We start from the raw sequence: 54,512 nt of genomic DNA on the forward strand, positions 1-54,512 counted from the left end.
CCCGATAAGAAAAAGGCCGCGCTCCTGTTGGGAGGCGGCCTTTCCAATTAACCGGCGGATTAGCTTTTGCGCGTCAGCCCGCATGCTCCGCGAGGACGGTCAGGCCCTTTTCGTTGACTTCAGCGAAGCCGCCCTGGACGGGGATGATTTCGGGGGCGGCGCCCGCGCTCGCGAAAATCTGGATCGCGCCATCGCGAACGGTGGACATGAACGGCGCGTGGCCTTCCAGCACGCCGAAGTCGCCATCGGTGCCGGGGACGACCACCTGATAGACCTCTTCCGAGCGGACGAGCTTTTCCGGGGTCACGAGTTCGAAATGCAGTGCCATTTTCGCTTCCTTAGCCCCTCCCTTTCAAGGGAGGGGTTGGGGTGGGTCGATTGCGAAGCAATCGTTGCAAACTTTTCGGGATAGATCGAAGCTCGCTTCGCTCGCGGCCCACCCCTTAATTCCCTTCCGCTGGCGGGAGGGGAAACATTTGGTAGCTTACGCCGCTTCGGCAGCCAGCTTCTTTGCCTTTTCGATGGCTTCGTCGATGCCGCCGACCATGTAGAAGGCGTTTTCGGGCAGATGGTCATATTCGCCTTCGACCACGGCCTTGAACGACTTCACCGTGTCTTCGATCTGGACGAACTTGCCCGAGATGCCGGTGAAGACTTCGGCGACGTGGAAGGGCTGCGACAGGAACTTCTGGATCTTGCGAGCGCGGGCGACGGTGAGCTTATCTTCTTCCGACAGCTCGTCCATGCCCAGGATCGCGATGATGTCCTGAAGCGACTTGTACTTCTGCAGGATCGACTGGACCGCGCGGGCCGTGTCGTAATGTTCCTGGCCCACGGTGCGCGGTTCGAGGACGCGGCTGGTCGAGTCCAGCGGATCGACCGCCGGATAAATGCCGAGTTCCGAAATGGCGCGGTTGAGAACGGTAGTAGCGTCCAAGTGCGCGAATGAGGTCGCGGGCGCCGGGTCGGTCAAGTCGTCCGCGGGGACGTACACGGCCTGAACCGAGGTGATAGAACCCTTGTTGGTCGATGTGATGCGCTCCTGCAGCGCCCCCATGTCGGTTGACAGAGTGGGCTGATAGCCCACGGCCGAAGGAATACGGCCGAGCAGAGCCGACACTTCCGCGCCCGCCTGGGTGAAGCGGAAGATGTTGTCGACGAAGAACAGCACGTCCTGGCCTTCCTGGTCGCGGAAATATTCCGCGATGGTCAGGCCCGACAGGGCGACGCGAGCGCGGGCGCCCGGGGGCTCGTTCATCTGACCGTAAACCAGAGCCACCTTCGAGCCTTCGCTGATCGCGTTGCCGTCGGCGTCCTTGGCGATAACGCCCGCGTCGAGGAACTCGTGATAAAGGTCGTTACCTTCACGGGTACGCTCACCGACGCCCGCGAACACGGAGGTGCCGCCATGGCCCTTCGCGATGTTGTTGATCAGTTCCTGAATGAGAACCGTCTTGCCGACGCCCGCGCCGCCGAACAGGCCGATCTTGCCGCCCTTCGCATAGGGGGCGAGAAGGTCGATGACCTTGATGCCGGTGACCAGGATCGAGCTTTCGGTCGACTGGTCGACGAATTCAGGCGCTTTGGCGTGAATTGGCGCGGTCAGCGTGGTGGCTACCGGGCCGCGCTCGTCGATCGGCTCGCCGACGACGTTCAGGATGCGGCCGAGCGTGGCCGGGCCGACAGGAACGCTGATCTGCGCGCCGGTGTCGGTCACTTCCTGACCACGGGTCAGACCGTCGGTCGAGTCCATCGCGATGGTGCGGACGGTGTTTTCACCCAGATGCTGGGCGACTTCCAGAACAAGGCGGTTGCCGTTGTTGCTGGTTTCCAGCGCCGAGAGAATCGCGGGGAGCGCATCGGGGAAGGTCACGTCGACGACAGCGCCGATGACCTGCGAGATGCGGCCTACATTGTTGGTGGTTGCCATGACTGCTTCCTTGCGTGCGTGATCTTAGAGGGCTTCGGCGCCCGAGATGATTTCGACCAGTTCGGTGGTGATCGCGGCCTGACGGCTGCGATTATACTGGATGGTGAGCTTGTTGATGAGGTCGCCTGCGTTGCGGGTCGCATTGTCCATGGCGGTCATCGATGCGCCCTGTTCGGACGCGTTGTTTTCCAGCAGCGCCTTGAAAATCTGCACCGTGATGTTGCGCGGCAGCAGGTCGTCGAGGATCGCTTCTTCGCTTGGTTCATATTCGACCGTCGCGGGGATAGCGTTGCGATCCGCGTCTTCGGGGATCTTGACCGGGATGATCTGCTGCTCCGTCGGGATCTGGGCGAGGGCCGATTTGAAGCGCGAGAAGAAGAGGTGCGCTACGTCGAACTTGCCGTTCAGATACATGTCGGTCAGCTCATGCGCGATCGCTTCGGCCTGAGCATAGCCCGGTTCCTTCGCACCGGTCGTCTCAAACTGCGCGACGATCATGCCGGGGAAGGTGCGGTTGATGACCGGACGACCCTTACGGCCGATCAGGTAGAAGCGCACGGTCTTGCCCTGCTGGATCAGCTCGTCCGCCTTGGCGCGGGCGGCCTTGACGATGTTCGCGTTGAACGCGCCGGCAAGGCCACGGTCGGAGTTGGCGACGACCAGCAGGTGGACGTCATCCTTGCCGGTGCCGGCGAGCAGCGGCGAGGCGCCTTCGCCCGAGCCGCCGGCGATCTTCGACGCCAGCGAAGCGACTACGGCTTCCAGACGGCTGGAATAGGGGCGCGCGGCTTCGGCGGCGGCCTGCGCCTTGCGCAACTTCGCGGCGGCGACCATCTGCTTCGCCTTGGTGATCTTCTGGGTCGATTTCACCGACCCGATGCGGATCTTCAGTTCCTTGAGGCTGGCCATATACCGTCTCGTTTAATCCTGTTCCGTCATGCCAGCGAAGGCTGGCATCTCAGGCCGTCAGGTCGGACCTATCCGGCCTGAGACCCCAGCTTTCGCTGGGGTGACGGCTAAATATTAGGCGAAGGTCTTGCCGAAGCTGTCGAGCGCGGCCTTCAGCTTGGCCTTGGGCTCGTCGCCCAGGTCCTTGCTGTCGCGGATCGCGGCGAGCACGTCGGCATGGTCGTGGCGCAGATAGGCGAGCATCAGCTCTTCGTAACGCGTCACGTCCTTGACCGGCACGCTGTCGAGATAGCCGTTGGTGCCAGCGAAGATCGAAGCGGTCTGCTCTTCGAAGGGCAGGGGCGAGAACTGGGCCTGCTTCAGCAGTTCAGTGAGGCGCGCACCACGGTTCAGCAGCTTCTGGGTCGAAGCGTCGAGGTCCGAACCGAACTGGGCGAAGGCCGCCATTTCGCGATACTGGGCCAGCTCCAGCTTGATCGAGCCGGAAACCTTCTTCATCGCCTTGGTCTGCGCGGCGGAACCGACGCGCGACACCGACAGACCCACGTTAATGGCCGGACGGATGCCCTGGTAGAAGAGGTTGGTTTCAAGGAAGATCTGGCCGTCGGTGATCGAGATCACGTTGGTCGGGATATAGGCCGACACGTCGCCCGCCTGCGTTTCGATGATCGGCAGCGCGGTCAGCGAGCCGTTGCCATTGGCGTCGTTCATCTTCGCAGCGCGTTCCAGCAGGCGGCTGTGGAGATAGAAAACGTCGCCCGGATAGGCTTCGCGGCCCGGAGGACGACGCAGCAGCAACGACATCTGACGATAGGCGACAGCCTGCTTCGACAGATCGTCATAGACGATGACGGCGTGCATGCCGTTGTCGCGGAAGAATTCGCCCATGGTGACGCCGGTATAGGGCGCCAGATACTGAAGCGGCGCGGGCTCCGAAGCGGTCGCGGCGACGACGATCGAATATTCCATCGCGCCATTTTCTTCGAGCTGCTTGACGATCTGCGCGACGGTCGAGCGCTTCTGGCCGATCGCGACGTAGATGCAGTAGAGCTTCTTGCCCTCATCGTCGCCCGCGTTGATGCCCTTCTGGTTAATGAAGGTATCGATCGCGACAGCAGTCTTGCCGGTCTGACGGTCGCCAATGATCAGTTCGCGCTGGCCACGGCCGACGGGGACGAGAGCGTCGATCGCCTTCAGGCCGGTCTGCACGGGTTCGTGCACCGACTTGCGGGGGATGATGCCCGGAGCCTTCACTTCAACGCGCTTGCGCTCAGTGTACTGGATCGGACCCTTGCCATCGATCGGGTTGCCGAGGCCATCGACCACGCGGCCCAGCAGGCCCTTGCCCACGGGCACGTCCACGATGGTGCCGGTACGCTTGACGGTGTCGCCTTCCTTGATCTCGGCGTCCGAGCCGAAGATCACGACGCCGACATTGTCGGCTTCGAGATTGAGCGCCATGCCCTGCACGCCATTGGCGAACTCGACCATTTCGCCCGCCTGGACGTTGTCGAGGCCATGGACGCGGGCAATGCCGTCACCCACGGTCAGCACGGAACCGACTTCGCTCACCTGCGCTTCGGTGCCGAAATTGGCGATCTGGTCCTTGATGACCTTCGAAATTTCTGCGGCGTTGATATCCATGTTCAGCCTTTCATCGCCTGGGCGAGACTATTCAAACGGGTGCGGATGGAGGAATCGATCATCTGGCTGCCGATCTTTACGACCAGCCCGCCCAGGATCGCGGGATCGACTTTGGCTTCGAGCGCGACGTCGCGGCCGACGCGGGTGCGGAGGTTTTGCGCAAGCGCGGTGATCTGGTTCGAATCGAGCGGATGCGCGCTGGTCACTTCCGCGCGCACCTCGCCCTTGTGATTCGACAGCAGCGTTTCATAGGCGCGGATGACGGCGGGCAGCTGTGACAGGCGGCGGTTCGCGGCGAGGACGCCAAGGAACTTCGTCGTCAGCGCGTCGATGCCGATGGATGCTGCCACCGCTGCGATCGTCTTTCCAGACGCGTCGCGGCTCAGCACGGGATTGTTGATGAGGCTTTTGAAATCAGCCGATTCGGCGATAGCCGCCTTGATCGCACCGAGGCTGGCCGCCACGGTGTCGAGGGCGTTGCCGTCGCGAGCCAGATCGAACAGCGCAAGCGCGTAGCGTCCGCTGAGGCTGGCCTGAATGCCGCCGGTAGTCTCCACGCGCTTACCGTCCTCCATTGAGTTCACTGGCACTTGATTTGCCGGTCATGCAAAAAGAGGGGCGCGGTCTTATCCGTCCCGATCCCCTGTCGCCCGGCCGGTTAGCAGCGGCTTTATGACTATGCAAGTCATGGAACGCGATTCCGTCACAAGGATGGAACGGAGACGATTGGACGGCGCTTTCCCCCGCGCGATTTTGATCAGTTTGCAGGGTCGGGGGGAGCGAGGCGGCCCTTGCGGCAATGATAGACCAGGCGTTCGTTGGGTTGCGCGGGCAGCAGGGACGCAAGATCGCTTCGCAGGGCGGCGATCCGGGCGAGCAGATCGGGATCAGTCCCGCACGCCTTGATCGGGCCGTCCTTCAACAAGGCGCGAGCCTTGTCCATCGCATCGCCATCCGGCAGCCAGCGCTGAACGCGCAAGGTGCCGGTCGCCGGATCGAAGCGGCTGACGGTGATGAAGTTGCCCGAATCCGGGACGGTGGCGCGCTCCCATTCATTGCCTGCGCTGACATATTGGCTGTTGCCGTTGGCGCAGCCGGTGCCGGTCCAGTTGAAGGGAATGTCGTTGGCCTCCGACACGGTGAGGCGGCTGCGGTTGAGGTCGACCGCGCAGACATTGTCGCCTTCCCACGCATAGGCATGGTTGCCCGCCACCCTGCCGTCGTCGGGCAGTTTCACGCGCTCATCCACGCTGGAGAAGCTCGGCCGCAGCAGAAACAGCGCGAAGGCGCCCAGCAGCAGCAGGCCGCCGCCCGCCAGCGACCATGTCGCGCGGCGTTCGCGACCCTGGCTGTAGAAGAGGCCGCCCGCGCCGAGCCCAAGCACCGCCAGCGCCAGAAGCACGGCCGCGCCTGCCATCGCATTTTCGCGGCCAGAGATGACTTCGCGTTCCGCCGCGTCGCGGGCCTTGCCCAGCGCGGCTTCGCGCGCGTCGGCCCGGGCGCGCTCCGACTGTTCGCTCTGTTGCGCTTCGCGCTGGGTTAGGGCCGCTTCGGCGGCGTCGGCTTCGGCCATGGAGCGGCAGGGAACGACGGTGCGCAGGGAGGAAACGCCCGCCTGCCGGAGGAAAGACGCGATCTCTCGCCAGGACACGGCGAAACCGAATTCCGCGTCATTGCCGTCCGAGATGGACCCGAAGCTGTTGACGCCCAACACCCGGCCGCAATCGTCGACGAGCGGGCCGCCACTGTTCCCGGCGGCGAGGGGGGCGGTGTGGAGGATGGTGTCGAAGCTGTGGCTTGACCGGCCCGACGACACGTTGCCGCTGGTCTTTACCGTGCCGAGCGGCTCTACCATTTCCTTGAGGCCAAGGCCCTGCGCCCGATCGACTGTGCCGGGATAGCCGATCGCAGTCACATGCTGCCCATCGCTGACGGCACCGGCGTAGAAGGTGCTGACCGGCAGGCGGCCTTCCTCAAGCTGGATGAGCGCGAGATCGTTGCCGGGGGAGTAGGCGATGACGCGGCCGCCATAGCTTTTGCGGCCTTCAGAAGGGACGACGCCGATGACGAGGTTTTTTTCCTCGCGGGTCAGTTCGACGACATGGGCATTGGTCAGCACCTTGTCTGGCGCGACCGCAAAGCCGCTGCCATGGCCGACGAAATAAGCCTCACTGCCGTCCGTCGCCACGATGGCGATGCGGACGACGCCGCGCGCGGCGGCGGCGATGTCCTGCTGTTCGGCGCGCGCTGTCGCGGGCAGGGCGAGGGCGAGCAACAGGCAGAGGCGGCGGAAGAATTCGACCATGATGCGGCGCATTCATATGGTAAAGTCTGGCTGAGGCAATCGGGAAATGCTTTGGGCGCAAGAGGCGGGAAGGCTGGCCCGATCGCGCCTGTTATCCCATATGCATGAACCAGATGACCGAAGTTTCCACCTCGACGCCGCTGCCGATGGATGACGATGCCTGCTGGAACGCGTTCCTGCGGCGCGATCGGGACGTGGATGGGCAGTTTGTGGGCGCGGTCCTGACCACCGGCATATATTGCAAGCCAAGCTGCGCGGCGCGGCATCCCCGGCGGGAGAATATGATCTTCTTGCCTGATCCTGCTTCCGCGAGGGCGGCGGGCTTTCGCGCTTGTCTGCGTTGTAGGCCGGATGAGGTCGGGCGGGATCGGTTGGCGGTTGAAGCGGCCAAGGCTTTCATTGCCGGGTGCGAGGCGGTGCCCTCGTTGGACGAGGTGGCAGCGCATGCGGGCTATGCGCCGCATCATTTTCATCGGCTGTTCAAGCGGGATACGGGCCTGACGCCTGCTGCTTATGCGCGGTCGCTGCGTGCCGAGCGGCTGAAGGCGGCTCTGGAGGAAGGGGGCAGCGTAACCAGTGCGATTTATGATGCGGGCTATAATGCGCCGAGCCGGGCCTATGCCGATGCGGATCGGCATTTGGGCATGACGCCGAGTGCGTGGAAGGATGGCGGGCGCGGCGTCACCATCCGATTTGTGGTGGTGGGGAGCAACCTTGGGCCGGTGCTGGTCGCGGCGACCGATAGGGGATTGTGCCGGATCAGCTTTGATGAGGATGAGGGCGATCTGCGGTGGCGCTTCCCCAAGGCGGAAATCGTGCCCGGAGATGCGTTGCTGGATGCGCTGGCGGCGCAGGTGGTGCGGCTGATCGAGAACCCGGCTGAACCTTTGGATTTGCCGATGGATGTGAATGGCACGGCTTTCCAGCAAGCGGTTTGGGCTGCGTTGAGGGCGATTCCGGCGGGAGAGACGCGGAGCTATGGCGAGATCGCGGCGGCGATTGGGAGGCCGGGGGCGGTGCGGGCTGCGGGGACGGCTTGCGGGGATAATGGGTTGGCGGTCGTCATTCCCTGCCATCGGGTGTTGCGGAGCGATGGTAGCCTTGGTGGCTATGCCTATGGGTTGGAGCGGAAAAAGGCTTTGTTGGAGAGGGAGCGCGGGGGCGAGTGAGGGTGGCGGCTTGCGGACCTTCTTCTCCCCTCCCGCAAGCGGGAGGGGCCGGGGGTGGGGCTGCAACATTGGCGGTGTTCATCAAAGGCTAGTCATGGAGCTCGCTTTGCTCGCGCCCACCCCTAGCCCCTCCCGCCTGCGGGAGGGGAATGGTTCAGCCGTTCCATCACCGCTCGTCGCTCCGCTTTGCTCATGCCGCGCCAGCGCCTGATTTCCTCGGTCGTGCGGCCGCAGCCGGTGCAGATGCGGCCTGCTTTGTCCAGCTTGCAGATGTTGACGCAGGGGCTCTCCATAAGCGTTCAGGCCATCACATGAAGCTGTATGGATCGACATCCACCGCGACCCGCGTCCCTGATTTCCAGGTGATATTATCCAGCCATTCGCGGATCGCCGCCTGCACGTCGATCTGGCGGCTGGCGTGGATCAGCAGGCGGTGGCGGTGGCGGCCGCGCAGGACGGAGAGGGGCGCGGGGGCGGGGCCATAAACACGCATGCCGTCGATCAGCGGGGCGGACTTGCCGATCAGGCGGGCGACCTGCGCGGCTTCGTCGGCGTCCTCGCTGGAGACGATGATCGCGGCGAAGCGGCCGAAGGGCGGGGCGTTGGCGCGGCGGCGATTCTCCGTCTCCACCTCGTAGAAGCGTTCAGAATCGCCCGCGATCAGCGCCCTGATGACTTCTGATTCGGGCATGCGGGTCTGGATGAAGACGCGGCCCGGTTTCTGCCCACGGCCCGCGCGGCCTGCGACCTGCACGATTTGCTGGAAGGTACGTTCGGACGCGCGCAAGTCGCCGCCTTCCAGGCCGAGGTCGGCGTCGATCACCCCCACCAGCGTCAGGTTGGGGAAGTGATAGCCCTTCGTCACCAGCTGGGTGCCGATGATGATATCGACCGCGCCCGCCTCGACCGACTTTACGAACTCGGCGGCCTTGGCGGGTGACCAGAGCGTGTCGGAGGTGACGATGGCGGTGCGTGCCTGAGGCCAGAGCGCCTTTACCTCGTCCGCGATGCGCTCGACGCCGGGGCCGCAGGCGACGAGGCTGTCCTCCTCCTTGCACTCCGGGCAGAAGCGGGGCGAGGGGATGACATGGCCGCAATGGTGGCAGGCGAGGCGCTTGGTCAGGCGGTGTTCGACCATCCATGCGGTGCAATTGGGGCATTGGAAGCGATAGCCGCAGTGGCGGCACAGCGTCAGCGGCGCATAGCCCCGGCGGTTGAGGAAAAGCAGGCTTTGTTCGCCTTTCTCCATCGTTTCGTCGATCGCGCGGATCAACGGCGGCGCGATCCAGCGCCCGCGCTCTGGCGGATCGGTGAGGAGGTTGATGCCCTCTATGCCAGGCATTTCCGCGCCGCCGAAACGGGAGGGCAGCTTGATTTCGCGATAGCGGCCAAGTTCGACCTGATGCCGGGTCTCGATGGCGGGGGTGGCCGATGCGAGGATGACCGGGAATTTTTCCATGAGCCCGCGCATCACGGCGACGTCGCGGGCGTGGTAGTGGACGCCGTCTTCTTGCTTGAAGCTCGCCTCATGCGCTTCATCGACGACGATGAGGCCGAGATTGGGATAGGGGAGGAAGAGGGCGGAGCGGGCGCCGACGACGACGGCCGCTTCGCCTGATGCGATAGCGCGCCAGGCGCGACGGCGTTCGGATTGGCGCAGGCCGCTGTGCCAGCTGATGGGGACGGTGCCGAAGCGCTTTTCGAAGCGTTCGAGGAAGGGTTCGGTCAGGGCGATTTCGGGCAGGAGGACCAGCACTTGCCGTCCTTCACGGATGGCTGCGGCGATGGCTTCGAAATAGACTTCGGTCTTGCCGGAGCCGGTGACGCCGTCGAGAAGGAAGGGGGCGAAGTCGCGCTGACGTACTGCGTCCACGAACTCGGCGGCGGCGTTGGCCTGGCCGTCGGATAGTTGCGGCGGTGCATGGTCGGGGTCAGGCCGGGGGAAGGGCGTGTCGATGCTGACTTCCACCGCTTCCAGAGCGCCTGCCTTTACGAGGCCCCGGATCACGGCGTCGCTGACCCCGCCGATCAGCGCCAGTTCACGGATCAGCCCCTGCCGATCGCCGATGCGCTCCATCGCCTGGGCGCGTTGGTCGGTCATGCGCCCCTGAAGTTCTTGGCCCGGCAGGTCGCCGGTCGCGCGATATTCGATGACGGTGCGGGCGCCCTCCAGCGCCGACATGGACGCCAGCGTCATGCGCAGGACCGAGGCGATAGGGGCGAGATAATAGTCCGCCGTCCACTCGATCAGGCGGCGCAGGCTCTCAGGGATCGGGGGTGCGTCGACTGGCCCCACGATGTTGCGCAGGCGGTTGTCGCCGACGCTATCTACATCGGGGAAGCTATCCTCATCCCACACCACGCCGATGATTTGCCGTGGGCCGAGCGGCGCTACGATGATGCTGCCCGGCTGCACGTTCATGCCATGGGGCACGCGATAGTCGAGCGGCCCCAGGGCAGCGTTCAGCAGGATGACACGGGCGCGCGAACTCATCTGCCCCTCCCTATCGGCTGAGAGGCAAGAGGCAAGGCAGCGCGTTCAGATTTTCCAGCTGAGCGTCAGCCAGGGGATGTGGGCTACGGCATCCGGACGGTCGTCGCGGAAGGTCTGCTGGCGCATGTAGAGTAGCTGCGCGTCGAGCGACTTGCTGAGTGGTTGGCGCAGGCCGATTTGCTGGCGCATGACGGCGAGGCCGGTCTTGTCGCTGGGCTTGGCGCGGTTGAGGTGGAAGAAGAATTCGTTCGCGGCGATCAGGACAGGAGCTTTTGATGAGCCGAGCGGAATGGATGCCTGCACCCGTTGGCGCAGCCGCCAGCTTGCCCGGTCGGCGGTGTCGAAGAAGCGCTGTTCCATACGGGTGCGGGCCAGGAAGATGCCGCGCGTGAAGGTGGCCTGCTGGAACAGGCGCAGTTCCTGTTCTGGGCCAGAGTGGAAGTAGGCGATGCCGCCGCCGATCTGGACGCCTTTGACGAGGCGGTGATCGAGCAGGACACGGGCTGTCTGCTGATCGCCATTGGAGCTATCGCGGCGGAAACGCTGGCTGAGATCGAGCGTGATCGTGTCCGCCGGGGTGGCGGTGACGACAAGCGATTCGGTGATCCAGGCTTGCGATTCTTCCGTTGCGGCGGTGGCCGACGTAGCAGCGAATGCCGCCAACAGGGTGAGTGCGCCCGAAATGTGGCGTGGGCGCAGATAGCGGTGCATCGGTCAGTCCTTTGGAAAGGTGCGGCCGTCATAATGTTACGGAGCTGTTTCCGTAAAGCCTGTCGCTGGCAATAATGGCTAAACCGGGGATCACCCGCTAAAGGGGAGCCGATTCGCACATCCCGCCCCGGAGCAGACCCATGAAGTTCTTCGTCGATACCGCCGACACCAACGAAATCCGCGACCTTGCCGCCACGGGCCTGCTCGACGGCGTGACGACCAATCCCTCGCTTATCCACAAGTCCGGCCGCAAGTTCGTGGAAGTGGTCGAGGAAATCTGCGGCATCGTTGATGGCCCGGTTTCCGCCGAAGTCGTCGCGCTCGACCATGAGACGATGATGAAGGAAGCCGCCGTCCTGCGGAAGATCGCGGACAATGTCTGCATCAAGGTGCCGCTGACCATCGACGGCCTCAAGACCTGCAAGGCGCTGACCAGCGATGGCGTGATGGTGAACGTCACGCTGTGCTTCTCGGCCAATCAGGCGCTGCTGGCGGCCAAGGCGGGCGCGAGCTTCATTTCGCCCTTCGTCGGCCGCCATGATGATAATGGCTTTGATGGCATGCAGCTGATCGAAGATATTCGCCTGATCTACGACAATTATGCGTTCGATACCGAGATTCTGGTGGCGAGCGTTCGGCATCCTATCCATGTGCTGGAAAGCGCGAAGATCGGCGCCGACGTGATGACCGCGCCGCCTTCGGTCATCAAGGCGCTGTTCAACCATGTGCTGACCGACAAGGGAATTGCAGGCTTCCTGGCGGATTGGGAGAAGACCGGGCAGTCGGTTCTTTAAGGTTCACGACATCTTCCACCGTTCGCCCTGAGCCTGTCGAAGGGCTTTCCTTTTCTGAAAATGCGAAGGAAAGGGCTTCGACAAGCTCAGCCCGAACGGAGGGGGCGTGCTTTCTCCGCTTGGTTCGCAACCTCTCGGCTCTCGCATCATTCTCTCCATGAAGGAGAGGTGCGATGTTCGTCGCGGTCTATTGGTGGCGGGTGCATCCGGGGAAGGAAGATCAGTTCCGGGCGGCGTGGCGGCGTGGGACTGACCTGATCCGCGAAAAATATGGCAGCTTTGGTTCGCGGCTGCACCGGGATGCCGATGGGCGCTTTGTCGGCTATGCGGAGTGGCCGGACGAAGAGACCTGGCGTGCCGCGTTCGACCAGAAGATGGTCTATGACGATCCGGAGACCCGCGCCGCCTTTGTCGATGCGATCGCGGAAGTGCCAGCTGATGCTGACCCGATCTTCACCATGACCGTGACGGACGACTTGCTGATGCGAGGACGGCCGGGTGACAGCCCACTCGATGGCGAATAGGAACGGCCTCGACTTTGGCTGGGGATTCCTCGCCGCCGCGATACTGATCGCCGGGTTGCTGATGCTGTTGCTCGGCTGGCGTCTGTAAGGGAAGATGGCGACCCCGACAGGATTCGAACCTGTGACCATTCGCTTAGAAGGCGAATGCTCTATCCAGCTGAGCTACGGGGCCGCATTGGCGCTTCGATAGCGGGGCTTGTGCCCGCGCGCAATCATGCCTGCCATTGCATTTGTGCGGCGGGCCGATATGCAAGGGCGCATGACCGATTTGGGGGTTCGGAAAATCGATGCACAGGCGCTCTCTGTGCGGCCGATGCGCTATTTCGATTTCTTCATCGCGGCGTTCGTCGCCATATTGCTGCTGTCGAACCTGATCGGGGCGGCGAAGCTATCGACGGTTGGCGGCTTTACCTTCGGCGCTGGCATCCTTTTCTTTCCGCTCGGCTATGTGCTGGGGGACGTGCTGACGGAGGTCTATGGCTATGCCCGCGCGCGGCGATGCGTGTGGGCGGGCTTTGGCGCGATGCTGTTCATGGCGCTGATGAGCTGGGTGGTGGTGAAGCTGCCTCCGGCGGAGGGCTGGCCGGACCAAAAGGCTTATGAAGCGGTTTTCGGCAATACCTGGCGCATCGTCTTCGCCTCGCTGGCCGCATTCTGGGCGGGGGAGTTTGCCAACAGTTTCGTGCTGGCCAAGATGAAGCTGCTGACGCAGGGCAAGCATCTGTGGATGCGGACGATCGGGTCTACGATCGTTGGGCAGGGTGTGGACAGCCTGCTTTTCTATCCGCTGGCTTTTGTCGGCGTGTGGAGCAATGCGCAGGTGCTAACCGTGATGGTCACCAACTGGATGTTGAAGGTGACGTGGGAAGCGATGCTGACACCCTTGACCTATCTGGTGGTGAACAGCCTGAAGCGCGCTGAGGGGCTGGACGTCTACGATGAGGGGACGGACTTCACGCCGTTCCGGACGCGGATTTAGCTGACATGTGTTCCTGCGCAGGCAGGAACCCAGCTCCTCCGATTGAACGGGTTCCTGCCTGCCCAGGAGCACGGCTTCTTGCCTGGTCAGGGGTATCGCGCCTCAACAAAATATAGCCCATCGGGTGGCGCGTTGAGGCCCAGCGCAGCTCTGTCCTTTGCGTCTCGGGCAGCGCGCATGTTGGCTATCGACCAGCGACCCATGCCGACCAATGCCAGGCAACCGACCATCGAGCGCACCTGATGGTGGAGGAAGGAGCGCGCCTCGGCATGGATGGCGATGCGGTCGCCTTCGCGCTGCACGTCGAGGCGGTCGAGGGACTTCAGCGGGCTTTCCGCCTGGCAATGGGCCGATCGGAAGGTGGTGAAGTCGTGGCGGCCGACGAGCAGTTGTGCGGCTTCCTGCATGGCGTCGGTGTCGAGGGACTGGATGACGCGCCAGACCAGACCGCTCTCGAAGGTGAGCGGCGCGCGGCGGTTGGCGATGCGGTAGACATAAGCGCGGCCGATGCAGGAAAAGCGGGCGTGCCAGTCATCGGCTACGGTTTCGCAGGCGAGGATTGCGACGGGATCGGGGCGCAGGAGCGCGTTCATCGCTTCCATCAGGCGGAAGGGAGTGATCGGCTTCTCGATGTCGGCTTGGGCGCGCATGGCAAGGCCGTGGACCCCGGCATCGGTTCGGCCAGCGGCGTGAATCACGGAGCGCTCGCCAGTGACGGCATGGATGGCGTCTTCCAGCGCCTGCTGGACGCTGGGGCCGTGCGCCTGCCGTTGCCAGCCCATGAAAGGGCGGCCGTCAAATTCTACGGTGAAGGCGAAGCGGGTCATTGGGGGTTATATCAGCGAAAATATTGGCGCCGTCATCCCAGCGGAAGCTGGAATCTTGGGCCATGTGGCACGCCGTCTCCTGAGATCCCAGCTTTCGCCGGGATGACGGTTGTGGGGTGAAGTGGGATTAGGCATCGACGCGCGATCCTGCGGGCATGTCGTAGCCGCGGAGGAGTTCGCCCGGCGACATCGCGCCTTTGCCTGCGCGCTGGATCAGGATCGGCCGGATCGCGCCGTGGCCGCAGCCGATGAGCAGGCTGTTGTCGAGCAGTTCGCCGGGCGGACCTTCATGCTCCTCGACATGGGCGGCGAGGATGCGGAAGCGTTCTCCGCGATATTCCAGGAATGCGCCGGGGAAGGGGTTGAAGGCGCGTATCTGCCGTTCGACCTGATGCGCGTCGCGGGTGAAGTCGAGACGGGCTTCGCTTTTGTCGACCTTGGCGGCGTAGGTGACGCCCTCTTCTGGTTGGGGCACAGGCGGGTGTGCAGGGAGGTCGTCCAAGACCTCGATCATCAATTCAGCGCCTGCCTGCGCCAGCTCTGCGGTGAGCGTGCCCGCCGTCTTGTCCTCGATCGGGGTCACATGCTTGGCGCGCATCGGGCCGGTGTCGAGACCCGCTTCCATGTTCATGATCGTGACGCCGGTCACATTGTCGCCCGAGAGTATGGCGCGCTGGATCGGTGCCGCGCCGCGCCAGCGAGGCAAGAGCGATGCGTGGATGTTGAGGCATCCGGAACGGGGGGCGTCCAGCACAGCGCGTGGCAGGATGAGGCCATAGGCGGCCACCACCGCGACATCGGCATTGAGAGCGGCAAAGGCGGATTGCACCTCCGCGTCTTTGAGTGAAATTGGCGTGCGAACCTCGATGCCCATCTGCTCAGCCTGAGCCTGAACGGGGGAGGGGCGTAGCGCCTTCCCACGCCCGGCGGGGCGGGGTGGCTGGCTATATACCGCCACGATCTCGTGCCCGACCTTGGCCAGCGCCACGAGGGCGGGCACGGCGAAATCCGGGGTTCCCATGTAGATGATGCGCATAGTCGCCTCTCAACTCTTTTGACCCCGGACTTGCAAGCCCCTATCTCGGTTCCATGGCTTCTCTCGAGATCGATGCGCTGACGCAGGCGCTGTCCCGTCTGCCGGGCCTTGGCCCACGTTCGGCGCGGCGTGCTGTGTTGCACCTGCTGAAGAAGCGGGAAAGCGCGCTGGAACCGCTGCTGCGTGCGCTTGATGCGGTGAACGACCGGCTGGTTACCTGCGGTTTATGCGGCAATGTCGATACGGTCGATCCCTGCGGCATTTGTGCCGACCCGCGCCGCGACGCTCGCGCGCTGTGCGTGGTGGAAGATGTGGCGGACCTGTGGGCGCTCGACAAGTCGCGGCTTTTTCCGGGGCGTTTTCATGTATTAGGTGGGCGATTGTCGGCGCTGGAAGGGGTACGGCCGGAAGACCTTTCCATCGATGCGCTGGTGACGCGAGTCGAAGCGGGCGGCATTGATGAAGTGGTGCTGGCGATGAATGCCACGCTGGAGGGGCAGACCACCGCGCATTATCTGGCAGAACGGCTGGAGCGCTTTCCCGTTCGGCTGACGCAGTTGGCCCATGGTGTACCAGTAGGCGGTGAACTCGATTATCTGGATGAGGGCACATTGGCGCAGGCTTTGCGGGCGCGGCGGCCTCTTGGGTGAATTTGGCGGTCGCTTGAAAAAGCCCGTCGTTGCGGCTATTTTAACCACATGGCCATTCTTCCAATCCTTGAGGCGCCTGACCCGCGCCTGCGTACCATTTCGTCTCCGGTGGAGGCGATCGATGACGATCTGCAACGCCTGATCGATGATATGTTCGAGACCATGTATGACGCCCCGGGCATAGGCCTTGCGGCGATCCAGGTGGGCGTTCCGAAGCGCGTGCTGGTGATGGATTTGCAGGAGCCCGAATCAGACGAGGAAGGGGCGCCTTCGGTGAAAAAGCCTATGGTGTTCATCAATCCGGAGATTTTGGAGGGTTCGGCGGACCTGTCAGTCTATAATGAGGGCTGCCTGTCGGTGCCGGACCAATATGCCGAGGTGGAGCGGCCCGCGACGATCCGGGCGAGCTGGATGGATCGCGAAGGGCGTATTCATGAGGAGCAGTTGGAGGGCCTGCTGGCCACCTGCTTGCAGCACGAGATGGATCATTTGCAGGGCGTGCTGTTCATCGATCATCTGTCGCGGTTGAAGCGGGACATGTTGATGAAGAAGCTGGTGAAGGCGCGCAAGGCGGCTTGAGACGCCCTGGATAATGTCGCTCGGACGCCTGTGGAGGGCTAGCGGTAGGCGTGAGTGTGACGAGCTTGTAAGACCATCTCGATCGTTGCGCTGGCCCACCCCCTAGCCCCCTCCCGCTTACGGGAGGGGGAACGCATGTGAACGCTCGGCCTTATCCTACCCCATCCGTGTCCAGAGCATAGCCGGCTGAACGCACGGTACGGATGATGTCGCGATATTGGCCGTCGGCGTTGATTGCCTTGCGCAGACGGCGGATGTGGACGTCTACCGTGCGCAGTTCGATGTCGCTGTCCTGACCCCAGACGCTGTCGAGCAACCGCTCGCGCGAGAAGACCCAGCCGGGATGCTCAAGGAAATGCTTGAGCAGGCGAAATTCTGTGGGGCCGAGGGGGATCACCTGGCCGCCGCGACGCACCTTGTGACCGACCGTGTCCATCTCGACGTCCGCGAAGGTCAAAGTCTCGCCAGCCAGCGCCGGGCGGACGCGGCGGAGGACTGCGCCAACGCGCGCCACCAGTTCGCGGGGGGAGAAAGGCTTGGTGACATAATCGTCGGCGCCGGTTTCCAGGCCGCGAACCCGATCTTCCTCCTCACCGCGCGCTGTCAGCATGATGATCGGCACATTGGCCGTGCCGTTCATGCGGCGGAGGCGGCGGCAGACTTCGATGCCGGAGAGGCTTTCGACCATCCAGTCGAGCAGGACTATGTCGGGCACATTTTCCTGCGCCAGCAACAATGCCTCCTCGCCATCGACGGTGTGGGCGACCTCGAAATCCTCGCGCTTGAAATGCCAGATGAGAAGTTCTGCGAGGGCCGCGTCATCTTCAACCAGAAGCATCTTGGCTCTCGCCATATTCAGTCCTCCAGGGGCTGGGTGCCGCCGCGTTCGCGTTCCGGGGCCATCTGGCCGGTCGCGGCGTAATAGACCATCTCTGCGACGTTCGTGGCGTGGTCGCCGATCCGCTCGATATTCTTGGCGATGAAGAGCAGGTGCGCGCACTCACTGATGGTCTTGGGATTTTCGACCATGTAGGTGACAAGGCTGCGGAAGACGCTGTTGTAGAAATCGTCCACCACTGTGTCGCGCTCGATCACCGCCGTGGCGAGATCGGCGTCGCGGGCGGCGAAGGCGTTGAGCGCATCGTGCACCATTTCGGCCGCTACCTGACCCATTGAGGGCAGCAGCGAAACGGGCTCCAGCGTGCGCTGGTTGGCGGCGATCAGGGGCACGCGCTTGGCAATATTCTTGGCATAGTCGCCGATCCGTTCGACCACCCCGACGATCTTCAGTGCGGCGATGACGTCGCGCAGGTCGTTGGCCATGGGCGCGCGCAGGGCGATGACCTGTATCACCAGCTTTTCAACTTCCGCCTCGATGGCGTCGATGCGCTTGTCGTCGGCGACCACCTGCGCGGCGAGCGTCTTGTCCTGCCGCTGGAGGGCAACCATCGCATTCTCGATGGCGGCTTCGGCTCGACCGCCCATTTCGGCGATAAGGCCGCGCAGCTTGTCGATTTCTTCGTCGAACGCCTTGATCGTATGTTCAGCCATATGTCGTCTCTCCGCGGGCATTGATCGTTGATCGATGCTGGATCTTGTTGCGCGATTTCCGAGCCGCCAGATGTTCCATCTGGCTCGAAATCGCTCGGGTCAGCCGTAGCGACCGGTGATATAGTCTTTGGTGCGTTCCTGGCGGGGATTGGTGAAGATGTCCGACGTCACGCCATATTCTACCAGTTCGCCCAGATGGAAGAAGGCGGTGCGCTGCGATACGCGGGCGGCCTGTTGCATATTGTGGGTGACGATGACGATCGCGTAGCGACCGCGCAGTTCGTGGATCAGTTCCTCGATCTTGGCGGTGGCGATCGGGTCGAGCGCCGAGCAGGGCTCGTCCATCAGGATGACTTCAGGCTCGACCGCGATGGCGCGGCCGATGCAGAGGCGCTGCTGCTGGCCGCCCGAAAGCGCGGTGCCGCTGTCGTGCAGGCGGTCCTTCACTTCTTCCCAAAGGCCAGCGCGGCGGAGCGATTTTTCCACGATGACGTCAAGATCCGCCTTTGCATGGGCGAGGCCGTGGATGCGCGGGCCGTAGGCGATGTTTTCATAGATCGACTTGGGGAAAGGGTTGGGCTTCTGAAAGACCATGCCGACGCGGGCACGTAGTTGCACCACGTCCATCGAGGGGGCGTAGATGTCCTCGCCGTCGAGCGTGATCGCGCCTTCGACCCGGGCCGAAGCGACGGTGTCGTTCATGCGGTTGAGCGTCCGCAGAAAAGTCGATTTGCCGCAGCCCGATGGGCCGATGAAGGCCGTCACATTGTCCATGTCGACGTCGATCGAGACGCCTTTGATCGCCTGCTTTTCGCCATAGAAGACCTTCACGTCGCGCGCGGTCATCTTGACTTGGGTGGCGGGCACCAGTGTTTGCGGTTCGTGCATCATTGTTACCACCGTTTTTCGAACTTGTTGCGCAGGTAGATGGCGAGGCCGTTCATCGCGAGCAGGAAGACCAGCAAGACGATGATGGCGGCGGAGGTCTTTTCGACAAAGCCCTTCGAGACTTCGTCGGACCACAGGAAAATCTGCACCGGCAGGACGGTCGCCGGATCGGTGGTTCCGCCCGGCGGCGTCGCGATGAAGGCGCGCATACCGATCATCAGCAGCGGCGCGGTTTCGCCGAGCGCGCGGGCCATGCCGATGATGGTGCCGGTGAGGATGCCGGGCAGGGCGAGCGGCAGGACGTGGTGGAAGACCACCTGGACGGGCGAAGCGCCGATGCCGAGCGCTGCGTCGCGGATGCTGGGCGGCACCGACTTGATCGCGTTGCGCCCCGCAATGACAATGACCGGCATGGTCATGAGCGCCAGCGTCATGCCGCCGACCAGTGCAGCCGAGCGCGGCAGGTGCAGGAAATTGAGGAAGATCGATAGACCCAGCAGGCCGAAGATGATCGAAGGGACGGCGGCCAGATTGTTGATCGACACTTCGATGATGTCGGTCAGCCAGTTCTTGCGCGCATATTCTTCCAGATAGACCGCTGTCGCGACGCCGATCGGGAAGCTGAGCACCAGCGTCACCAGCATGGTGAGAAGCGATCCCTTGAACGCGCCCCAGATGCCGACCTGTGTCGGGTCGGTGCCATCGCTGGCGGACAGGAAGCTCATGTTGAAGCCCGTCGTGAGCAGTCCTGCCTTGTTGAGGCGCTCCACAGCCGCTTCGGCCTCGGGCGAGCCCTCGCTCTTTGCCGCCAGATCGATGGTGGTCGATGCGGGCAGTTTGATGGTCTCGGTACGGCTAAGGACACCGGGATCGGCCTTGATAGCGTCACGCAGAACGACCCAGGCAGTGGGCGACACCCATTCCTCGGCATCCGCGCCCAGCGCCTTTTTCACGACATCGCCCGTCACCATCGGCAGGTTCGCATTGGCGAGCGCCTGATCGGTAATTGCATTCGGATCGAGCAGCAGCGGCGACGCGGGGAAGTCGATCTTGACCGCTATTTCCGTCCGCGTGAAACCGCGCAGGCCGTTGCCCATCATGTTGAAGAGCAGGAAGGCAAGAAAGGCGGCCGACAGTGCCACGGCGAGAAGGCCAGCCGCCTTGAAGCGGCGTTCGGAGGCGTAGCGCCGGGCGATCCGCTTGCGCATCGCGTCCGACTTCCAGTCGGTGGGGAGGCGTTCGGGTGCCATTATTCGTAAGCCTCACGATATTTCTTCACGACCCGCAGGGCCACGATGTTGAGCAGCAGCGTCACCACGAAGAGGACGAGGCCGAGGGCGAAGGCCGCCAGCGTCTTTGCGCTGTCGAATTCCTGGTCGCCGGTCAGCAGTTGAACGATCTGCGTCGTCACGGTGGTGACGCTGGCGAAGGGGTTCAGGGTGAGGTTCGCCGCCAGACCGGCGGCCATCACCACGATCATCGTCTCACCGATGGCGCGGCTGACGGCCAGCAGCACGCCACCGACGACGCCGGGAAGGGCGGCCGGGATCAGTACGCGGCGGATCGTTTCGCTGGTGGTTGCGCCCATGGCGAGGCTGCCGTCGCGCATGGATTGCGGCACGGCCGCGATGCTGTCGTCCGCCATGGAGGATACGAATGGTATGATCATCACGCCCATGACCAGACCAGCGGCCAAGGCGCTTTCCGAAGATGCGCCCTGGATACCGATCGCCACGGCGAGGTCGCGCAATGCGGGGGCCACTGTCAATGCGGCGAAATAGCCGTAGACGACGGTTGGCACGCCCGCGAGCACCTCAAGGATGGGCTTCATCCACTTGCGCACCGTGGGGCTGGCATATTGGGTCAGATAAATGGCGCTCATCAGGCCGAGCGGGATGGCGACGACCATGGCGATGATCGCGCCGATGAAGATCGTGCCCCAGAATAGCGGGACAGCGCCGAAGGCATCGTCATTGCCGTAACCCAGCGCCGCCGATTGCGGGCTCCATTTGGTGCCGAAGAGGAAATCGAACGGGTTCACCATCGAGAAGAAGCGGAGGCTCTGCCACAGCAGCGACACGACGATGCCCAATGTGGTGACGATCGCGAGGAGTGATGCGACAAGCAGCACCGCCATCACGAGCCGTTCGACCCGCGTGCGCGCCCGAAAATCAGGCCGCACGCGAGTGAAGGCATAGGCGCCCCCGGCAAAGGCCAGCACCAGTGCGAGCGCTGCGCCCGCCGTGCCATATTTGCCGATGGCGTCCTTATAGGGTTGGACAAGGCCCTGCGAGAGCGGGTTGAACGCTCCCGATTGCGAACCGCTGGCGATCGCTCGCGCTTCGCCCAATATGGCCGAGCGCGAGAAATCATCTGCTGGCAGGCTGTGCGCGGCCGGGCTGCTCAACACTTGCTGAGTGACGAGCCCGGGCGCGACGTTCGCCCAGACGGCGAGAAAGATCGCCGCCGGGATGAGCGTCCAGAGCGCGACATACCAGCCATGATAGCCAGGAAGGCTATGCACGGCGTCGCGGCGGCCCGAAGCGCGAGCGGCGGTTTGCAGCCGCAGCGCGCGCGTCCGGGCACTGACCCAGGCGATGGCGCCCAAGCCTGCCAGCAGCAGGAAGATTGCAGGACCTGTCATATTTTCCGCTTACTTGAGCTGCGAACCGTCGAGAACAGCCAGCGACTTGATCGTCTCGGCACTCGCCTTGCGCACAGCGTCCGGTGCAGCGACCATGCCGCGCTTTGTCAGCGCGCCGTCGGGTGCCCAGTTTGCGGCGAAGGTGTTGAGATAGGCCTGAAGACCCGGGATCGCGGTCATGTGCGCCTTCTTCACATAGATGAAGAGGGGGCGAGCGCCCGGATATTTGCCGGTCGATACCGTTTCATAGGTCGCTTCGACGCCGTTGATCGACACGTCCTTCAGCTTGTCCTTGTTTTCCTCAAGATAGCTGAAGCCGAACACGCCGAGAGCATTGGGGTTCGCGGCGAGTTTCTGGACGATCAGATTGTCGTTTTCGCCAGAATCCACATATTTGCCGTCTTCGCGGATGCGGGTGCACGTTGCCTTGAACTCGTCTTCGCTCTTTTCCTTGAGCGCCTTCATGGCCGGATCGGTTTCGCAGCCCTTGGTCAGGATCAGTTCGGCTAGCGAATCGCGGGTGCCGCTGGTCGAAGGCGGACCGAATACGCTGATTGCGGTTGCGGGCAGGCTCGGGTCAACGTCCTTCCACGTTTCCGCCTTGTTCGGACCCTTGCCATAAGGGTTCGCGGCGAGCGCTTCATAGACGATCTTGGGCGTCAGCTTGAAACCCGGGCCGTCCTTTGACTCAGCGAAGGCGAGGCCATCGACGCCCACCTGGACTTCGATGATGTCCTTGACGCCATTCTTCTGGCAGTCCTCGAACTCGGCCTTCTTAATGCGGCGCGAAGCATTGGCGATGTCGGGATGCTGTGCGCCGACGCCCGCGCAGAACAGCTTTATGCCGCCGCCGGTGCCGGTTGATTCGATGATGGGCGATTTCATGCCAGAATTGCCCTGAACGAACATTTCGGCAATCGCCGTCGCGAAGGGATAAACGGTCGAGGAACCGACCGCGCGGATCTGGTCACGCGTCCCACCGGCGCTGCCGCCCGATTGGTCGCCGCAACCGGCAAGAGTAAGAGCGGCCGCTGCGGTAGCAGCCATCAGAGCGAAATGCTTCACGGATAGTCTCCTTTATCAAAGGCCGCGATTCGCAATCGCTGCCCCCCTTGGCGCGCAGTAGCCGCGGTAGGTCGCGCCTTTGTGACAGTCCAATTGCACTTTTATGACATTGCGGCCGGAAGCTCAAAAGATGAGCAGAATTTATTCAATGTTTGGACACTGACAGCCTCTCTTCAGCGGGCATCGGCGGCAGCAGGACCGTGATCGTGGTCCCTTTTCCCGGCGCGCTTACAATGTCGAGCCGACCACGGTGCCGCTCCACGATATGCTTGACGATGGCGAGGCCAAGGCCGGTGCCACCCACGGCCCGGCTGCGCCCGGAATCGACGCGGTAGAAACGTTCGGTCAGGCGGGGCAGGTGATCCGGGCCGATCCCTTCGCCCTCGTCAGCGACGACGAGCCGGGTCATCCCGCCGGGGCCTTCCGTCAGGTTCACGCGAATCGGTGTTCCGGCCTTTCCATATTTCACCGAGTTGCCGATCAGGTTGTGAAGCAGCTGTGACAGTTGCGGCCTGTCTCCCGCGACTTCCGCCAAGCCGGGCGTGACGTCCAACTCCACTTCCCGGCCCCGGTCTCCATGGCTCGTCCGGAAAACGCCCACTACCTCGGCAGCCAGGGAACCAAGATCGACGGGGCTGTCAGGGACGCGGTATTTTTCCGCCTCGATGCGGGACAGGGAAATGAGATCGTCGATCAGCCGCTGCATCCGGCGCGCCTCACCGTCCATGATCTTGAGGAAGCGTTGCCGCGTATCATTGTCGCGGCCAAGGTCCGGATCGCCCAGCGTTTCGATGAAGCCCAAAATGCCCGCGAGCGGCGTGCGAAGCTCGTGACTGGCGTTGGCCACGAAATCGACGCGCATCTTTTCTGCGGCATAGGCGCCGCTATGGTCGGCAAGATGCACCAGCCGACGCACTGCGGCATCATCGCCGACCGGTGCGATGCGCATCTGCCAGCGTTGATCGCGTGTGCCGAGGCCCACAAGTTCCAGCATCACTGCCTCGCTCATCGGCGCAAGGCTCGCAAGCCGCTCGGCGGCGGCGGGATGGCGGATGGCGATGCGGGCATCCTCACCCTCGATATGGGCGCCGAGCAATCGTTGCGCCGCCCGGTTGGCCCGAATGATACGCCCCCGCTCGATCAGCATCAGTGGGTCCGCAATCGCCTCCATCATGTCGGCGAAGTCGGGATGTTCGACTATGTCGGTGACAGGTTCGATCGTGGGAGATGCGGCAGGGCGGGGCGTGGGCGATTGGGCGGCGATGATCAGGACGGCGATGCCCGCGAGCACAGGAAGAGCGATGGCTGAGAGCGCCGCGCCCATCAGCAATGCGGTTCCGGTAGCCAGAAACAGCATGGCGAGCGACGCCGTGATCTGGGAAATGCTCAGTCGATTCATGGTTACCGCGCTGGATTATTGGCTGCTTTGCTGCAATGGCTGGCGCAATAGCGTGGATTCTTTACGCTTTGGCAAGCGCGATAGCGGATCAGGACGGTATGAAAGATCAATCGCCCGGACAGCATGCTTCTGATTCCGTGCCTTCAGAGGGCACGGAGCGGGACACCGACTCGATCGCGCCTTCGCGCCGCCAGCTGTTGATGGGTGGTGCCGTTGCTGCATCAGCGATTGTTTCCATCCGTCCGGCTCTGGCCAACACCGCCGCGTCCGTGCTGAACTGCACCATTCCGGTTCCCGATCAGGCGCGTGCGGGAAAATATATCGCGCCCAATGGACAGCTTGTACCGGCAGGGACAGCGGGTGCCGTGCCTGCGCAAGGGCGCAGCTATAGCGGTGAGCAGGTCCGGCAGGCTCTGCGCGGCGGCAGGCTGCCGGGAACAAGCTATGAGCAGAATCAGGCGTATCTGAACTATATCCGGCGCCTTCAGTCCGGAACCAGCGGCTTTACCTGCTACGCATCATTGCAAATGCCGCGTTAGGCACCTGCTTACTCCTGTGCGCTACAGCGGAGCGCCGCCAGTGAGTTTGAGAGCAGTTTGTGACCGCAGAACGCCGTTATCGTAGAGACAAGGACGCCGTCGCGTGCGTGTTGGAGGACATCATCGTCCTTTACCATCGCGCGTCGGGCCAGACGCATATGATGGTCAGCCCTGCTCCAGAGATATTGGAGGCGCTGGATGACGAAGCTGACTCCACAGCGGCCCAACTGCATGCGCGGCTGGAACGCCACTATGATCTGGGCGAGCGGGCGCAGGCGATTGGGGAAATCGAGACTCATCTGGAAGGGTTGACGGCGCTCGGTCTGGTGCGCTGTTCATGAGGCACCAGCTTTCCTTGTCCATCGGCCCCGCGTCATTTCGGATCGGTTCAGCATGGCGAGAGCCGCTGGAATTGCTGGCGCGGCTGTACGACGGTTATCCTCAGCCCAAGGAAGATGTGGCCGACTTCACCGTGCGGCTGGAGCCGACGAGCATGGTCCGGCGATGGGTCAGGCCGTCGATCTTCATCACCGGCGACCATGGTCTGGCCGACGCGGCGCCGATGAGTTTGACGCATGGGCTGTTGGCGGCGGAAATGGGCATGAACCTGCAAATGGCGCTGGGTTGGCGGCGGCATCTGCTGCTCCATGCGTCGAGCGTGGAGAAGGATGGTCGCGCCCTTGTGATGACCGGGGAGTCCGGGTCGGGCAAGTCGACGCTCGCGGCCCAGCTTGGCGAGCGTGGCTGGCGGCTCATGGGTGATGAATTTGCTCTGCTGGACCTGGCTACCGGCGAATTACTGCCTTTCCCTCGACTCGTTTCGCTCAAGAATGGCGCCATTGATGTGATCACGGGTGAGGTTTCGGCCCAGCGGATGGGGCCGTTAATGGCTGGCACGGCAAAGGGGGACATTCGACACCTCATGCCTCGGCCCGATGCGGTCGCGCGGATGATGGAAGCGGCAAAGCCCGCCCTGCTGCTTTTCCCGCGCTTCGGACATGCCGCCGACGTTCGCCCGGTGGGGCAGGGTGAGGTTTTCATGCGCCTGACTCAGGCGTCCACCAACTATGTCGCATTGGGAGAGGCGGGGTTCGGTGCGCTAACCCGGTTCGTTCAGCATGTACCCGCGCGGGCGATCGATTTTCCTTCGGGCGACGAGGCCATCGCGATGGTCGAGCGGTTGTGGGAAGAACTCGCATGAGCGCGGCGCTTTTGGTCAGGTCGCTACGCGATCCGGAGTCGGTCGGGCGTCTGGACAGTGTCGGGTGGAATGCGTTGATCGCGGCGGCTCGGGCTGAGCGGCTGATCGGAACGCTGGCTATGGTCATCGATGAAGGATCGGCGCCCGACACGGTGCGGCCGATTCTGGCGGATGCCCGGCTGGATGCAGAGCGGGAAGCCCGGCAGGCTTTATGGGAAGCAGATCGGGCTGCTGAAGCGCTCGGAGAGCCGGTGCTGCTGCTGAAGGGGACTGCCTATGCGGCCTCTCGCTTCAAGGCAGGCGAGGGGAGGTTTATCGGCGATCTCGATATCCTGGTTCCGCGCGGCCGTTTGAAGCAGGTCGAGGACAGGTTGATCGCGGCGGGGTGGGAGTGGGTCAAGGAAGACGCCTATGACGACGCCTATTACCGGCAATGGATGCATGAACTGCCGCCGATGATCCATCGCGAGCGGGACCGGATGATCGATGTGCATCATACGATCCTGCCGCTGACCGCGCGGCCGAGGCCGAACGCGGAGGCGATGCTGGCGGATGCGGTGCCGGTGACTGACCGGTTAGCGGTCTTGTCGCCGGAAGATATGATCTGCCATTCTGCGGCGCACTTGTTTGCGGATGGTGATCTTGCCGGTGGTTTGCGCAACCTGTGGGATATTCACTGCCTGTGCCGCGAATTTGGGGAGAACCAGCAGGATTTTGATCTTGGCTTGCTCGAAAGGGCGGCCGAGCATCAGTTGTACGCGGTGGTGTTGCGCGCGCTGAGGCTGGCGCACTTCCTGTTTGGCACACCTGTCCGGCCCCTTCGCTCGCCCATTCAAGTGGACTATCGCCCCGTTTGGAGCGACCGCCTTTTCATCGCGCGTCTGCTGGCCCGGGACGGCTGGGGGCGTGAAACGCGAAAGCTGCTGCGTTTTGCATTTTATGTCCGGTCACACTGGCTGCGCATGCCGCCGATGATGCTGGTCCGTCATCTGCTGACGAAGTGGCGCAAAGGGCACCGGCCCGCCTAGCGCTGTAGGCTGGGAATAATGTTCTGAAGATCGCCGAGTAAGGGGAAAGGCGTCGGCTTTCCAGCAGGTTCGGTAGAGGGGGAAATCGCCATCCCCATCCACATCACATCATGCCATTGACCGAATTTGAAGCCGACTTCCCTGTAGATGCCCACCTCTTTCATGCCCAACGCAGTGTGAATGGCCACGCTGGCGCTGTTCGGAAGGGTTATGCCCGCGAAGAGGCTGTGATAGCCCTGATGCCGCAATATCTCGATCAGTATGTCGTAGAGACGCCTCCCGATTCCACGACGATGATGATCAGCCGCCAGATAGACGGAGATATTCGCCGACCAATCATAAGCCGCCCGGCCGCTATGGGGTCCGGCATAGGCATATCCCACTATCCGACCATCCACCTCGGCGATCAGCCAAGGGTAATATTTTAAGCAATCGGCCAGCCGAAAGCTGAATTCCTCAGCGTCTGGAGGCACGCTTTCAAACGAGATTACGGTGTTCAAAACATAAGTGGCGTAGATCGCCGCGAGGTGATGCGCATCGTCCTCAACAGCCGTTCTTATGATTGCCGTCATGCCATGAATCCTGTTGAGACAGGGGGAAGCCGTTACGGGCTTATCGCTTCAATATGTTCAACGCGAGCACCGTCATGGCCTCGCTTGCCGTGGCGATGACCTTGTCGGCCTCCGGTGCCCAGAAGGGGCTGTGAAGGGAGGGAAGGGTGAGCTGGCCAGCGGCGGCTTTTGCCATCTGATCGGCGGGAACTCCTCCGACCCAGAAGATGAAGCTGTTGATGCTTTTGTCAGCCCGGTAATAGCGGCCGAAATCCTCGCCGCCCATCGATGGCTTCGTTTCGATGACGCGTCCTTCGGGGAAATACGCTTTGAGCAGTCCGGCCATTTCGTTGGCGAAGGCGGGCGGATTGTAGGCGGCGGGCGTGAATTCATCCTTTACCGAGACAATCGGCATCCGATCTTCGGGGATGCCCGCAGCGATTGCCTCCCCGCGTGCGATACGCTCGATGCCGTGGATCAGCCGTTCGCGGGTCTCGTCGGAATAGCTGCGGACGGTGAGAAGCAGCTTCGCCTCATCGGGGATGATATTATGCTTGGCGCCGCCCACGAAGCTGCCGACCGTGACGACAGCGGGGTCCAGAGGGTCTTGCTCGCGGCTGATGAGGGTCTGAAGAGCTCCGACGATGCGGGCGCCCAGCACTATGGGGTCTCTTGTTGTTTGAGGATAGGCGCCATGACCGCCGGTGCCTCGAACGACTATGTCCACGCTGTCTACATTGGCGAGCGCATAGCCGGGGGTGTAGCCGATCGTGCCCGCCGGAAGATTGGCGGCGTCATGGAAGGCGATGGCATGCGTGGGACGTGGGAAGCGCGTGTAGAGCCCATCGTCCAGCATCATGCGCGCGCCGCGGCCGACTTCCTCGGCTGGCTGGAGGATCATGACCAGCGTACCGCGCCAGCTGTCCTTCCTCGATGACAGGAGTTGGGCTGTTTCGATAAAGGCGGTCATGTGCGTGTCGTGGCCGCAGGCGTGCATGACACCGGTTTCAATGCCTTCAGCCGTCTTGGTGCGAACTTTCGAGGCGAAGGGGAGACCGGTCTGTTCCGTGACGGGCAGGCCATCCATGTCCGCGCGGATGAGGAGAACCGGTCCCTCGCCATTTTTCATGACCGCGACGACGCCGGTGCCGCCCACCTTTTCGGTGACTTCGAACTTCATCGCCTTGAGGCGGCGGGCAAGCTTTGCGGCGGTCGCTGTTTCCTGCTCCGACAGTTCGGGATGGGCATGGAGATCGCGGTAAAGCGTCATGAGGTCGCTCATGTCGCTGCCGATCTGGGCGGCTATCTCCCGTGCCTGTGGAGATGCAGGAGCGGGGGCGGTCTGTGCAGTAGCACCAGACGAAAGAGTGGCAGCGGCCATGATGACCCTTAACGCGTTACGCATCGGCTATTCTCCCTGTTGGACGGGAGCATAGGAAGATTTGGCGGCGCAAGGAAAGTGGCAGATATGAAAAGGCGCCCGTCCATTGAAGGACGAGCACCTGTCATGATCCGTCGCGACGGGATTAGAAGTGGAAGATCACACCCGCAGTCGGACGAAAGCTGTCGAAATCATAGGTTTCGGTCTGGAAGCGCAGGCGAATGCCGCTGTTGCCGGTGATGCCGCCAAGACCGATGTCCTTCGGGCCAACTTCAACGCCGACGCCGTACATCCAGTCCTTGCGGTTCGGCCAGCCCTGCTTGCCGTTGACCCACTGGTAGCCGGCCGATGCGAAGATCATGCCACTTTCACCAGCGCGAGCGCCGAAGCGGCCTTTCACGCCATATTCCCAATCAATGTCGGCCCAGCCTTTGGTTGCATTGCCTTCAACGCCGACGAAGACGGGGCCGAGCGGAACGTTGACACCGGCGACGCCGCTTACGATCGCTCCGCTCATGATGGTTTCGCCGGGAACGCTGCCGAATTCCGAACGGCGGTCGAAGCTGTGCCAGCCGCCAAGGATGCCGACATAGGGTTCGACGCCGAATGCTTCAGTGCCGTCAGGTGCGGCTTCTTCCTGCGCATGGGCGAGCGAAGGCAGCGCCGCGAGCATCGCGGCTGCGAAAAAATACTTCTTCATATTTGGCTACTCCCTTGAGCCTTGTTCATCAGATGTGTGAGAGTAACGGGAGCAGCCGCCTATGGTTTCCCCACGGAAAACAATTGGTTCAACGGCGTGGTAAAATTGCAACGCGCTCTTATTGGGCAGTCCAGCCGCCGTCGATACTCATATTGGCGCCTGTGATATTGGCCGCGGCATCACTGCACAGGAACAGCGCCATGGCCGCAACCTGATCGACGGTCACGAATTGCTTGGTCGGCTGTCCAGCGAGCAGCACATCATTCATCACCTGCTCGCGCGTCATGTTGCGCGCCTTCATGGTGTCGGGAATCTGGTTTTCGACCAGCGGCGTCCAGACATAGCCCGGTGAGATGCAGTTGGCGGTGATGCCGAATGTTGCGAGTTCGAGGCCCAGCGTCTTGGTGAAGCCGGCAAGGCCGTGCTTGGCTGTCACATAGGCGCTCTTGAAAGGAGACGCCGTGAGCGAATGCGCGCTGGCCGTCTGGATGATGCGCCCCCACTTTTTCGACTTCATATAAGGGATGGCGAGGCGGGACGTGTGGAAGGCGCTGGTCAGATTCAGCGCTATGATAAGGTCCCATTTGTCGACCGGGAAATCCTCGACCGGGGCGACATGCTGCATGCCCGCATTGTTGATGAGGATGTCCACGCCGCCGAATGTGCTGGCCGCTTCCTGCATCATCGCTTCGATCTCGGCGGCCTTGGTGAGGTCGTGCCCGCTGTAGAGGGCCTTGGCGCCGCTCGCCTGCTCCAACGCCTGCCGTTCCTGTTCGATCGCAGCGCTGTCGCCGAAACCGTTGATGATGATGTTCGCGCCCTCCGCAGCAAGGGTCTTGGCATAAGCAAGGCCGATGCCGGAGGTGGAGCCCGTGATAAGCGCTGTCTTTCCGGCGAGGGACTTGGTCATGCGTTTTTCTCCTTGAGAGTGTCGGGCGCCTGGAGGTCGAAGGTGGCGCTTTTGCCGTTCGTGATGTTGCGAGCGATCAGGTCGCCCTTGTGCATCACTTCTTCGACGGCGTCGCGGCCCTGGCTCCAATGGTCCAGCATGGTGGAACGGGAAAATTCAAAGTCGCGGGCGCCACTTTCCCAGGCGCGACTGCGATAGATGAGGTGGACGATGTTGACCGAGCCACGGTCGAGATATTCGCGCAGGCGCTGGGCGTCGGCAGCGTCCTTGAGGTCCGGCGGCAGTTTGTCCAGCAGCGCCTTGATCGCCTTATGTTCGCGGCGCAGGCGTAGATATTGATCGGTGACCTGACGCGTCCGGCTGGAATATTGAATGTCCTTGGCGCGGGAATAGACGTCCGTCATCTGGCGCGGCATCGGACCTTCGGCGGGGAAAAGGTCGACCTGAAAGACGAGCATGTCGTCATTTTGATGTTCCAGCACGTGAGCTAAGGGCGTGTTGGAAACGAGACCGCCGTCCCAATAATGCCGCCCATCTATTTCCACCGGGGGCAGGCCGGGGGGAAGCGCACCCGAAGCCATGATGTGGCGCGCGTCGATGCGGGTCCGCCCGTCAGGGCCTCGCGTGTCCCAATAAGCGAAGTTGCCGCTTTCTACATCGACCGCTCCGACCGAGAGGCGGACAGGGCCGTCATTCAGAAGATCCCAATCCACACAGGCGTCGAGCGTTTCCTTGAGGGGCGCGCTGTCATAGAAGCTGATCGCCCCCGACGTGCCTTCGGGCATCATTACGGAAGGCCAGAGGCGAGGGCGGAACATGCCGGGCACGCCGAAGGTCGCAACGGCTCCCGCCGCCATCAAATGTGCGGCCTCCCGAATATGATCGATTTCGGGCAGGAAGATATTGGGAAGGCCGCCGGAAACCGTCAGCCAGAATTTCTTCATCCTGCTGATGCGGCGGTGCGGCGGATTGCCCGCTATGATCGCGGCATTGACCGCGCCGATCGAAATGCCCGCGACCCAGCTTATGTCGATGCCAAGTTCATCGAGGCGCTGATAAACCCCAGCCTGGAAAGACCCAAGGGCGCCGCCGCCCTGGAGCAGCAGCGCAACGTCGTGGGGCAAAGGGAGCGGCGTGCTCGCGCGGCGCGGAATGGAAGGATCGATATCGGCCATGTCGCAGTGCAATATAACGACTAGCGCGCGGGTGCCAACTTAATGTGCTGCAACAATCCGATAAGCTGAAAGCAACCAACTCTATATCGCAGCCGTTCCAACCTTCACGCTGATCGGATAGGCATGGGATGAAAGAGAGGGCGTCATGCGGTTGGACGACGAACGGGAAAGCTCCAATTTCGAGGTGCAAAGCGGCCGTGGCGGCTTTGGCGGCGGGCTGGGCGGTGGCCTTGGCATGCTGTTGCCATTCATCGGCAGCCGTTTTGGTTGCGGCGGGATCGTCGTCGCACTCATCATCCTGATGGTGATGGGGGTTAATCCGCTGAGCTTGGTCGGTGGCGGAGGCGGCGTGCAGCAGGATGCGTCCGTCAGTCGCGATCCGCAGAAATTGTCGGAAATTCAGCATTGGTCTTTAAAAGTGCTGGGATCGACCGAGAAGGTTTGGGGCCAGATTTTCCAGCAATCGGGGCAGCAATATCAACCGACAGTCCTGTCCTTTTACTCTCAGGCTGGCGCGTCGGGCTGCGGCGCCGCGCAAAGTGCAATGGGTCCTTTTTACTGCCCCAATGACAAGAAGGTGTATCTGGATACCGATTTTTTCAATGAACTACGCCAGCGCTTCGGCGCGCCGGGCGACTTTGCCCAGGCCTATGTGATCGCCCATGAGGTCGGGCATCATGTGCAGGATTTGGAAGGCACGTTGGGGCAGGTGCAACAGCGTCAGCGCAGTGTGGGCGAAGAGCAAGGTAATGCCCTGCAAGTGCGCGTCGAGCTGCAGGCGGATTGCTATGCAGGCGTGTGGGCGAAGCGCACGGGGCTGATGGAAGCGGGCGATCTGGAAGAAGGCATGACCGCCGCGCAATCCATCGGCGATGATACATTGCAAAAGGCGGCAGGACGGCGTCCCGTGCCGGAAAGCTTCACCCATGGATCAAGCGAGCAGCGGATGACCTGGCTGCGCAAGGGGCTGGACAGCGGTGACCCGGCGCAATGCGATGCTTTTGCCGGGGCGGCGGGCTAAAAAGCGCTTTAGGCTGTCAGAGGGGGCGGGCTTCCGAACTGGTTGCAGTATCGCTGTTACCGGCTTCGCCCGCGCCGGTCGGCGGTTCACCGGGCAGGCCGTTGCCTGGCGCGAGGAATGGCTTGCCCGCTTCCGGCATGGGCTGGCCAAAGGATACGGCAGGAGGGGTCTGCTCCATCGGCACTGGCGGTACGACCGATTGTTGGGTGGGCAATGGCTGTTGAACTGGGGGCTGGGGAACCATGGGTTGAACCACCGGAGCTGATGGCGTCGCCGAAGGGTGCGGCGTGATGCCCTGTACCAGCAGAACGATTATTGGGGCGCTGACCAACGTGATGGCGGCGAAAGCCTTGTAGAGCATGCAGGCACATCCTGAACCAAAGACGCGCTGTTTCTACGGGCTTTCGGTAAATAAAATCCTGCGCAGCCGGTCTAATTTCGGTCCAGCTTTTTCAGCAGGTCCATCATATCCGACGGCAAGCTGTCGCGCTTGGCGCGGAATGTGGACTGCAACGCATTGCCGATGCCTTCATAGGGCTGAGGCGCGCCGACCGTCAGAAATCTGCGATCAGTGGTCTTCCGCCCGTTGCCAGATCGGCTCACTGATTTACGCTGCATTTCCATGTTTCTACAACGGGCGGCGACGGGAAAAGTTTCTGGCATTCATTTCAGGCTCGGGCGATAGCTGGGGTATGACAGGAGAGATTGCGGTGGCGGACTGGACGGCGGCAATGGCGCGGATGCGTGCCCATTCGCCTTTCCTCGCCAGACAGATGGACAGGTTTCCCGAAGTGGTCGACCTGTTGGTGGCCGGAGATGTTGAGGCTGCGCTGAAGGCGGCCCAAAACGTATCGGCCGCGGACGACGGGATCGCCAGATCGCTGCGGCGGCGAAAGGGCGCACTGTCGCTGGTCACGGCCGCGGCGGATCTGTCGGGCGCCTGGGATCTGGATCGGGTGACGCGTACCTTGTCGGATTTTGCCGACCAGGCTTTGGAAGAAGCACTGCGCGCCACCTTTGCCGAGCGGTATCCGGGTGTGGAGCCGAAGGGGTTTGTCGTGCTGGCATTGGGCAAGCATGGCAGCCGCGAGCTGAATTACTCATCCGACATCGATCCCATCCTGCTTTATGACCCTGCGACCCTGCCGCATGGGGAGCGGGAGGACCCGGCTGATGCGGCAGTGCGGATCGGCAGGCGGGTGAGCGAGCTTTTGAATGCGCGGGACGGCGATGGCTACGTCTTTCGCGTCGACTTGCGGCTGCGTCCCTCTCCCGAAGCCACGCCCATTGCGCTGCCTGTCGAGGCGGCGATCGGCTATTATGAATCCACGGCGATGGGGTGGGAGCAGGCCGCTTTCGTCCGCGCGCGCCCTGCGGCAGGCGACCTCGGCCTGGGCGATTATTTCATGCAGCAGATCCGTCCGTTCGTCTGGCGGCGGAGCCTGGATTTCGGTGCGATCGACGCGATCACCGACATATCGCGCCGAATTCGCGACCATTATGCGCAGGGTCAGGCTTTCGGGCCGGGCTATGACCTGAAACGGGGACGCGGCGGCATTCGGGAGGTCGAGTTTTTCGCGCAGACCCATCAGTTGATCCATGGTGGGCGTGATCCAGCGCTGAGATCGGGCAATACGCGCGAGGCGCTTCGAGCGCTGGCGGCGGCAGGGGTCTTCGATCCGGAAGTGTCGCGCAAGCTGGACGAAGCCTATGTGCTGTTCCGCACGGTCGAGCATCGGTTGCAGATGGTCGAGGACCGGCAAACGCATGAGCTGCCCAGGACCGCCGAAGCGATGGACAATGTCGCGCGGTTGCATGGTCTGGAGAATGGCGGGGACTTGATCGAACTGCTGCGCCCGAAGGTGGAGTGGGTGGGCGCCAATTATGATCAGCTGACGCCTGCTGAAAAAACAGAGTCGCTTTCGCATGACGAGGACCGGCTGGCGGCGCAGTTGGCCGAGATGGGTTTTGTTGATCCGCAGGCGCCGGTTGCGCGGATCGCTCGCTGGCGCACGGGCAGCATCAGGGCGTTGCGCAGCACGGCTTCGCGGGAAGCGCTGGAAGATTTGCTGCCGGGATTGATGCGCACATTGGCGGCGGCGCCCGATCCGGTACGGGCGCTGAACCGCCTTGACGACCTGATCGGAAGGCTGCCGAGCGCGATCAACTTCTTCAAGCTGCTTGCCGCGCGACCGGGTCTTGCGGAGCTGATGGCGGAGTTGCTCAGTCATGCCCCGACGCTGGCGGATGCGTTGGGAAGGCGGGCCGAGCTGCTCGATGGGCTGATTGATACGTCTGCCTTTGATCCGCCGCCTGCCGTGGAGCAATTGGCCGCTCAGTTCGCGCAGCTGGAAGCGGGCGAGGATTATCAGGCGCTGCTCGATCGGGTGCGGCAGCGAGTTAATGATCGGCGCTTTGCGCTGGGTGCGCAGATCATTCGCGGTGGTGATCCGCTGGAAGCAGGGCGAGGCTATTCGCGGGTGGCGGAGGCGGCGATCGAGGCGTTGGCGAGCGCGACCGTCCGCGAATTTGAGGCGGTGCATGGACGGGTGCAGGGTGGGGAGATGCTTATCCTTGCGCTTGGCCGACTGGGCGGCGGCGTTTTGACGCATGCTTCGGATCTGGATCTGGTTTATCTTTTTTCCGGCGATTTCATGAAGGAATCCGATGGAAGAAAGCCGTTGGGGGCTACGCAATATTTCAATCGGTTGGGCCAACGCATAACCAATGCATTATCGGTCCAGACGGCGGCGGGGCCGCTTTATGAGGTGGATACGCGGTTGCGGCCTTCGGGCGCGCAGGGGCTATTGGCGGTCAGTCTGGACAGCTTCGCCAAATATCAGCGCGAGGAAGCGTGGACTTGGGAACATCTGGCGCTGACGCGCGCGCGGCCGGTTTTCGGATCACAAGACGGCCGGGCTGCTTTGAGCGCGATATTGGCCGAGACTTTGGAACGGCCGCGCGATTTCCCGGAACTGGCGCGTCAGGCGGTGAAGATGCGCCGCGACATCGCCGCGCACAAACCGCCTGCCAGCGAGCTGGACGTCAAGCTGGTGCCGGGGGGCCTGGTGGATCTGGAGTTCCTGATCCACGTGTCGCAGTTCAAACATGAAATGGCGTTCAGTCCTGACTTGCGCGCGGCTTTGGACGAGCTGGTCGAGGCGGGTCATCTGCCAGCCGACCTGATCGATGCGCATGATCTGATCACACGTTTCCTGATCGTATCGCGACTGGTTTCGCCCAAATCGACCGAGCCGCCCGAAGCGACCCGGCCCGTCGTTGCGCGCGCGTGCGGTGTCGAAAGCTGGGACGCGCTGCTTGAAAGCTATGCGCAGGCCCGGCAAAGGGTGAGCGATGCCTGGGCAGCGCTGTCCGCGCCCTATTCGGAGGAAGAAGATGCTGGAAGCCGGTGATGCCCTGCCGAGCGTGACGTTGAAGGATGCCGACGGCGTCGACTTCACATTGGATCGGTTCAAGGGGAAGCCGGTCGTCGTCTATTTCTACCCCAAGGCTGATACGCCGGGCTGCACCAATGAGGCCAAGGACTTTACCGAACTGGCGGGAGACTATGCGGCATTGGGCGTGCCGGTGGTCGGCATTTCCAAGGACAAGCCTGCGAAGCTCAAGAAATTTGCGGACAAATACGGCCTGAACGTGACGCTCGCATCTGACGAGCCGGGCGAGGCGTGCGAGGCTTTCGGCACCTGGGTCGAAAAGTCGCTCTATGGCCGGAAATATATGGGGATCGAGCGGGCGACCTTCCTTGCGGATGGAACGGGCAAGATTTTGCGCGTCTGGCCCAAGGTGAAGGTGAAGGGCCATTCCGCCGAAGTGCTGGAAGCCGTGAAGGCGCTTTGAATTTGCCGGTCGAGATTGAGAGTGTGGGGCAGGCCTGCGCTCATGTGCTGATGACGCCGGAGCCACGGGACAAGCTGATGGCTGCGCGCGTGGTGGCCCGTGCCTGGAGGCAGGGCCGGTTGGCGCATCGGTTCGGTGCCGCGATGCCCGACACGCCCGCGCGGCCCGACGCCCCCGCCCTGCTGCCAGCCAATCAAATGCCCAAGCGCGGCAAGATCGGTTCGGATCGGGCGCGGATCGCCATGCTGCATGCCCTGGCGCATATCGAGTTCGTCGCGATCGACCTGGCGTTCGACCTGATCGGCCGGTTTGGGAGCGAGTTTCCGCAAGCCTTCGTCGACGACTGGATGCAGGTCGGCGCGGAAGAGGCGATGCATTTCGCGCTGCTGGACCGGCGTCTGCGGCAGATGGGAAGCTTTTATGGCCAACTGCCTGCCCATGACGGGCTGTGGCAGGCCGCGACCGAAACCGCAGGGGATGCCATGGCGCGGCTCGCCATCGTTCCGATGGTGCTGGAAGCCCGTGCGCTGGATATCACGCCCGCCACGATCGCCCGGTTTGAAGGCGTAGGGGATGAGGCATCCGCGCGCATGTTGCGCCGCATTATGACGGACGAGATTCGCCATGTCGGAGCCGGGACAAGATGGTTTGGTCATGCGGCGAACCGAGAGGGACTGACCCCCGCAAATCATTACCAAATCCTTGTAAAACGCCATTTTCGCGGGTCGCTGAAACCGCCGTTCAACGACTCGGCGCGTCGACAAGCCGGTTTAACGCTGGATTTTTACGGCGCGCTTGCACAATGAAGCGGGAAATGTCCTTTTGATGACGCGGGTGGCGATTTAGGTCGCAATTGGTCAACACGGGGAGCGCCGAGAGGCTCAAAAGCCTCCGGAGGATAAGTCGGGGTCGGCATGTTGTTTCTTCGTTCGAATAATGCGCGTAGCGCGCGATGGTTCCTGTCTGCGTGTAAATCCATTGGGGCTATGGGCGTAGTGAGCGCATTGTGCGCCGCAATGCCTGCGCAGGCCAAGGCGGTCGCCGACGATCCCTATGGCGATGCAACGGAAATCAATACCAGCGCGCTTGGCCCGGCAGATGTGGGCTTTTCCAATCTTTTCTCCAGCCTTCAGCGGCTGGACGGCGGCGTAAAGGCGGCCAGCAACAATATCCCGACCGGTCGGCCTGTCGAAAGACTGTCGCTGACGTCCAACTTTGGCGTTCGTTCCGACCCGTTCAACGGCGGCGCGCGGATGCACAAGGGCATCGATATTCCCGGCCCCGTCGGAACCCCGGTCTACGCGACCGCAGACGGCATTGTGAGCCGCGCCGGTTGGGCGAGCGGCTATGGCAATCTGGTACAGATTTCCCATGGCGGCGGTCTTGAGACCCGTTACGGCCATATGTCGAAGCTGATCGCGGCTCCTAACAGCTATGTGCATCGTGGCCAGTTGATCGGCCTGATGGGATCGACCGGGCGTTCGACCGGCAGCCACCTGCATTATGAAGTCCGCGTGGACGGCCAAGCGATCAACCCGATGCCGTTCGTCGTCGGTCCCGATGTTCTCGTAGCGATGAACACGAAACCGCCCATTGCCATGGGTGGCCCGACGAAAGCGCAGGAGCATGACGCGGAATAATCCGCGCTACGCCGCTTATCCTTTGCAAAGGCTCGGCACCGATGGGTTGCCGGGCCTTTTGCTTGATCTTATCTAGGCGCCATGGCTGATATCGACCTGACCCCTTCCGCCGCTGCCCGCGTGGCTGCGATTGCCGCCAAACAAGGCAAGCCCGCTATCCTGCGGCTGGCCGTCGAGGGTGGCGGATGTTCGGGCTTTCAATATCGTTTCGGACTGGCCGATGCGGTGGAGGCGGACGATGTGGCCGTCGAACGGGACGGCGTGACGCTGGTCGTCGATGATGTGAGCCTGGACCTGGTGCGGGGCGCCGCAGTCGATTTTGTTTCCGACCTCGGCGGATCAGCGTTCAAGGTGACGAACCCCAATGCCACCGCTGGCTGCGGTTGCGGGTCGAGCTTTTCGATTTAATCTAGAGTATCGTGCGCAAAAGTGGGAACCGATTTTGCGCTTGAAGCGATGCGATAACAAAAAACTAGAGCGCGCGACCTGCGTCCGATTAAACGCAGCGTGCTCTAGATGCGGATGCTTGGGCGCAAGACGATCCGCTTAAACCATCAGCGAGCGCGCCCTAAAGCCGCAACCCCGCCGTCTCGGGCAACCCGGCCAATATATTGAGGTTCTGCACCGCAGCCCCGGCCGCGCCCTTGCCCAGATTGTCGAGCGCCGCCACCAGCCGCACCTGACCCGCATCCTCATTGCCGAACACGAACAGCGCCAGCCGATCCGTCGCGCCGACATGCTCGATCGCGATCTGACCCATCGCCGCGCTGTCCTCCAGCGAAGCAACGCTCACGATCGGCGATCCCGCATAGGCATCAGCCAGCGTCGCATGAATGTCCGCGACCTTGGGGGCACCCGTCATCGCGCGCAGCTGCAACGGCACTTCGACGATCATGCCGCGATAGGCATTGGCCACCGCGGGCGCAAAGATCGGCGGATGCGACAGGCCCGAATAGCGCAGCATCTCCGGAATATGCTTGTGCGTCATGCTGAGCCCATAGGGCCGGAACGCGCTCGGCGCGCCGCTTGTCCCCTCAAATTCCGCGATCATCGCCTTGCCGCCGCCGGAATAGCCCGACGCGCCCGACACCGTCACCGGCCAGTCGGCAGGCAGCAGGCCGCCAAGCACCAATGGCCGCACCAGCGCCAGAAATCCGGTCGGCCAGCACCCCGGATTGGACACGAACCGCGCGTTCGCCAGCTTTTCCCGATGCCCCGGCTCCAACTCGGCAAAGCCATAGGTCCAGCCGTCCGCCACGCGATGCGCGGTCGATGCATCGATCACGCGCGTCCGGTCATTGTCGATCAGTGCCACGGCTTCGCGCGCGGCATCGTCGGGCAGGCACAGGATGACGATATCGGCGGCGTTCAAAGCCTCCCGCCGCGCCGCCGCATCCTTGCGCTTGTCCTCATCCAGCGTGATGAAGGACAGTTCAGGCCGCCCCGCCAACCGCTCGACAATCTCGAGCCCCGTGGTGCCGACGCCGCCGTCGATGAAAATCTTGTGAGTCACGCGCCGATCCTCCGCCGCGAAATTATCGGTTCCGCATGGTCCGCCGCCAGCCGGCCGACCACGTCCGCCAATGGTTCGACCACCACGGCCATCCAGTGGGCATTGGCGTGCAGCAGATTGTCGCCGTCCGTCATGATGCCGACATGACCGGGGAAAAAGACGAAGTCGCCGCGCTTCAACGGCTCGTCGGAGGGCAGGGGGTTGCCGATGCCTTCCCGCTGCAAATCCGTGTCGCGCGGTGCCTTGATCCCGCACTGACCCAGCGCGACCTGCACAAGTCCCGAACAGTCGATACCGCGATGGCCCCGTCCGCCCCAGACATAGGGCTGGCCAAGGTAGCGCAGCGCCACGGCGACCCAATCGCTTTCCGTCGCGTCGGCGCTGACGGCATGCCGCTCATGGACATATCCTTCGGCACAAGCGACGAATCCGTCCGCCGCCTGCCCGGTGAACAGCGCGCCGCCCGGCCAGTAATCGTGAATGGGCGACTTGATGTCGGCCGCGCTGAACAGTGGCGCGGTGCCAGCAAAAATCCGGTGGTTAGTTTCTTCATGCGTGTCCAGCGCCTCGCGCCGCACATAGCCGACATAGCCGTCATGCCCGCAAAAGCCCCAGGCCCAGTCGGTGGTCATGTCCAGCGCATGGAAGCTTTCGCCGCGCAGCAATTCGCTGACGGCCGTAGCCGTGATGGCGGGTGAGGACAGCAGCGGCGTTCCCGCCGCAACGCAGGTCAGTTCAATCGAACGGGCATAATGGGCCGAAAACAGCACCCCTGCCAGTGACAGGTCGGCCAGGTCGCCGCGCGCGGCGTGGATGCGGCTGTCCAGCTTGACGGAGCGTCCGTCAAGTTTGAACCGAATGCGTTCAGGCGGTGCGTCCCGCAGAGTTGAAGTCGTGGCGTTCATCGCGGCCGGTTCCTGCGATGAAATGGTGAAACGCGTCAAGGAATTCCGCCCCTTTTGGGGTCCGGGTGATGAAAATATTACGCCGATCGGCCGCATCGCGCTCCCGGCGAAGATAGCCGAGCGCCGAAAGCTTGTTCAGCGCGCGGGTGATAACCGGCTTCGACACATGCAGCGCCTCGGCGAGTCCCCGCACGGTATGCGGCCCTGCGCCGATGTAAACGGTCATCATCAACGCCATTTGCCGGTTGGTAAGGTCGGGCCTGCCGGATCGCACATAATCGACCAGCGTGCGCATCCATTGGGCAAGTTGTTTCAGACCTGGGCGGTTCAGCTCAGTAGTCTGTTCCTGTGCAGAAGCGGCATCCATGCCCCCGTAACGCACGATGCACAATCCGGTTGCGTAACGGCCCCATGCCGAAGTTCATTTCTGCCCTGATTTTTCATAACGTTGTTCCAGCATGCGGAAAACGGCGCGCAGGCCCAATGCCTCGCCGCCCTTTGGTCGCCCCGGCTTTGGCGACGGCCGCCAGGCGAAGGTGTCGAGGTGAATCCACTTCGCCTTGTCCGGCACGAATCGCTTCAGGAACAGCGCGGCGGTGATCGCACCCGCAAAGCCGCCTTCGCCCGCATTATTGATATCGGCGATGTCCGATTTCAGCATGTCGGCATAGCCATCCCACAAGGGCAGGCGCCAACTCGGGTCGTCCACTTCGCTGCCCGCCGCCTCCATTTCAGCGGCCAATGCGTCATCATTGGTGAAGAGGGCAGGGAGGTCGGGACCCACCGCCACCCGCGCCGCGCCGGTCAACGTCGCATAGTCGATGACCAGTTCCGGTTCATCCTCTCCCGCCAGCGCCAACGCATCGGCCAACACCAGTCGACCTTCCGCATCGGTATTGCCGATCTCCACCGTCAGCCCCTTGCGGCTGCGCAATATGTCGCCGGGGCGGAAGGCATTGCCCCCCACCGCATTTTCCGCCGCCGGGATCAGCAGGTGCAACTGCACCGGCAGGCGTGCGCTCATGATCAACCGGGCGAGCGCGATCGCATGGGCCGCGCCGCCCATATCCTTCTTCATCAGGCGCATGGCCGACGATGGCTTGATGTCCAGCCCGCCGCTGTCGAAGCAAATGCCCTTGCCGATGATGGCGACGCGCGGATGCTTGGGATCGCCCCACCTTAATTCGATCAGGCGCGGCGCAAAGTCCTTGCCCGCTGCCCGGCCCACGGCATGGATCATCGGAAAACCCTGCTCCAGCGGGTCACCCTTCGTCACCGTGAAGCGCGCGCCAAAGGCTTCGGCGACCTTCGCCGCTTCCTCCTCCAACTGTTGAGGCCCCATGTCGCCAGCGGGAATGTTGACGAGGTCGCGCACCAGCGCGACCGCTTCGGCCAGCCTGACCGCCGCATCGATCTGCGCAACCTCGCTGGTCAGCAGCACGCGCGGTCCGGTGGCATTTTCGTCGCGGCGATAGCGGTCGAACCGATATTGCGCCGTCAGCCAGCCGAGCATGGCTGGCCCGGCCGTCCCGTCCGCCAGCCGATATTGACCCTCGGGCAAAGTCTCGGCCAGCTTGGCGAGGCACCAGCTGCTGAGCTTCGCTTTGTTCGCCACCCCCGCGACCACCGACCAGTCCGAAGGATCATCTCCCGGAATGATTGCATGCTCATATCCCTTGCCCGCGAACTTCTGCGCCGCGACGATCGTCCGGACGCGCTGCGGCTGCGCGGAAAGCCAGTTTTCGAAGCTTTCCGCGTCGACAATCTGGATCATATGAGCGGGCTGATTGTTGTCTGCTTTCAGCAGGTCGTAATAATCGGTCATGGCGGGATTCTGGACAAGGATGAGGGGGTTGGAAAGCCCCATTTTTGCGATGTCGGCGCCTCGGCCCGACCATCCCGCATTTGCCCCTGACCGGCAAAGGGTCTAGATTGATGGCAACGCAAACAGGCAAGGAGAGAGACATGGTAATGCATGGCGATAATGCGCGGCAGCAGGCGCTTCGTGCGCGTGCCTATCAACTCGCCGAAACCGGGCGGTTCGATGGTGCGCATCAGGTCGAGCAAGCCCTGATCGCGGAAGGTTGGCCCAACGCCGCCGCCGTTCTTCAGAGCAGCTACGCCCGCAAGGCGATCAGCGAGCGTTGTCTGGCGGCCAAGCCGCACTGATGCAGCGCTTGCCAATGCGAATGAAGGCGGGGCCGGTCGCAGGACTGGCCCTCTTTCTCTGTGCATGTTCACCCTCGGCTGGTGATCAGGCAATGGATAATGTCGCTGACACCGGCAATGATGTCGCCACGGCCAATTTCGTCAACCGTATGGCGGGTGCGGAACAGCCAAAGCCGCCGTCCCAACCTTTTCAGCAGGCTGAAAAGACCGACCTGCTGGAATTCCTCTACGCCTGGCCTGCGCAAGCGTCCGCCGTGCCGGAGATCGCCGCCAAATTCCGCAAGGACATGGAAAGCGGAAAGGCCGATGCGCTCAAGATGGCGGCGGACGACCGCAAATCGGCGCAGCAGTCCGGCTTTCCCTTCCACGCCCATAGTCTGGAAACGCGCTGGACCGTAGCCGCCGACACGCCGCGCTTCCTGTCGCTTCGTTCCAGCCGCTACACCTACACCGGCGGCGCGCATGGCATGACCGGCTATGACGTGCTGCTGTGGGACAAGGCGCGCAAGCGGGAAACCAGCGTGCAGGCGCTCATGACCTCACCCGCCGCCTTCGCCGCCGCGATCCACGATGCCTTCTGCGATGGCCTCGACAAGGCCCGCGCGAAGAAGCGGGGCGGGCCGATCATGCGCGGCGACGATCCCTTCACCCAGTGCATCGACCCGATGAAGGAAGTCCTTGTCCCCACCTCGCGCGGTGGCAAGCTGATCGACCGGATCGTCGTCGTCATCGGCCCATACAGCGCCGGTTCCTATGCCGAAGGGACCTATGAAGTGCCGCTGGCCGTCGATGCCGCCATGTTGAAAACGATCAAGACCGAATATCAGGACGCGTTCGCGGGCGCTCCGTAAAGATCATGATCGTCGGCATCCTCGATCACCACGTCGAGGATGTCGCCAGCCTTCCGCCCTTCGCCGACATCACGCAGGAACACATTGCCGTCGATCTCCGGCGCATCCGCCTGGCTCCGCGCGGTGGCGCCGATCGAACCGTCCTCGTCAGCGTCGCCAACCTCATCGACGATCACCGGCAGCACCCGCCCGACCTTCGCCTGCAACTTGGCGGCGCTGATCGCGGCGGTCTTTTCCATGATCCGCTGGTAACGTTCTTCCTTGACCTCTTCAGGCACCGCGCCCGGCAGATCATTGGCCGCCGCGCCTTCTACCGGTTCAAAGCGAAAAGCCCCGACGCGGTCCAGCTGCGCCTCGTCCAGCCAATCGAGCAGATACTGGAAATCCGCCTCCGTCTCGCCGGGGAAGCCGACGACGAAGCTCGAACGGATCGCGATATCGGGGCAGATGCTCCGCCACTTGCGGATACGATCCAGCACCTTCGCCTCGTTCGCAGGCCGCTTCATGGCCTTCAGAACAGTGGGCGAAGCATGCTGGAACGGAATGTCCAGATAAGGCGTCAGCAGCCCCTCGGCCATCAGCGGAATGACATGATCCACATGCGGATAGGGATAGACATAGTGCAGCCGCACCCACGGGGCCACGCCCTCGCTGGTGCGCAACTGCCCCAGCTCGCGCGCCATGTCCGTCATATGCGCCCGAACCTCGCGGCCCTTCCACTGGCGAGGCTCATGCCGGGTATCGACGCCATAGGCCGACGTATCCTGGCTGATAACCAGCAGCTCCTTGGTGCCCGCGTAGACGAGCTTCTCCGCCTCGCGCAGCACCGCATCGATCCTGCGCGACACAAGATCGCCCCGGATCGACGGAATGATGCAGAAGGAGCAGCGATGGTTGCAGCCCTCCGAAATCTTCAAATAGCTGTAATGCCGCGGCGTCAGCTTGAGGCCCCCCTCGGGCACCAGATCAACGAACGCATTGGGCACCGGCGGCGAAGCATCATGCACCGCATTCACCACCTGCTCATATTGATGCGCACCCGTAACGGCCAGCACCTGCGGGAACTTGGCGCGGATCACGTCCGCCTCATCGCCCATGCAGCCGGTAACGATGACGCGGCCATTTTCCGCGATCGCCTCGCCAATCGCCTCCAGCGACTCTTCCTTGGCGGAATCGAGGAAACCGCAAGTATTCACCAGCACCACATCCGCGCCAGCATAGTCGGCGGACATCAGATAGCCGTCGGAGCGCAGCTTGGTCAGGATGCGTTCGCTGTCGACCAGGTTCTTGGGACAGCCGAGCGACACCATGCCGACCTTCGGCGCTTCAGGAATTTTGGTTGCCATGATCGGCGCGCACATAGGGATTTTCGCGCCAAATGTCACGCCCGCCCGAAAGATCAGCCGGATTAGCGCGTCTCGCCCGCGCCATCCCCCTGAACAATCTCGATGATAAGGTCGCCAGGCTCGAGTCTCCGCGCCCCTTCCTCCCAGAAGCCGATGACCCGCTCATCCCGATAGATTCGCACGCCAAGCCCGGTCCCGATCGCCGACAAAGGCTTGCCAACTTCGTCCGGTGAGGCCAGCCGCTCATGCAGCTTCACCGCGCCACCCGACGCGGCCAGGTCCGCCATATAGTCCGCGATATGCCGCCCGCTGGTGCTCCCCGCCAGCAGCAGCCCGGCAAAGCTCACCGGATTGATCACCGTCGTCGCGCCCGCCTGCCGTGCGGGCAGCTCATTATCCTCGTTCCGCACGACGATGCTGATCGGCAGCCGAGGCGCCAGATGCCGCGCCGTCAGCGTGATCAGGATCGACGTATCGTCCCGCCCGGCCGACACGATCATCGCCCGCGCGCGGCTGATCGCCACATCGTTCAGCGTCTTGTCCCGCGTCGAATCGCCGCACATCACGTTGCAGCCCAGATCCTCCGCCTCCACCAGCGGCTTTTCCTGCGGATCGACCACCACGATCTCACGCGGATCGACGCCCCGCGCCAGCAGTTCCCGCACCGCCTCGCCGCCGCTGGTGCCAAAGCCGGTGACGATGATATGATTGTGCAGATCGGCCTGAATGCGTGCCATGCGCCACCTGTAGAAGATGTTCCGGAAAAACAGATTATAGGCCGTCCCCAGAAAGATCAGCCATACGAACAGCCGGATCGGCGTCACCAGTAGCGCCTCGAACAGCCGCGCTTCCGGGCTGACCGGCACGATGTCGCCATAGCCGACCGTGGTCACCGTGACGGTCGTGAAATAGAGCACGTCGACGAAGCTGATCTGGTTATCCAGATTGTCCTTCAGCCCATCGCGCCCGACCCAGTGGATCAGCAGCACCAGCGCGATCAGCCCAAAAACCAGCCCCACCCGCCAGACCAGATCGGCCCAAATCGGCATGGACGATCGCCGCCGCAGAAATCCGGTTTGCGCCAGGGGAGGGCGGGCAGGATTGATCCTCATGGGGTGCTCATGCCCCTCCAAACTCCCGTCATCCCAGCGAAAGCTGGGATCTCAGGAGATGTCGCACGACCTCGCCCGAGACCCCAGCGTTCGCTGGGGTGACGAGATACAAGGCTAGCGCTCGACAATCACCGAGGCTCCAACCGCGTCACCCCACCCATATAAGGCGCCAACACCTCAGGCACGATCACACTGCCATCTTCCTGCTGGTAATTTTCCAGCACCGCCACCAGCGTCCGTCCCACGGCCAGCCCCGATCCGTTCAGCGTATGCAGGAACCGCGTCTGCTTCTCCCCTTCCGGCTTGAACCGCGCATTCATCCGCCGCGCCTGAAAATCGCCGCAGTTGGAAATGGAGCTGATCTCGCGATAGGTCTGCTGGCTCGGCAACCAGACTTCCAGGTCGAATGTCTTCGCCGCCGCAAAGCCCATGTCGCCGGTGCACAGCAGCACCTTGCGATAGGGCAGTCCCAGCGCCTGCAGCACGCCCTCGGCCGCCGCGCACATGCGCTCATGCTCGGCCTCCGACTCCTCGGGCTTGCAGATCGCGACCAGTTCCACCTTCTCGAACTGATGCTGGCGGATGAAGCCGCGCGTGTCGCGCCCCGCCGATCCGGCTTCCGACCGGAAACAGGGGGTCAGCGCCGTCAACCGCATCGGCAGGCTCGCGACATCGACAATCTGCTCCCGCACCAGATTGGTGAGGGAGACTTCGGCGGTGGGGATCAGCCAGCGCCCATCGGTTGTCCGGAACAAATCCTCGGCGAACTTCGGCAGCTGCCCCGTGCCGAACAGCGCCTCGTCCCGCACCAGCAGCGGCGGGTTCACTTCCTCATAGCCATTCTCGCCCGACTGGCGATCCAGCATATATTGCGCCAGCGCCCGATGGAGCCGCGCCATCTGCCCCCGCAGCGCCGTAAAGCGCGCCCCCGACAAAGCCGCGCCACCCTCAAAATCCAGCCCCAGCGCCGGGCCGAAATCCGCATGATCCTGTGGCGTAAAGCTGAACTGCCGGGGCTCACCCCAGCGGCTCACCTCGACATTGTCCGCCTCGTCCGCGCCTTCGGGCACATCGGCGGCGGGCAGGTTGGGAATGGCCGCCAGCAGGGCGTGCAGCTTTTCGCTGACCTCCCGGTCCTCTTCCTCCCGCGCGGGCATGCTTTCCTTGAGCGCCGCGACTTCCGCCTTCAGCGCCTCCGCCTTTTCCATGTCCTTGGCCGCCATGGCCGCGCCGATCGCCTTGCTCGCTTCATTGCGGCGGGCCTGACCCTGCTGCAACTCCGTCTTGATCGCCCGGCTGCGCTCATCGAGCGGCAAAATCTCTCCGCTCAGGGGAGCCGACCCACGCCGGGCCAGACCTGCATCGAAAGCGGCGGGATTTTCACGGATGAAGCGGATGTCATGCATGGGTCAGCCCTATGCCGTTACGCGACCAGCCGCGCAACCCTGCGCGCCCCTGTCCGTTTGTCCTTACAAGACATCAGGAAAATCAGGAAAGGAGCCGCTAATGTGGATCGATCATGGCGCGATGGTGCTGGTTGCCGATGGGCGCAAGATGCTCTTCTTCCGGAACAAGGGTGATCGCATGGTCCCCAATCTGGAAGCGGAAACGGTGAAGCGGCAGGACAATCCCTATGATCGGGATCAGGCGTCGGACGCGCCCGGCCGCTCGATCAATTCCGTCGGCAGTCAGCGCAGCGCAATGGAACAGACGAATTTCCATGAACTGGAGGAAACCCGTTTTGCCGTCGAAGCGGCCGAACTGCTAAAACGGCGCGCCCTCTCCAATGAATTTGAAAAACTGATCGTCGTCGCGCCTCCCGCAGCTTTGGGGGAGATGCGCAAACATTATCACAAGGAAGTCCAAAGCCGCCTGGTGGGCGAGATTGCCAAGGATCTCGCCAACCACCCCGTGCCGGAGATCGAGAAGATCATCGCTCAGAGTTGAAGGCGCTTTTTTGAACGAAGAAGGGCGGCTCCCCCACGAGCCGCCCTTCTCCCCCCTCGGTGACCTGCCCCCGCGGGTCACCCTCAACCCGGTTCTTATCCACTCCGTCATCCTGAACTCGTTTCAGGATCCATGTTGCCTCTGCACGCCGTCCCTGCGTGGGGAGAAATGGATCCTGAACCAAGTTCAGGATGACGGCAGTATAAAGACCGTAGCCCTCAGCCCTGAACCTTGCGCTCCGCAAAGCGCCGCCGCGCCATCAGCGCCACCGCTCCCGCACCGAACAGCAGGACCATCGGTGGCGCGGGCACATCATGGCCGCCACTGCTGCTGGACCCGCCCGAGCTGCTGGACGACGTGGACGAGGATGTGCTCGATGACGTCGAACTGGACGAGGACGTGCTTGACGATGTGGAAGAGGAGGTTGAGCTGGACGTCGATGATGACGAGCTGCTCGTCACGTTGCCGCTCGACGTCGATACATTCCCGCTCGAAGTCGACACGTTGCCGCTGGATGTCGAGACATTCCCGCTGGAGGTCGACACATTGCCGCTCGACGTGGACACGCCACCCGTGGAGGTCGATACCCCTCCGGTCGAAGTCGAAACGCCGCCCGTCGTGGAGCTGGTCGAGCTGCTGATGCCCCCGGTTGAGCTGCTGGTCGATGAAATGACGACCGATCCGCCGCTGCTGCCACCGCCGCTACCGCCGAAGAAGCCGCCGATGAACCCGCCGCCGCCAAAGCCGCCGCCGCTCGCCATCACCACAGGAACGCCGCCACCGCCCGACATGATCGGCATTTCAGCAGCAGCCACCGGCGCGGGCAGGGGGATGGGCGCCGCATGCGTCGTCACCGACACGGTCTGCGGTGCGCAGGATACCGTCCTCACTACCTTGCGCTTCACCGTCCGCACGGCATAGCGCTTGGGCGCGGCCTTCACGCTCTTGTTGCTGTGGACCCCTGCCGGCCGGGCGCTCTCGGCGACATGGACGGCACCCCCGCCGATGATCGCGCCACCGCATGTGCAGGCGCATAATTTGGCCAGTGCCATCCGTACCGACATAGCTATCCACTCTTGTTCGTCTTCAAGCTTCTGGCCGCGTCAGTTGCCTTCTGAGACCCGGAAGCTGTTTCCTGCCCTGTAACAAGACAAGATAACCGCTAAACTTCAACGCCATTAACCTTGAATATAGGCTATAAGTTGGTGATGGATATAGAACAGCGCCAATCTTCATGGTTAACGTCTCGTTTTGATACAGAGTGAGTTAACGGCGGGGCTTGAGTTATTCTTTGTGGTCGATGCCGTCGATCGCGCGCGCAAACCGTTGGGACGTGGCGCTGCCAGCCGTTGCAAATTCTCGCCGCCCGGCTAGCTCTCTTGAATGCGCGCTTGTGTCGCCCCGCGCCGCTCGTTATTAGGCGCCGTCAATCATAAGTCACGGGCTACCGGCCCTTTTGAACCGGAGCCCTCGAGTCGGAGAGCCAGATGGCATCGGTCCTGAATTCCGATAAAGACGGCCATAATCCGCCGAAATCGGCTGTTACACTTCCCCCCGACTATCGTCCTTCGCCCGACGAAGAGTTCATGAATCCCCTCCAGCTTGAATATTTCCGCCAGCGGCTCTGGGACTGGAAAAAACAGATTCTGGCTGAGGCGGAAGGCACGCTGGCCGTGCTGCAAAATGAACCCTTGCGCGAACCCGATCTCAACGACCGCGCGTCGAGCGAGACGGACTGGTCGATCGAACTGCGCACCCGCGACCGCCAGCGCAAGCTCATCTCCAAGATTGACGCCGCGCTCCGCCGCATCGATGAGGGCGAATATGGCTATTGCGAAGTGACCGGCGAACCCATTTCGCTCGGCCGCCTCGAAGCCCGTCCGATCGCGACCATGACTGTCGAGGCGCAGGAGCGTCATGAGCGGCAGGAAAAGGTATCGCGCGACGATTAACGCTTTATCCACCGGTCGCTGGCAATGTGCCCCCAAATAAACGGGTCATTGCAAGGGATTGGGCATGGATAGCGATCAGGAAATGGCGGAACGGGGACCTGCTCGGTCAGGCCCGCGGGACAGCCTGTTCCTGCTTACCAATCTGACAACGAACGAAGGCACGCCGCTCGGTCGCGCCCGCGTGCGCAACCTGTCGGCGACCGGCCTCATGGCCGATTGCGAACGGCCGGTGCCTTCGGGTGCCGACATCCTGCTCGAACTGCGCGGTGTCGGGCGGGTCAGCGGCCGGGTCGTCTGGGCCAAGGATGGCAAGATCGGTATTGCATTCGATCATGAGATCGATCCCCAACTCGCCCGCAAACCCATAGCCTCCGGCGCCGCCCACCGCGCCCCCTCCTATCTGCGCCTACACCAGATAGGCCGCTGACCAAAACGCGTTCTTCTCGCCATTTCCTTCACGAAAAAACGCGCCGCCTCCCAGCGCCGCGTCAATCCCGATTGTCCGGGAAATAAGGGCGGAGCCGCGTTTCGCCGCGGCCCCATGCCCTCAATCTCAATGCCGGATCAATTCCGCGACATTTCCTCTTTCACACGCAACTTCTGCTTCTTGAGCGATGCAACCAGGATCGCGTCGGGCATAGGCCGACTCGTCTCTGCCTTAATCCGTGCATCAAGCCCGGCATGCTTGGCTGAAAGAGCTGAAATGTGGCTGTTTTCCATGACATTCTCCTGATGAGGGTGATGGACGAACGAGTAGATCATGATTCGCCCCGCCTGTCTTTCCGGAATCGGTGCTTTGCGATGGGGCGCGTGCAAATTTGCGATGGTCCGATAGTGTCCGGGGAGTTATCAGGATGCTGTCCGCAACATGGCCGAGAAAGTGGGTAGTGGGTGAGCCGGGAAGACATCATGCGACGGCTGGAACTGCTGCGAGTCGAACATCGCGATCTTGACGGCGCCATCGAGGCGCTCGTGGACGCGGGAGGGCGCGACCAGATGCAGATCGCCCGCCTCAAGAAACGCAAGCTCCGACTCCGCGACGAGATCGCGCTTTTGGAGGATGCGCTGGTGCCGGACATCATCGCCTGACGGCCCCTGCGTGCGATTGTTGGTTAACAACGGCCCTGAATGATACAATCTGCCCCCAGATGGCTGCATCGGGACTGACAAGCAGCCGCTTTTATGTCAGTGATTCGGCCTATGTCTCCTGCTGTCACTCTGGACCGTGGCTTGCATCGGCGTCTTGTCGATGGCCTCTATCTTGAAGCCATGGTTATGGCCGATGAGGCGCGCGCCTATTTCGACCGCCGTGATATGACGGAAGCTGAGATCGAAGATCCCCTCCGCCGCGTCTCGTTCGCCTGCGAATCCCTCAAGGTGACGACCCGGCTCATGCACATCATCGCCTGGCTATTGAGCCAGCGGGCGTGGCAGCGGGGCGAGTTATCAGATGCCGACCTGATGGACGAGAAATACCGGCTGGGCCGTGCAACGGAAACCGACCCGGATATTGCGGCAGCCTTCCCCTTCGCAGCCCGCGCCTTGATCGAGGCCAGTCAGGAACTGTACGGGCGCGTCGCGCGCCTGCAGGACAGGATGGACCATATGGCTCGTCCGCACGGACGTGTGGACAACAGCCCCGCTCGCGCCTTGATGGATCGCCTGAACACCGCCTTTTGAGGTCGGCTTGTGAAAGGCATTTCGTCGCTTCTTCCTGCGGAGGATCATCGTACGGGCTGGCGCTTCCTTTCCCAAATGGGCTAGACCGTTGATATGAACACGGGCTTGCGGACTTTTCGCCGCGTATCAGCCATGTCGCAAGCCTCCCGGCTTTTGATCCTGCCTCTGCTTTTGGCGGCTCCTGCCGTGCATGCGCAAATCGTCGAACCGTCGGCGGATGTGGTTGACCAGGATCTTCCCCTGGACCCCATGCCTGACCTGGGCGTGGCATGGCCTGACCTGGGGCAGCCCGACGCGGTTGCGTCACTGCCTCCCGATCCGGCGGATACCCCCGACCTTGCTGATGATGCCACAAGCCCCGCGCTTGATGTCGATTTGCCTGATGAAGCCGCGGCCTTCGCGGATTCGGGCGAAGAAAAGCATTATTCTCTTCAGCTTAATGGTTTGGACGGGATAGCGGACACACAGTTCGACAGCCGCTTCAAACAATTGTCCGTGTTGCGGGAGGGGGAAGGGAAGCCCGCAAATCTCGCGCAGATAAACAGGCGGATCAAGGAAGATAGCGAACTGCTCGACCGGCTACTGCGCGCGAAGGGCTATTATGCGGCCCGCGTTCGTAGCGCCATTTCGGTTTCGCCTGAGAAGGAAGGCAGGCTGGCCGTGCGGTTCGATATAGTGCCGGGGACGCGCTATCTGCTTTCCTCGGTCGATCTCCAGGGCTTGGCCGAAGCAGGCGAGCAGCAGGCGAGGCTGCGTGAAGCTTTCCCTCTCCATGCGGGCGATCCCATCGATGCCGACGCGATTCTGGCGGCGCAGGCTTCTCTTTCGCTCGCTATGAGCGAAAATGGCTTCCCGTTCGCACAGGTTGGCGAGCCGGAGGTGCGGATCGATCATGAAGAACGTAAGGGTGATCTGGATATCATCGTGACCCCGGGTGCCTACCGAACCTTTGGATCGGTCATCCTTAAGGACAACAAGCTGTTCAACGCGCGTCATGTGGAGAGCATCGCCCGCTTCGAGCGTGATGATCCTTACAAGGCGTCGGATGTCGAGGATTTGCGAAGCGCGATCGTTGCCACCGGTCTGGTATCGTCGGTCACGCTGACGCCCAAAGACGCTGGTGACGGGAAGCATGTCGATCTGGCCGTCGATGTCCGGCCCGCGCCACTGCGGACCATTGCTGGCGAGTTGGGCTATGGCACTGGCGAAGGCTATCGCGCCGCCGTGAGTTGGCAGCACCGCAACCTGTTTCCGCCAGAAGGCGCCGTCACATTGCGCGGGGTGCTTGGGACGCAGGAACAGACCGCGTCCTTCACCTACCGGCGCAACAATTTCCGGGAGCGTGACCATGTGCTGACGGGATTGGTGTCGATCAGCAATATCAAGCGGGATGCCTATGACGCCCGCACGATTACCCTGTCGGGCGCGCTGGAACGGCAAACCAACATATTGTTTCAGAAAAAATGGGTCTGGCGCGTTGGGGCGGAACTGATCGCTTCGGATGAAAAGGATGCTTTCAGCGGCGGCAACAGGCGAACCTTCCTGATTGGCGCGGTTCCGCTCAGCCTCACTTATGATGGCAGTGACGATCTTTTGAACCCGAGCCGGGGCTTTCGGTTAGGCGGCCGATTCAGCCCCGAATTGTCCTTCCAGGACGGGACCTTCGGCTATTCCCGCGTCCAGCTGGACGGCAGCGTTTACCAGCCTGTGAATGAACGGATCGTGCTGGCGGCGCGCGCCCGCTTCGGTACGATCCTGGGGTCCACGGTTGATCAGATCGCGCCGTCGCGGCGCTTCTATGCCGGTGGCGGCGCTTCGGTCAGGGGCTATGGCTATCAGGATATTGGCCCGCGCGATGCGAACAATGATCCGATCGGCGGCAAAAGCCTTGCTGAATTCTCACTGGAAACCCGCGTTCGTTTCGGGAATTTCGGCATTGTGCCATTTGTGGATGCAGGCAATATCTCCACCAGCTTCCTGCCACGTTTTAAAGACATGCGCATCGGCGCGGGCATGGGGCTGCGCTACTATAGCAGCTTCGGCCCGATCCGGATCGACGTCGGCACGCCATTGAACCCGCAGAAGGGTGATCCGCGGGTGGCCGTATATGTCTCTCTCGGGCAGGCCTTCTGATGGCCCAGGATGAGGTACAGCGGCCGCAGCGGCGTCATCGGGCCTGGGATGGGCGATGGCAGCGGTGGATAGTTGGCATGCTTGCCCTTCTTCTGGTCGCAGCGGCGGCGGCGCTGGTGTGGCTCGACACTTCTGCCGGGCACCGCTTCCTGGTTGCGCGTGTTGAAAAGATCAGCCCGCCGTCCGGCTTGCGTATCCATGTCGACCGGATCGAAGGCAGCATTTACCGCCGCGCCGTCCTTCATGGCGTGACGCTGTCCGATCCCAAGGGCGCCTTTCTAACGGCTCCGCGCATAGAACTGGATTGGTGGCCGCTGGCCTGGCTTTCAAACCGTCTCGACATTGACCGGCTGAACATTCCCGTGGCGACGCTGCACAAGCTGCCACGCCTTAACCCCGGCAAGCAGAAGGGGCCGATCCTTCCCGGCTTTGACATCCGGTTGATGCAGTTCTCGGTAGGCCGACTGATCATAGCCGAAAACATCAGCGGGCGCGTGCAGCAGGCGACGATTTCCGGTGACGCCGACATACGTGACCGAAGAGCGGTCATCGACCTTTCCGCGCGGGTTCTGGGGCAGGAGGATGCGATCAACCTCGCGCTCGACAGTCGCCCGGATGATGATCGGTTCGACCTGGATGTCACCGTCAATGCGCCCGCTGGCGGCGTCCTGGCGACCATGGCCGGGTTGCGGCAGGACGGCAACCTGCGGATTCGGGGGGAGGGCAGCTGGACACGCTGGGACGGCAGGCTGGCGGGTACGCTGGACAGTGATCCTGCGGTCGACATGGTGCTTGCAGCCCG

Annotated in this window: 59 protein-coding genes and 1 tRNA gene (1 of these 60 running past the window's edge); 26 read left to right on the forward strand and 34 right to left on the reverse strand. The window is 62.6% G+C overall.

Annotation, left to right across the window (positions count from 1 at the left end; genetic code table 11):
* Window positions 1–73 precede the first annotated feature (73 nt).
* The 6 genes from AC6JBC_RS05080 to AC6JBC_RS05105 all read right to left on the reverse strand — a co-directional run bounded on the left by AC6JBC_RS05080 (window position 74) and on the right by AC6JBC_RS05105 (window position 6,788).
* Window positions 74–328 (reverse strand): ATP synthase F1 subunit epsilon, encoded by a 255-nt coding sequence (locus AC6JBC_RS05080; protein ID WP_449473518.1) that lies wholly within the window; start codon window positions 326–328, stop codon window positions 74–76.
* 156 nt (window positions 329–484) lie between these two features.
* Window positions 485–1,930, reverse strand: coding sequence for a F0F1 ATP synthase subunit beta (gene atpD, locus AC6JBC_RS05085; RefSeq protein ID WP_464777811.1), 1,446 nt, complete (start codon window positions 1,928–1,930; stop codon window positions 485–487).
* A 24-nt stretch (window positions 1,931–1,954) separates the two neighbouring features.
* On the reverse strand, window positions 1,955–2,839 hold the full coding sequence (locus AC6JBC_RS05090; protein WP_460986206.1) for a F0F1 ATP synthase subunit gamma: 885 nt from the start codon (window positions 2,837–2,839) through the stop codon (window positions 1,955–1,957).
* A 114-nt stretch (window positions 2,840–2,953) separates the two neighbouring features.
* A complete protein-coding gene (gene atpA / locus AC6JBC_RS05095; RefSeq protein ID WP_464787001.1) occupies window positions 2,954–4,483 on the reverse strand; it encodes a F0F1 ATP synthase subunit alpha in 1,530 nt (509 codons plus the stop codon).
* A gap of 2 nt (window positions 4,484–4,485) precedes the next feature.
* Window positions 4,486–5,040: a F0F1 ATP synthase subunit delta gene (locus tag AC6JBC_RS05100; RefSeq protein ID WP_460986204.1), complete on the reverse strand. Its 555-nt coding sequence runs from the start codon at window positions 5,038–5,040 to the stop codon at window positions 4,486–4,488.
* Between the two features lie 200 nt (window positions 5,041–5,240).
* Window positions 5,241–6,788 carry a S1C family serine protease gene (locus tag AC6JBC_RS05105; RefSeq protein ID WP_498026004.1) on the reverse strand — a complete coding sequence of 516 codons (1,548 nt, stop codon included), beginning with the start codon at window positions 6,786–6,788 and terminating at the stop codon, window positions 5,241–5,243.
* Between the two features lie 104 nt (window positions 6,789–6,892).
* Here AC6JBC_RS05105 and ada point away from each other — a divergent pair, with 104 nt between their 5' ends.
* On the forward strand, window positions 6,893–7,957 hold the full coding sequence (gene ada / locus AC6JBC_RS05110) for a bifunctional DNA-binding transcriptional regulator/O6-methylguanine-DNA methyltransferase Ada (RefSeq protein WP_498025743.1): 1,065 nt from the start codon (window positions 6,893–6,895) through the stop codon (window positions 7,955–7,957).
* Between the two features lie 122 nt (window positions 7,958–8,079).
* Here the strand turns inward: ada and AC6JBC_RS05115 are convergent, their stop codons facing one another.
* The 3 genes from AC6JBC_RS05115 to AC6JBC_RS05125 are packed head-to-tail and all read right to left on the reverse strand — an operon-like array spanning window position 8,080 to window position 11,162.
* A complete protein-coding gene (locus AC6JBC_RS05115; RefSeq protein ID WP_498025744.1) occupies window positions 8,080–8,250 on the reverse strand; it encodes a DUF1289 domain-containing protein in 171 nt (56 codons plus the stop codon).
* 14 nt (window positions 8,251–8,264) lie between these two features.
* On the reverse strand, window positions 8,265–10,451 hold the full coding sequence (locus AC6JBC_RS05120) for a primosomal protein N' (RefSeq protein WP_498025745.1): 2,187 nt from the start codon (window positions 10,449–10,451) through the stop codon (window positions 8,265–8,267).
* A 45-nt stretch (window positions 10,452–10,496) separates the two neighbouring features.
* Entirely contained in the window at window positions 10,497–11,162 is a 666-nt protein-coding gene (locus tag AC6JBC_RS05125; protein WP_498025746.1) for a DUF2490 domain-containing protein, read from the reverse strand.
* A gap of 140 nt (window positions 11,163–11,302) precedes the next feature.
* Here AC6JBC_RS05125 and fsa point away from each other — a divergent pair, with 140 nt between their 5' ends.
* Together fsa and AC6JBC_RS05135 are read left to right on the forward strand one after the other, a co-directional pair.
* Window positions 11,303–11,956, forward strand: coding sequence for a fructose-6-phosphate aldolase (gene fsa, locus AC6JBC_RS05130; protein ID WP_498025748.1), 654 nt, complete (start codon window positions 11,303–11,305; stop codon window positions 11,954–11,956).
* A gap of 173 nt (window positions 11,957–12,129) precedes the next feature.
* Window positions 12,130–12,480, forward strand: a complete 351-nt coding sequence (locus tag AC6JBC_RS05135) for an antibiotic biosynthesis monooxygenase family protein (RefSeq protein ID WP_498025750.1) — start codon at window positions 12,130–12,132, stop codon at window positions 12,478–12,480.
* 95 nt (window positions 12,481–12,575) lie between these two features.
* Here AC6JBC_RS05135 and AC6JBC_RS05140 read toward each other — a convergent pair.
* Window positions 12,576–12,652: transfer RNA gene (locus AC6JBC_RS05140), tRNA-Arg, on the reverse strand.
* Window positions 12,653–12,739: 87 nt separating this feature from the next.
* Here AC6JBC_RS05140 and AC6JBC_RS05145 point away from each other — a divergent pair.
* Window positions 12,740–13,459, forward strand: a complete 720-nt coding sequence (locus AC6JBC_RS05145) for a queuosine precursor transporter (protein ID WP_498025752.1) — start codon at window positions 12,740–12,742, stop codon at window positions 13,457–13,459.
* Between the two features lie 86 nt (window positions 13,460–13,545).
* Here the strand turns inward: AC6JBC_RS05145 and truA are convergent, their stop codons facing one another.
* Window positions 13,546–14,286, reverse strand: coding sequence for a tRNA pseudouridine(38-40) synthase TruA (truA, locus tag AC6JBC_RS05150; protein ID WP_498025753.1), 741 nt, complete (start codon window positions 14,284–14,286; stop codon window positions 13,546–13,548).
* A gap of 127 nt (window positions 14,287–14,413) precedes the next feature.
* A complete protein-coding gene (fmt, locus tag AC6JBC_RS05155) occupies window positions 14,414–15,322 on the reverse strand; it encodes a methionyl-tRNA formyltransferase (protein ID WP_498025754.1) in 909 nt (302 codons plus the stop codon).
* A gap of 53 nt (window positions 15,323–15,375) precedes the next feature.
* Between fmt and recR the strand changes: the two genes are divergently transcribed.
* On the forward strand, window positions 15,376–15,972 hold the full coding sequence (recR, locus tag AC6JBC_RS05160) for a recombination mediator RecR (protein ID WP_460986194.1): 597 nt from the start codon (window positions 15,376–15,378) through the stop codon (window positions 15,970–15,972).
* 48 nt (window positions 15,973–16,020) lie between these two features.
* A complete protein-coding gene (def, locus tag AC6JBC_RS05165) occupies window positions 16,021–16,551 on the forward strand; it encodes a peptide deformylase (protein WP_449473490.1) in 531 nt (176 codons plus the stop codon).
* A 151-nt stretch (window positions 16,552–16,702) separates the two neighbouring features.
* Here the strand turns inward: def and phoB are convergent, their stop codons facing one another.
* The 7 genes from phoB to AC6JBC_RS05200 form a co-directional block, all read right to left on the reverse strand.
* Window positions 16,703–17,404 carry a phosphate regulon transcriptional regulator PhoB gene (gene phoB, locus AC6JBC_RS05170; RefSeq protein ID WP_460986193.1) on the reverse strand — a complete coding sequence of 234 codons (702 nt, stop codon included), beginning with the start codon at window positions 17,402–17,404 and terminating at the stop codon, window positions 16,703–16,705.
* Between the two features lie 2 nt (window positions 17,405–17,406).
* A complete protein-coding gene (gene phoU, locus AC6JBC_RS05175) occupies window positions 17,407–18,102 on the reverse strand; it encodes a phosphate signaling complex protein PhoU (RefSeq protein ID WP_196224145.1) in 696 nt (231 codons plus the stop codon).
* Between the two features lie 99 nt (window positions 18,103–18,201).
* Window positions 18,202–18,990 (reverse strand): phosphate ABC transporter ATP-binding protein PstB, encoded by a 789-nt coding sequence (gene pstB / locus AC6JBC_RS05180; protein WP_449474654.1) that lies wholly within the window; start codon window positions 18,988–18,990, stop codon window positions 18,202–18,204.
* Window positions 18,991–18,995: 5 nt separating this feature from the next.
* Window positions 18,996–20,240, reverse strand: a complete 1,245-nt coding sequence (gene pstA, locus AC6JBC_RS05185; RefSeq protein ID WP_498025757.1) for a phosphate ABC transporter permease PstA — start codon at window positions 20,238–20,240, stop codon at window positions 18,996–18,998.
* Window positions 20,240–21,634: a phosphate ABC transporter permease subunit PstC gene (gene pstC / locus AC6JBC_RS05190; RefSeq protein WP_498025759.1), complete on the reverse strand. Its 1,395-nt coding sequence runs from the start codon at window positions 21,632–21,634 to the stop codon at window positions 20,240–20,242. Before pstC ends, pstA begins: the two co-directional genes overlap by 1 nt.
* Before the next feature lie 9 nt (window positions 21,635–21,643).
* Window positions 21,644–22,699, reverse strand: a complete 1,056-nt coding sequence (locus tag AC6JBC_RS05195) for a substrate-binding domain-containing protein (RefSeq protein ID WP_498025760.1) — start codon at window positions 22,697–22,699, stop codon at window positions 21,644–21,646.
* A 145-nt stretch (window positions 22,700–22,844) separates the two neighbouring features.
* Entirely contained in the window at window positions 22,845–24,098 is a 1,254-nt protein-coding gene (locus AC6JBC_RS05200) for an ATP-binding protein (protein WP_498025761.1), read from the reverse strand.
* 200 nt (window positions 24,099–24,298) lie between these two features.
* On the opposite strand from AC6JBC_RS05200, the gene AC6JBC_RS05205 reads away from it, so the two are divergent.
* From AC6JBC_RS05205 to AC6JBC_RS05220, 4 genes are read left to right on the forward strand one after another with little or no spacing between them, the layout of a single operon-like run.
* A complete protein-coding gene (locus AC6JBC_RS05205; RefSeq protein ID WP_449474653.1) occupies window positions 24,299–24,637 on the forward strand; it encodes a hypothetical protein in 339 nt (112 codons plus the stop codon).
* Window positions 24,638–24,696: 59 nt separating this feature from the next.
* Entirely contained in the window at window positions 24,697–24,978 is a 282-nt protein-coding gene (locus AC6JBC_RS05210; protein WP_498025762.1) for an HPr-rel-A system PqqD family peptide chaperone, read from the forward strand.
* On the forward strand, window positions 24,975–25,838 hold the full coding sequence (locus AC6JBC_RS05215) for an HprK-related kinase A (RefSeq protein WP_498025764.1): 864 nt from the start codon (window positions 24,975–24,977) through the stop codon (window positions 25,836–25,838). The genes AC6JBC_RS05210 and AC6JBC_RS05215 overlap by 4 nt, the downstream gene beginning before the upstream one ends.
* The gene (locus AC6JBC_RS05220) at window positions 25,835–26,866 is read left to right on the forward strand and encodes a nucleotidyltransferase domain-containing protein (protein ID WP_498025765.1); all 1,032 of its coding nucleotides are present in this window, start codon (window positions 25,835–25,837) and stop codon (window positions 26,864–26,866) included. Before AC6JBC_RS05215 ends, AC6JBC_RS05220 begins: the two co-directional genes overlap by 4 nt.
* Here AC6JBC_RS05220 and AC6JBC_RS05225 read toward each other — a convergent pair.
* The 5 genes from AC6JBC_RS05225 to AC6JBC_RS05245 all read right to left on the reverse strand — a co-directional run bounded on the left by AC6JBC_RS05225 (window position 26,863) and on the right by AC6JBC_RS05245 (window position 31,583).
* Window positions 26,863–27,438: an arsinothricin resistance N-acetyltransferase ArsN1 family B gene (locus AC6JBC_RS05225; protein ID WP_498025766.1), complete on the reverse strand. Its 576-nt coding sequence runs from the start codon at window positions 27,436–27,438 to the stop codon at window positions 26,863–26,865. The two genes, AC6JBC_RS05220 and AC6JBC_RS05225, sit on opposite strands and share 4 nt — an antisense overlap.
* A gap of 40 nt (window positions 27,439–27,478) precedes the next feature.
* Entirely contained in the window at window positions 27,479–28,822 is a 1,344-nt protein-coding gene (locus AC6JBC_RS05230) for an amidohydrolase (protein ID WP_498025767.1), read from the reverse strand.
* Window positions 28,823–28,943: 121 nt separating this feature from the next.
* Window positions 28,944–29,498 (reverse strand): opacity protein, encoded by a 555-nt coding sequence (locus AC6JBC_RS05235; RefSeq protein ID WP_498025769.1) that lies wholly within the window; start codon window positions 29,496–29,498, stop codon window positions 28,944–28,946.
* A 118-nt stretch (window positions 29,499–29,616) separates the two neighbouring features.
* A complete protein-coding gene (locus AC6JBC_RS05240; protein ID WP_464786980.1) occupies window positions 29,617–30,408 on the reverse strand; it encodes a 3-hydroxybutyrate dehydrogenase in 792 nt (263 codons plus the stop codon).
* Window positions 30,405–31,583: a patatin-like phospholipase family protein gene (locus AC6JBC_RS05245; protein WP_498025771.1), complete on the reverse strand. Its 1,179-nt coding sequence runs from the start codon at window positions 31,581–31,583 to the stop codon at window positions 30,405–30,407. Before AC6JBC_RS05245 ends, AC6JBC_RS05240 begins: the two co-directional genes overlap by 4 nt.
* A gap of 145 nt (window positions 31,584–31,728) precedes the next feature.
* Between AC6JBC_RS05245 and ypfJ the strand changes: the two genes are divergently transcribed.
* A complete protein-coding gene (gene ypfJ, locus AC6JBC_RS05250; RefSeq protein ID WP_464786978.1) occupies window positions 31,729–32,604 on the forward strand; it encodes a KPN_02809 family neutral zinc metallopeptidase in 876 nt (291 codons plus the stop codon).
* A gap of 16 nt (window positions 32,605–32,620) precedes the next feature.
* On the opposite strand, the gene AC6JBC_RS05255 is transcribed toward ypfJ, so the two are convergent.
* Together AC6JBC_RS05255 and AC6JBC_RS05260 are read right to left on the reverse strand one after the other, a co-directional pair.
* Entirely contained in the window at window positions 32,621–32,965 is a 345-nt protein-coding gene (locus AC6JBC_RS05255) for a hypothetical protein (RefSeq protein ID WP_498025772.1), read from the reverse strand.
* A gap of 71 nt (window positions 32,966–33,036) precedes the next feature.
* Window positions 33,037–33,222 carry a hypothetical protein gene (locus AC6JBC_RS05260; protein WP_498025773.1) on the reverse strand — a complete coding sequence of 62 codons (186 nt, stop codon included), beginning with the start codon at window positions 33,220–33,222 and terminating at the stop codon, window positions 33,037–33,039.
* 74 nt (window positions 33,223–33,296) lie between these two features.
* Between AC6JBC_RS05260 and AC6JBC_RS05265 the strand changes: the two genes are divergently transcribed.
* The 5 genes from AC6JBC_RS05265 (at window position 33,297) to erpA (ending at window position 38,510) form a co-directional block, all read left to right on the forward strand.
* Complete coding sequence (locus AC6JBC_RS05265) at window positions 33,297–36,017, forward strand: bifunctional [glutamine synthetase] adenylyltransferase/[glutamine synthetase]-adenylyl-L-tyrosine phosphorylase (RefSeq protein WP_498025775.1); 2,721 nt, start codon at window positions 33,297–33,299, stop codon at window positions 36,015–36,017.
* Window positions 36,001–36,462, forward strand: a complete 462-nt coding sequence (bcp, locus tag AC6JBC_RS05270) for a thioredoxin-dependent thiol peroxidase (protein ID WP_498025776.1) — start codon at window positions 36,001–36,003, stop codon at window positions 36,460–36,462. Before AC6JBC_RS05265 ends, bcp begins: the two co-directional genes overlap by 17 nt.
* 50 nt (window positions 36,463–36,512) lie before the next feature.
* Window positions 36,513–37,268, forward strand: a complete 756-nt coding sequence (locus tag AC6JBC_RS05275) for a ferritin-like domain-containing protein (protein ID WP_498025778.1) — start codon at window positions 36,513–36,515, stop codon at window positions 37,266–37,268.
* Window positions 37,269–37,376: 108 nt separating this feature from the next.
* Window positions 37,377–38,102 (forward strand): M23 family metallopeptidase, encoded by a 726-nt coding sequence (locus tag AC6JBC_RS05280; protein ID WP_464786972.1) that lies wholly within the window; start codon window positions 37,377–37,379, stop codon window positions 38,100–38,102.
* A gap of 81 nt (window positions 38,103–38,183) precedes the next feature.
* On the forward strand, window positions 38,184–38,510 hold the full coding sequence (gene erpA, locus AC6JBC_RS05285; protein WP_464786971.1) for an iron-sulfur cluster insertion protein ErpA: 327 nt from the start codon (window positions 38,184–38,186) through the stop codon (window positions 38,508–38,510).
* Between the two features lie 160 nt (window positions 38,511–38,670).
* Here erpA and argC read toward each other — a convergent pair whose 3' ends face one another.
* The 4 genes from argC to AC6JBC_RS05305 are packed head-to-tail and all read right to left on the reverse strand — an operon-like array spanning window position 38,671 to window position 42,345.
* On the reverse strand, window positions 38,671–39,615 hold the full coding sequence (argC, locus tag AC6JBC_RS05290) for an N-acetyl-gamma-glutamyl-phosphate reductase (protein WP_498025779.1): 945 nt from the start codon (window positions 39,613–39,615) through the stop codon (window positions 38,671–38,673).
* Window positions 39,612–40,520 (reverse strand): C40 family peptidase, encoded by a 909-nt coding sequence (locus tag AC6JBC_RS05295; protein WP_498025781.1) that lies wholly within the window; start codon window positions 40,518–40,520, stop codon window positions 39,612–39,614. The genes argC and AC6JBC_RS05295 overlap by 4 nt, the downstream gene beginning before the upstream one ends.
* Window positions 40,480–40,887, reverse strand: coding sequence for a MarR family transcriptional regulator (locus AC6JBC_RS05300; RefSeq protein WP_464789127.1), 408 nt, complete (start codon window positions 40,885–40,887; stop codon window positions 40,480–40,482). Before AC6JBC_RS05300 ends, AC6JBC_RS05295 begins: the two co-directional genes overlap by 41 nt.
* Before the next feature lie 54 nt (window positions 40,888–40,941).
* The gene (locus tag AC6JBC_RS05305; protein WP_498025783.1) at window positions 40,942–42,345 is read right to left on the reverse strand and encodes a leucyl aminopeptidase family protein; all 1,404 of its coding nucleotides are present in this window, start codon (window positions 42,343–42,345) and stop codon (window positions 40,942–40,944) included.
* 140 nt (window positions 42,346–42,485) lie between these two features.
* Here AC6JBC_RS05305 and AC6JBC_RS05310 point away from each other — a divergent pair, with 140 nt between their 5' ends.
* Both AC6JBC_RS05310 and AC6JBC_RS05315 read left to right on the forward strand, forming a co-directional pair.
* Window positions 42,486–42,689, forward strand: coding sequence for a hypothetical protein (locus AC6JBC_RS05310; RefSeq protein ID WP_460987665.1), 204 nt, complete (start codon window positions 42,486–42,488; stop codon window positions 42,687–42,689).
* Window positions 42,689–43,540: a DUF4163 domain-containing protein gene (locus tag AC6JBC_RS05315; protein WP_498025785.1), complete on the forward strand. Its 852-nt coding sequence runs from the start codon at window positions 42,689–42,691 to the stop codon at window positions 43,538–43,540. Before AC6JBC_RS05310 ends, AC6JBC_RS05315 begins: the two co-directional genes overlap by 1 nt.
* Here the strand turns inward: AC6JBC_RS05315 and rimO are convergent.
* The 3 genes from rimO to serS all read right to left on the reverse strand — a co-directional run bounded on the left by rimO (window position 43,513) and on the right by serS (window position 47,404).
* Complete coding sequence (gene rimO, locus AC6JBC_RS05320) at window positions 43,513–44,901, reverse strand: 30S ribosomal protein S12 methylthiotransferase RimO (RefSeq protein ID WP_498025786.1); 1,389 nt, start codon at window positions 44,899–44,901, stop codon at window positions 43,513–43,515. The two genes, AC6JBC_RS05315 and rimO, sit on opposite strands and share 28 nt — an antisense overlap.
* 47 nt (window positions 44,902–44,948) lie before the next feature.
* Window positions 44,949–45,998 (reverse strand): potassium channel family protein, encoded by a 1,050-nt coding sequence (locus AC6JBC_RS05325; protein WP_498025787.1) that lies wholly within the window; start codon window positions 45,996–45,998, stop codon window positions 44,949–44,951.
* 128 nt (window positions 45,999–46,126) lie between these two features.
* On the reverse strand, window positions 46,127–47,404 hold the full coding sequence (gene serS, locus AC6JBC_RS05330) for a serine--tRNA ligase (protein WP_498025789.1): 1,278 nt from the start codon (window positions 47,402–47,404) through the stop codon (window positions 46,127–46,129).
* Between the two features lie 100 nt (window positions 47,405–47,504).
* Between serS and AC6JBC_RS05335 the strand changes: the two genes are divergently transcribed.
* The 4 genes from AC6JBC_RS05335 (at window position 47,505) to AC6JBC_RS05350 (ending at window position 50,324) form a co-directional block, all read left to right on the forward strand.
* Entirely contained in the window at window positions 47,505–47,945 is a 441-nt protein-coding gene (locus tag AC6JBC_RS05335) for a host attachment family protein (RefSeq protein WP_498025791.1), read from the forward strand.
* Window positions 47,946–48,176: 231 nt separating this feature from the next.
* Window positions 48,177–48,866, forward strand: a complete 690-nt coding sequence (locus AC6JBC_RS05340) for a hypothetical protein (protein ID WP_498025792.1) — start codon at window positions 48,177–48,179, stop codon at window positions 48,864–48,866.
* Between the two features lie 566 nt (window positions 48,867–49,432).
* Entirely contained in the window at window positions 49,433–49,897 is a 465-nt protein-coding gene (dksA, locus tag AC6JBC_RS05345; RefSeq protein WP_464779163.1) for an RNA polymerase-binding protein DksA, read from the forward strand.
* A 64-nt stretch (window positions 49,898–49,961) separates the two neighbouring features.
* Entirely contained in the window at window positions 49,962–50,324 is a 363-nt protein-coding gene (locus AC6JBC_RS05350; protein ID WP_498025793.1) for a PilZ domain-containing protein, read from the forward strand.
* A 137-nt stretch (window positions 50,325–50,461) separates the two neighbouring features.
* Here AC6JBC_RS05350 and AC6JBC_RS05355 read toward each other — a convergent pair whose 3' ends face one another.
* The gene (locus AC6JBC_RS05355; protein ID WP_464789128.1) at window positions 50,462–50,617 is read right to left on the reverse strand and encodes a YdcH family protein; all 156 of its coding nucleotides are present in this window, start codon (window positions 50,615–50,617) and stop codon (window positions 50,462–50,464) included.
* A gap of 189 nt (window positions 50,618–50,806) precedes the next feature.
* Between AC6JBC_RS05355 and AC6JBC_RS05360 the strand changes: the two genes are divergently transcribed.
* From AC6JBC_RS05360 to AC6JBC_RS05375, 4 genes are all read left to right on the forward strand, one after another.
* Complete coding sequence (locus tag AC6JBC_RS05360; protein ID WP_464779165.1) at window positions 50,807–50,986, forward strand: YdcH family protein; 180 nt, start codon at window positions 50,807–50,809, stop codon at window positions 50,984–50,986.
* 111 nt (window positions 50,987–51,097) lie between these two features.
* Window positions 51,098–51,577: a DUF1465 family protein gene (locus AC6JBC_RS05365; protein WP_196225703.1), complete on the forward strand. Its 480-nt coding sequence runs from the start codon at window positions 51,098–51,100 to the stop codon at window positions 51,575–51,577.
* A gap of 93 nt (window positions 51,578–51,670) precedes the next feature.
* Window positions 51,671–53,710 (forward strand): autotransporter assembly complex protein TamA, encoded by a 2,040-nt coding sequence (locus tag AC6JBC_RS05370; RefSeq protein WP_498025795.1) that lies wholly within the window; start codon window positions 51,671–51,673, stop codon window positions 53,708–53,710.
* Window positions 53,710–54,512, forward strand: partial view of a translocation/assembly module TamB domain-containing protein gene (locus AC6JBC_RS05375; protein WP_498025796.1) — the 5' portion only. Its footprint extends 3,373 nt past the window's final position; only the first 803 of its 4,176 coding nucleotides appear in the window; the start codon lies at window positions 53,710–53,712; its stop codon lies beyond the right edge, outside the window. Before AC6JBC_RS05370 ends, AC6JBC_RS05375 begins: the two co-directional genes overlap by 1 nt.

Source organism: Sphingobium sp. RC1 (assembly GCF_059738765.1).

Bases quoted from the DNA above. Each gene is read 5' to 3' on its own strand.
- AC6JBC_RS05080 (WP_449473518.1), bottom strand. From the start codon at position 328: ATGGCACTGCATTTCGAACTCGTGACCCCGGAAAAGCTCGTCCGCTCG.
- atpD (WP_464777811.1), bottom strand. From the start codon at position 1,930: ATGGCAACCACCAACAATGTAGGCCGCATCTCGCAGGTCATCGGCGCT.
- AC6JBC_RS05090 (WP_460986206.1), bottom strand. From the start codon at position 2,839: ATGGCCAGCCTCAAGGAACTGAAGATCCGCATCGGGTCGGTGAAATCG.
- atpA (WP_464787001.1), bottom strand. From the start codon at position 4,483: ATGGATATCAACGCCGCAGAAATTTCGAAGGTCATCAAGGACCAGATC.
- AC6JBC_RS05105 (WP_498026004.1), bottom strand. From the start codon at position 6,788: ATGGTCGAATTCTTCCGCCGCCTCTGCCTGTTGCTCGCCCTCGCCCTG.
- ada (WP_498025743.1), top strand. From the start codon at position 6,893: ATGAACCAGATGACCGAAGTTTCCACCTCGACGCCGCTGCCGATGGAT.
- AC6JBC_RS05115 (WP_498025744.1), bottom strand. From the start codon at position 8,250: ATGGAGAGCCCCTGCGTCAACATCTGCAAGCTGGACAAAGCAGGCCGC.
- AC6JBC_RS05120 (WP_498025745.1), bottom strand. From the start codon at position 10,451: ATGAGTTCGCGCGCCCGTGTCATCCTGCTGAACGCTGCCCTGGGGCCG.
- AC6JBC_RS05125 (WP_498025746.1), bottom strand. From the start codon at position 11,162: ATGCACCGCTATCTGCGCCCACGCCACATTTCGGGCGCACTCACCCTG.
- fsa (WP_498025748.1), top strand. From the start codon at position 11,303: ATGAAGTTCTTCGTCGATACCGCCGACACCAACGAAATCCGCGACCTT.
- AC6JBC_RS05135 (WP_498025750.1), top strand. From the start codon at position 12,130: ATGTTCGTCGCGGTCTATTGGTGGCGGGTGCATCCGGGGAAGGAAGAT.
- AC6JBC_RS05145 (WP_498025752.1), top strand. From the start codon at position 12,740: ATGACCGATTTGGGGGTTCGGAAAATCGATGCACAGGCGCTCTCTGTG.
- truA (WP_498025753.1), bottom strand. From the start codon at position 14,286: ATGACCCGCTTCGCCTTCACCGTAGAATTTGACGGCCGCCCTTTCATG.
- fmt (WP_498025754.1), bottom strand. From the start codon at position 15,322: ATGCGCATCATCTACATGGGAACCCCGGATTTCGCCGTGCCCGCCCTC.
- recR (WP_460986194.1), top strand. From the start codon at position 15,376: ATGGCTTCTCTCGAGATCGATGCGCTGACGCAGGCGCTGTCCCGTCTG.
- def (WP_449473490.1), top strand. From the start codon at position 16,021: ATGGCCATTCTTCCAATCCTTGAGGCGCCTGACCCGCGCCTGCGTACC.
- phoB (WP_460986193.1), bottom strand. From the start codon at position 17,404: ATGGCGAGAGCCAAGATGCTTCTGGTTGAAGATGACGCGGCCCTCGCA.
- phoU (WP_196224145.1), bottom strand. From the start codon at position 18,102: ATGGCTGAACATACGATCAAGGCGTTCGACGAAGAAATCGACAAGCTG.
- pstB (WP_449474654.1), bottom strand. From the start codon at position 18,990: ATGCACGAACCGCAAACACTGGTGCCCGCCACCCAAGTCAAGATGACC.
- pstA (WP_498025757.1), bottom strand. From the start codon at position 20,240: ATGGCACCCGAACGCCTCCCCACCGACTGGAAGTCGGACGCGATGCGC.
- pstC (WP_498025759.1), bottom strand. From the start codon at position 21,634: ATGACAGGTCCTGCAATCTTCCTGCTGCTGGCAGGCTTGGGCGCCATC.
- AC6JBC_RS05200 (WP_498025761.1), bottom strand. From the start codon at position 24,098: ATGAATCGACTGAGCATTTCCCAGATCACGGCGTCGCTCGCCATGCTG.
- AC6JBC_RS05205 (WP_449474653.1), top strand. From the start codon at position 24,299: ATGGGTGGTGCCGTTGCTGCATCAGCGATTGTTTCCATCCGTCCGGCT.
- AC6JBC_RS05215 (WP_498025764.1), top strand. From the start codon at position 24,975: ATGAGGCACCAGCTTTCCTTGTCCATCGGCCCCGCGTCATTTCGGATC.
- AC6JBC_RS05220 (WP_498025765.1), top strand. From the start codon at position 25,835: ATGAGCGCGGCGCTTTTGGTCAGGTCGCTACGCGATCCGGAGTCGGTC.
- AC6JBC_RS05225 (WP_498025766.1), bottom strand. From the start codon at position 27,438: ATGACGGCAATCATAAGAACGGCTGTTGAGGACGATGCGCATCACCTC.
- AC6JBC_RS05230 (WP_498025767.1), bottom strand. From the start codon at position 28,822: ATGCGTAACGCGTTAAGGGTCATCATGGCCGCTGCCACTCTTTCGTCT.
- AC6JBC_RS05235 (WP_498025769.1), bottom strand. From the start codon at position 29,498: ATGAAGAAGTATTTTTTCGCAGCCGCGATGCTCGCGGCGCTGCCTTCG.
- AC6JBC_RS05240 (WP_464786980.1), bottom strand. From the start codon at position 30,408: ATGACCAAGTCCCTCGCCGGAAAGACAGCGCTTATCACGGGCTCCACC.
- AC6JBC_RS05245 (WP_498025771.1), bottom strand. From the start codon at position 31,583: ATGGCCGATATCGATCCTTCCATTCCGCGCCGCGCGAGCACGCCGCTC.
- ypfJ (WP_464786978.1), top strand. From the start codon at position 31,729: ATGCGGTTGGACGACGAACGGGAAAGCTCCAATTTCGAGGTGCAAAGC.
- AC6JBC_RS05255 (WP_498025772.1), bottom strand. From the start codon at position 32,965: ATGCTCTACAAGGCTTTCGCCGCCATCACGTTGGTCAGCGCCCCAATA.
- AC6JBC_RS05260 (WP_498025773.1), bottom strand. From the start codon at position 33,222: ATGCAGCGTAAATCAGTGAGCCGATCTGGCAACGGGCGGAAGACCACT.
- AC6JBC_RS05265 (WP_498025775.1), top strand. From the start codon at position 33,297: ATGACAGGAGAGATTGCGGTGGCGGACTGGACGGCGGCAATGGCGCGG.
- bcp (WP_498025776.1), top strand. From the start codon at position 36,001: ATGCTGGAAGCCGGTGATGCCCTGCCGAGCGTGACGTTGAAGGATGCC.
- AC6JBC_RS05275 (WP_498025778.1), top strand. From the start codon at position 36,513: ATGACGCCGGAGCCACGGGACAAGCTGATGGCTGCGCGCGTGGTGGCC.
- AC6JBC_RS05280 (WP_464786972.1), top strand. From the start codon at position 37,377: ATGTTGTTTCTTCGTTCGAATAATGCGCGTAGCGCGCGATGGTTCCTG.
- erpA (WP_464786971.1), top strand. From the start codon at position 38,184: ATGGCTGATATCGACCTGACCCCTTCCGCCGCTGCCCGCGTGGCTGCG.
- AC6JBC_RS05295 (WP_498025781.1), bottom strand. From the start codon at position 40,520: ATGAACGCCACGACTTCAACTCTGCGGGACGCACCGCCTGAACGCATT.
- AC6JBC_RS05300 (WP_464789127.1), bottom strand. From the start codon at position 40,887: ATGGATGCCGCTTCTGCACAGGAACAGACTACTGAGCTGAACCGCCCA.
- AC6JBC_RS05305 (WP_498025783.1), bottom strand. From the start codon at position 42,345: ATGACCGATTATTACGACCTGCTGAAAGCAGACAACAATCAGCCCGCT.
- AC6JBC_RS05310 (WP_460987665.1), top strand. From the start codon at position 42,486: ATGGTAATGCATGGCGATAATGCGCGGCAGCAGGCGCTTCGTGCGCGT.
- AC6JBC_RS05315 (WP_498025785.1), top strand. From the start codon at position 42,689: ATGCAGCGCTTGCCAATGCGAATGAAGGCGGGGCCGGTCGCAGGACTG.
- rimO (WP_498025786.1), bottom strand. From the start codon at position 44,901: ATGTGCGCGCCGATCATGGCAACCAAAATTCCTGAAGCGCCGAAGGTC.
- AC6JBC_RS05325 (WP_498025787.1), bottom strand. From the start codon at position 45,998: ATGAGGATCAATCCTGCCCGCCCTCCCCTGGCGCAAACCGGATTTCTG.
- serS (WP_498025789.1), bottom strand. From the start codon at position 47,404: ATGCATGACATCCGCTTCATCCGTGAAAATCCCGCCGCTTTCGATGCA.
- AC6JBC_RS05335 (WP_498025791.1), top strand. From the start codon at position 47,505: ATGTGGATCGATCATGGCGCGATGGTGCTGGTTGCCGATGGGCGCAAG.
- dksA (WP_464779163.1), top strand. From the start codon at position 49,433: ATGGCATCGGTCCTGAATTCCGATAAAGACGGCCATAATCCGCCGAAA.
- AC6JBC_RS05350 (WP_498025793.1), top strand. From the start codon at position 49,962: ATGGATAGCGATCAGGAAATGGCGGAACGGGGACCTGCTCGGTCAGGC.
- AC6JBC_RS05355 (WP_464789128.1), bottom strand. From the start codon at position 50,617: ATGGAAAACAGCCACATTTCAGCTCTTTCAGCCAAGCATGCCGGGCTT.
- AC6JBC_RS05360 (WP_464779165.1), top strand. From the start codon at position 50,807: ATGCGACGGCTGGAACTGCTGCGAGTCGAACATCGCGATCTTGACGGC.
- AC6JBC_RS05365 (WP_196225703.1), top strand. From the start codon at position 51,098: ATGTCTCCTGCTGTCACTCTGGACCGTGGCTTGCATCGGCGTCTTGTC.
- AC6JBC_RS05370 (WP_498025795.1), top strand. From the start codon at position 51,671: ATGAACACGGGCTTGCGGACTTTTCGCCGCGTATCAGCCATGTCGCAA.